The sequence below is a fragment of the Tissierella sp. genome (assembly GCF_032104385.1).
Lineage (GTDB): Bacteria > Bacillota > Clostridia > Tissierellales > Tissierellaceae > Tissierella.
In genome coordinates, this window is the sequence record NZ_DAMCHJ010000013.1 from 17,270 (window position 1) to 74,940 (window position 57,671).

The 57,671-nt window shown below is 29.9% G+C and carries 55 protein-coding genes (1 of these 55 cut by a window edge); 14 read left to right on the forward strand and 41 right to left on the reverse strand.

Annotation, left to right across the window (positions count from 1 at the left end; translation table 11 throughout):
- The 9 genes from RT714_RS12410 to RT714_RS12450 all read right to left on the reverse strand — a co-directional run.
- A partial coding sequence (locus tag RT714_RS12410) for a 4-hydroxyphenylacetate 3-hydroxylase N-terminal domain-containing protein (RefSeq protein ID WP_313758130.1) occupies nt 1–161 on the reverse strand: 161 nt, incomplete at its 3' end.
- A 72-nt stretch (nt 162–233) separates the two neighbouring features.
- Nucleotides 234–1,535, reverse strand: coding sequence for an acetyl-CoA hydrolase/transferase C-terminal domain-containing protein (locus RT714_RS12415; RefSeq protein ID WP_313758011.1), 1,302 nt, complete (start codon nt 1,533–1,535; stop codon nt 234–236).
- Between the two features lie 10 nt (nt 1,536–1,545).
- Nucleotides 1,546–2,661 carry a 4-hydroxybutyrate dehydrogenase gene (locus RT714_RS12420; RefSeq protein WP_313758013.1) on the reverse strand — a complete coding sequence of 372 codons (1,116 nt, stop codon included), beginning with the start codon at nt 2,659–2,661 and terminating at the stop codon, nt 1,546–1,548.
- 23 nt (nt 2,662–2,684) lie between these two features.
- Nucleotides 2,685–4,046, reverse strand: coding sequence for an aldehyde dehydrogenase family protein (locus RT714_RS12425; protein ID WP_313758014.1), 1,362 nt, complete (start codon nt 4,044–4,046; stop codon nt 2,685–2,687).
- Between the two features lie 277 nt (nt 4,047–4,323).
- Nucleotides 4,324–5,700 carry a sigma 54-interacting transcriptional regulator gene (locus RT714_RS12430; protein ID WP_313758016.1) on the reverse strand — a complete coding sequence of 459 codons (1,377 nt, stop codon included), beginning with the start codon at nt 5,698–5,700 and terminating at the stop codon, nt 4,324–4,326.
- A gap of 224 nt (nt 5,701–5,924) precedes the next feature.
- On the reverse strand, nt 5,925–6,920 hold the full coding sequence (locus RT714_RS12435) for a nucleoid-associated protein (protein WP_313758018.1): 996 nt from the start codon (nt 6,918–6,920) through the stop codon (nt 5,925–5,927).
- A gap of 160 nt (nt 6,921–7,080) precedes the next feature.
- Nucleotides 7,081–8,751 (reverse strand): PucR family transcriptional regulator ligand-binding domain-containing protein, encoded by a 1,671-nt coding sequence (locus RT714_RS12440; RefSeq protein ID WP_313758019.1) that lies wholly within the window; start codon nt 8,749–8,751, stop codon nt 7,081–7,083.
- A gap of 16 nt (nt 8,752–8,767) precedes the next feature.
- Nucleotides 8,768–10,039: a guanine deaminase gene (guaD, locus tag RT714_RS12445; protein ID WP_313758021.1), complete on the reverse strand. Its 1,272-nt coding sequence runs from the start codon at nt 10,037–10,039 to the stop codon at nt 8,768–8,770.
- Between the two features lie 223 nt (nt 10,040–10,262).
- Complete coding sequence (locus tag RT714_RS12450) at nt 10,263–11,165, reverse strand: LysR family transcriptional regulator (RefSeq protein WP_313758022.1); 903 nt, start codon at nt 11,163–11,165, stop codon at nt 10,263–10,265.
- A gap of 148 nt (nt 11,166–11,313) precedes the next feature.
- On the opposite strand from RT714_RS12450, the gene RT714_RS12455 reads away from it, so the two are divergent.
- From RT714_RS12455 to RT714_RS12465, 3 genes are all read left to right on the forward strand, one after another.
- Nucleotides 11,314–12,933, forward strand: coding sequence for an FAD-dependent oxidoreductase (locus RT714_RS12455; RefSeq protein ID WP_313758024.1), 1,620 nt, complete (start codon nt 11,314–11,316; stop codon nt 12,931–12,933).
- Between the two features lie 25 nt (nt 12,934–12,958).
- Nucleotides 12,959–13,912, forward strand: coding sequence for a 4Fe-4S binding protein (locus RT714_RS12460; protein ID WP_313758026.1), 954 nt, complete (start codon nt 12,959–12,961; stop codon nt 13,910–13,912).
- Nucleotides 13,913–14,044: 132 nt separating this feature from the next.
- Complete coding sequence (locus tag RT714_RS12465) at nt 14,045–15,079, forward strand: putative sulfate exporter family transporter (protein ID WP_313758028.1); 1,035 nt, start codon at nt 14,045–14,047, stop codon at nt 15,077–15,079.
- Nucleotides 15,080–15,120: 41 nt separating this feature from the next.
- Here the strand turns inward: RT714_RS12465 and hemL are convergent, their stop codons facing one another.
- Genes hemL through hemA form a run of 6 tightly spaced genes read right to left on the reverse strand, consistent with a single transcriptional unit; the run spans nt 15,121 to nt 21,650 of the window.
- On the reverse strand, nt 15,121–16,410 hold the full coding sequence (hemL, locus tag RT714_RS12470) for a glutamate-1-semialdehyde 2,1-aminomutase (RefSeq protein ID WP_313758030.1): 1,290 nt from the start codon (nt 16,408–16,410) through the stop codon (nt 15,121–15,123).
- Nucleotides 16,411–16,429: 19 nt separating this feature from the next.
- Nucleotides 16,430–17,389 (reverse strand): porphobilinogen synthase, encoded by a 960-nt coding sequence (gene hemB / locus RT714_RS12475; RefSeq protein WP_313758032.1) that lies wholly within the window; start codon nt 17,387–17,389, stop codon nt 16,430–16,432.
- Entirely contained in the window at nt 17,390–18,889 is a 1,500-nt protein-coding gene (gene cobA / locus RT714_RS12480; RefSeq protein ID WP_313758033.1) for a uroporphyrinogen-III C-methyltransferase, read from the reverse strand.
- Complete coding sequence (hemC, locus tag RT714_RS12485) at nt 18,886–19,788, reverse strand: hydroxymethylbilane synthase (protein WP_313758035.1); 903 nt, start codon at nt 19,786–19,788, stop codon at nt 18,886–18,888. The genes cobA and hemC overlap by 4 nt, the downstream gene beginning before the upstream one ends.
- 23 nt (nt 19,789–19,811) lie before the next feature.
- Nucleotides 19,812–20,408, reverse strand: coding sequence for a bifunctional precorrin-2 dehydrogenase/sirohydrochlorin ferrochelatase (locus tag RT714_RS12490; RefSeq protein WP_313758036.1), 597 nt, complete (start codon nt 20,406–20,408; stop codon nt 19,812–19,814).
- Nucleotides 20,409–20,417: 9 nt separating this feature from the next.
- Complete coding sequence (hemA, locus tag RT714_RS12495; RefSeq protein WP_313758038.1) at nt 20,418–21,650, reverse strand: glutamyl-tRNA reductase; 1,233 nt, start codon at nt 21,648–21,650, stop codon at nt 20,418–20,420.
- Between the two features lie 406 nt (nt 21,651–22,056).
- Between hemA and RT714_RS12500 the strand changes: the two genes are divergently transcribed.
- From RT714_RS12500 to RT714_RS12510, 3 genes are all read left to right on the forward strand, one after another.
- Complete coding sequence (locus RT714_RS12500; protein WP_313758039.1) at nt 22,057–22,329, forward strand: hypothetical protein; 273 nt, start codon at nt 22,057–22,059, stop codon at nt 22,327–22,329.
- A gap of 85 nt (nt 22,330–22,414) precedes the next feature.
- On the forward strand, nt 22,415–23,197 hold the full coding sequence (locus tag RT714_RS12505) for a CAP domain-containing protein (RefSeq protein WP_313758040.1): 783 nt from the start codon (nt 22,415–22,417) through the stop codon (nt 23,195–23,197).
- A 102-nt stretch (nt 23,198–23,299) separates the two neighbouring features.
- Nucleotides 23,300–24,670, forward strand: coding sequence for an MATE family efflux transporter (locus tag RT714_RS12510; RefSeq protein WP_313758042.1), 1,371 nt, complete (start codon nt 23,300–23,302; stop codon nt 24,668–24,670).
- A gap of 9 nt (nt 24,671–24,679) precedes the next feature.
- Here RT714_RS12510 and RT714_RS12515 read toward each other — a convergent pair whose 3' ends face one another.
- The 10 genes from RT714_RS12515 to RT714_RS12560 all read right to left on the reverse strand — a co-directional run bounded on the left by RT714_RS12515 (nt 24,680) and on the right by RT714_RS12560 (nt 35,113).
- Nucleotides 24,680–25,309 (reverse strand): CoA pyrophosphatase, encoded by a 630-nt coding sequence (locus tag RT714_RS12515; RefSeq protein WP_313758044.1) that lies wholly within the window; start codon nt 25,307–25,309, stop codon nt 24,680–24,682.
- 101 nt (nt 25,310–25,410) lie between these two features.
- A complete protein-coding gene (locus RT714_RS12520) occupies nt 25,411–25,932 on the reverse strand; it encodes a peroxiredoxin (protein ID WP_313758046.1) in 522 nt (173 codons plus the stop codon).
- 421 nt (nt 25,933–26,353) lie between these two features.
- A complete protein-coding gene (locus tag RT714_RS12525; protein ID WP_313758047.1) occupies nt 26,354–26,851 on the reverse strand; it encodes a hypothetical protein in 498 nt (165 codons plus the stop codon).
- A gap of 136 nt (nt 26,852–26,987) precedes the next feature.
- Entirely contained in the window at nt 26,988–28,193 is a 1,206-nt protein-coding gene (locus RT714_RS12530) for a patatin-like phospholipase family protein (RefSeq protein ID WP_313758048.1), read from the reverse strand.
- A 20-nt stretch (nt 28,194–28,213) separates the two neighbouring features.
- Entirely contained in the window at nt 28,214–29,287 is a 1,074-nt protein-coding gene (locus tag RT714_RS12535; protein ID WP_313758051.1) for a CapA family protein, read from the reverse strand.
- Between the two features lie 189 nt (nt 29,288–29,476).
- Complete coding sequence (mscL, locus tag RT714_RS12540) at nt 29,477–29,917, reverse strand: large conductance mechanosensitive channel protein MscL (protein WP_313758053.1); 441 nt, start codon at nt 29,915–29,917, stop codon at nt 29,477–29,479.
- Nucleotides 29,918–30,003: 86 nt separating this feature from the next.
- Nucleotides 30,004–31,281 (reverse strand): L-serine ammonia-lyase, iron-sulfur-dependent, subunit alpha, encoded by a 1,278-nt coding sequence (locus RT714_RS12545; RefSeq protein ID WP_313758055.1) that lies wholly within the window; start codon nt 31,279–31,281, stop codon nt 30,004–30,006.
- 249 nt (nt 31,282–31,530) lie between these two features.
- Nucleotides 31,531–33,297 (reverse strand): sigma 54-interacting transcriptional regulator, encoded by a 1,767-nt coding sequence (locus tag RT714_RS12550; RefSeq protein ID WP_313758057.1) that lies wholly within the window; start codon nt 33,295–33,297, stop codon nt 31,531–31,533.
- Between the two features lie 118 nt (nt 33,298–33,415).
- On the reverse strand, nt 33,416–34,105 hold the full coding sequence (locus tag RT714_RS12555) for a hypothetical protein (RefSeq protein ID WP_313758058.1): 690 nt from the start codon (nt 34,103–34,105) through the stop codon (nt 33,416–33,418).
- A 69-nt stretch (nt 34,106–34,174) separates the two neighbouring features.
- A complete protein-coding gene (locus RT714_RS12560; protein WP_313758060.1) occupies nt 34,175–35,113 on the reverse strand; it encodes a linear amide C-N hydrolase in 939 nt (312 codons plus the stop codon).
- Between the two features lie 216 nt (nt 35,114–35,329).
- On the opposite strand from RT714_RS12560, the gene RT714_RS12565 reads away from it, so the two are divergent.
- Together RT714_RS12565 and RT714_RS12570 are read left to right on the forward strand one after the other, a co-directional pair.
- Nucleotides 35,330–35,827 carry a hypothetical protein gene (locus RT714_RS12565; RefSeq protein ID WP_313758061.1) on the forward strand — a complete coding sequence of 166 codons (498 nt, stop codon included), beginning with the start codon at nt 35,330–35,332 and terminating at the stop codon, nt 35,825–35,827.
- A gap of 120 nt (nt 35,828–35,947) precedes the next feature.
- Nucleotides 35,948–36,376, forward strand: coding sequence for a deaminase (locus tag RT714_RS12570; RefSeq protein WP_313758062.1), 429 nt, complete (start codon nt 35,948–35,950; stop codon nt 36,374–36,376).
- Nucleotides 36,377–36,414: 38 nt separating this feature from the next.
- Here the strand turns inward: RT714_RS12570 and RT714_RS12575 are convergent, their stop codons facing one another.
- Nucleotides 36,415–37,023, reverse strand: a complete 609-nt coding sequence (locus RT714_RS12575; RefSeq protein ID WP_313758065.1) for a ribonuclease H family protein — start codon at nt 37,021–37,023, stop codon at nt 36,415–36,417.
- Between the two features lie 142 nt (nt 37,024–37,165).
- Between RT714_RS12575 and rocF the strand changes: the two genes are divergently transcribed.
- Nucleotides 37,166–38,071 (forward strand): arginase, encoded by a 906-nt coding sequence (gene rocF / locus RT714_RS12580; RefSeq protein WP_313758066.1) that lies wholly within the window; start codon nt 37,166–37,168, stop codon nt 38,069–38,071.
- 58 nt (nt 38,072–38,129) lie between these two features.
- Here rocF and RT714_RS12585 read toward each other — a convergent pair whose 3' ends face one another.
- Both RT714_RS12585 and RT714_RS12590 read right to left on the reverse strand, forming a co-directional pair.
- Nucleotides 38,130–38,714, reverse strand: a complete 585-nt coding sequence (locus tag RT714_RS12585) for a TlpA disulfide reductase family protein (protein WP_313758067.1) — start codon at nt 38,712–38,714, stop codon at nt 38,130–38,132.
- An 11-nt stretch (nt 38,715–38,725) separates the two neighbouring features.
- Nucleotides 38,726–39,421, reverse strand: a complete 696-nt coding sequence (locus RT714_RS12590; protein ID WP_313758068.1) for a cytochrome c biogenesis protein CcdA — start codon at nt 39,419–39,421, stop codon at nt 38,726–38,728.
- 167 nt (nt 39,422–39,588) lie between these two features.
- Between RT714_RS12590 and RT714_RS12595 the strand changes: the two genes are divergently transcribed.
- Nucleotides 39,589–40,710, forward strand: a complete 1,122-nt coding sequence (locus RT714_RS12595) for a M20/M25/M40 family metallo-hydrolase (protein ID WP_313758070.1) — start codon at nt 39,589–39,591, stop codon at nt 40,708–40,710.
- 11 nt (nt 40,711–40,721) lie between these two features.
- Nucleotides 40,722–41,744: an alpha-hydroxy-acid oxidizing protein gene (locus RT714_RS12600; protein ID WP_313758071.1), complete on the forward strand. Its 1,023-nt coding sequence runs from the start codon at nt 40,722–40,724 to the stop codon at nt 41,742–41,744.
- 25 nt (nt 41,745–41,769) lie between these two features.
- Here RT714_RS12600 and RT714_RS12605 read toward each other — a convergent pair whose 3' ends face one another.
- The 9 genes from RT714_RS12605 to RT714_RS12645 all read right to left on the reverse strand — a co-directional run bounded on the left by RT714_RS12605 (nt 41,770) and on the right by RT714_RS12645 (nt 51,703).
- Nucleotides 41,770–42,426: a class A sortase gene (locus tag RT714_RS12605; protein WP_313758072.1), complete on the reverse strand. Its 657-nt coding sequence runs from the start codon at nt 42,424–42,426 to the stop codon at nt 41,770–41,772.
- A gap of 14 nt (nt 42,427–42,440) precedes the next feature.
- On the reverse strand, nt 42,441–42,854 hold the full coding sequence (locus RT714_RS12610) for a hypothetical protein (protein ID WP_313758074.1): 414 nt from the start codon (nt 42,852–42,854) through the stop codon (nt 42,441–42,443).
- A gap of 104 nt (nt 42,855–42,958) precedes the next feature.
- Complete coding sequence (locus RT714_RS12615) at nt 42,959–45,091, reverse strand: adenosylcobalamin-dependent ribonucleoside-diphosphate reductase (RefSeq protein ID WP_313758075.1); 2,133 nt, start codon at nt 45,089–45,091, stop codon at nt 42,959–42,961.
- Between the two features lie 169 nt (nt 45,092–45,260).
- Nucleotides 45,261–46,727: a DUF445 family protein gene (locus RT714_RS12620; protein ID WP_313758076.1), complete on the reverse strand. Its 1,467-nt coding sequence runs from the start codon at nt 46,725–46,727 to the stop codon at nt 45,261–45,263.
- Between the two features lie 55 nt (nt 46,728–46,782).
- Nucleotides 46,783–48,660 (reverse strand): molecular chaperone HtpG, encoded by a 1,878-nt coding sequence (htpG, locus tag RT714_RS12625; protein ID WP_313758077.1) that lies wholly within the window; start codon nt 48,658–48,660, stop codon nt 46,783–46,785.
- 110 nt (nt 48,661–48,770) lie between these two features.
- Nucleotides 48,771–49,448 (reverse strand): hypothetical protein, encoded by a 678-nt coding sequence (locus RT714_RS12630; protein WP_313758078.1) that lies wholly within the window; start codon nt 49,446–49,448, stop codon nt 48,771–48,773.
- 76 nt (nt 49,449–49,524) lie between these two features.
- Entirely contained in the window at nt 49,525–50,091 is a 567-nt protein-coding gene (locus RT714_RS12635; protein ID WP_313758079.1) for a TetR/AcrR family transcriptional regulator, read from the reverse strand.
- Between the two features lie 94 nt (nt 50,092–50,185).
- On the reverse strand, nt 50,186–51,025 hold the full coding sequence (locus RT714_RS12640; protein ID WP_313758081.1) for a metallophosphoesterase: 840 nt from the start codon (nt 51,023–51,025) through the stop codon (nt 50,186–50,188).
- A gap of 186 nt (nt 51,026–51,211) precedes the next feature.
- Nucleotides 51,212–51,703, reverse strand: a complete 492-nt coding sequence (locus RT714_RS12645; RefSeq protein WP_313758082.1) for a pyridoxamine 5'-phosphate oxidase family protein — start codon at nt 51,701–51,703, stop codon at nt 51,212–51,214.
- Nucleotides 51,704–51,883: 180 nt separating this feature from the next.
- Between RT714_RS12645 and RT714_RS12650 the strand changes: the two genes are divergently transcribed.
- Nucleotides 51,884–53,116, forward strand: a complete 1,233-nt coding sequence (locus RT714_RS12650) for an aminopeptidase (protein WP_313758083.1) — start codon at nt 51,884–51,886, stop codon at nt 53,114–53,116.
- Between the two features lie 52 nt (nt 53,117–53,168).
- Here RT714_RS12650 and RT714_RS12655 read toward each other — a convergent pair whose 3' ends face one another.
- Together RT714_RS12655 and RT714_RS12660 are read right to left on the reverse strand one after the other, a co-directional pair.
- The gene (locus RT714_RS12655; RefSeq protein ID WP_313758084.1) at nt 53,169–53,999 is read right to left on the reverse strand and encodes a sulfurtransferase; all 831 of its coding nucleotides are present in this window, start codon (nt 53,997–53,999) and stop codon (nt 53,169–53,171) included.
- Between the two features lie 115 nt (nt 54,000–54,114).
- On the reverse strand, nt 54,115–55,173 hold the full coding sequence (locus RT714_RS12660; protein ID WP_313758086.1) for a L,D-transpeptidase family protein: 1,059 nt from the start codon (nt 55,171–55,173) through the stop codon (nt 54,115–54,117).
- Nucleotides 55,174–55,304: 131 nt separating this feature from the next.
- Here RT714_RS12660 and RT714_RS12665 point away from each other — a divergent pair, with 131 nt between their 5' ends.
- Both RT714_RS12665 and sufU read left to right on the forward strand, forming a co-directional pair.
- The gene (locus RT714_RS12665) at nt 55,305–55,472 is read left to right on the forward strand and encodes an aminotransferase class V-fold PLP-dependent enzyme (protein ID WP_313758087.1); all 168 of its coding nucleotides are present in this window, start codon (nt 55,305–55,307) and stop codon (nt 55,470–55,472) included.
- Nucleotides 55,426–55,863, forward strand: a complete 438-nt coding sequence (sufU, locus tag RT714_RS12670) for a Fe-S cluster assembly sulfur transfer protein SufU (protein WP_313758132.1) — start codon at nt 55,426–55,428, stop codon at nt 55,861–55,863. The genes RT714_RS12665 and sufU overlap by 47 nt, the downstream gene beginning before the upstream one ends.
- A 7-nt stretch (nt 55,864–55,870) precedes the next feature.
- Here sufU and RT714_RS12675 read toward each other — a convergent pair whose 3' ends face one another.
- Entirely contained in the window at nt 55,871–57,445 is a 1,575-nt protein-coding gene (locus RT714_RS12675) for an ABC transporter ATP-binding protein (RefSeq protein WP_313758088.1), read from the reverse strand.
- A 16-nt stretch (nt 57,446–57,461) separates the two neighbouring features.
- Nucleotides 57,462–57,671 carry the 3' portion of a radical SAM/SPASM domain-containing protein gene (locus RT714_RS12680; RefSeq protein ID WP_313758090.1) on the reverse strand. Its footprint extends 894 nt past the window's final position, so only the last 210 of its 1,104 coding nucleotides appear in the window; its start codon lies beyond the right edge, outside the window — the gene reads right to left on this strand; it ends in the stop codon at nt 57,462–57,464.

Consider the following 57,671-nt stretch of genomic DNA (forward strand, 5'->3'; position numbering starts at 1 on the left):
TCTTCTTGCTGAGCTAATTCATAGGTCATGGCCACTGAATTCATAGAAGGTCTGATTATTGGATGATCCACAGGATTTTCAACAAGTTCACCAAATATATATACTTTTAAATTCAACTTTCTTAAACTTTCTATATATTCCTCCCTAGTCATTAATGCCATTTAATACATCTCCTTTTAAAATATATTTATAATACCCATCCTAATATGGGAAGTCCCTACTGCCTTCTCATATTAAAACTTATCAGCAAATCTGCTTTCCCATTCCTTTATAAGTCCATCTCTAAAATCCGGATGAGCTATTTTAATCAAGGCCCTTCCTCTATCTTTTAGAGTCTTTCCCTTAAGATTTGCTACTCCATATTCAGTAACTACATAGTGTACATCATTTCTTGAAGTAGTCACTGCTGCACCATCATCTATTATGGACACTATTCTTGAAACTGTTCCCTTTGCCGCTGTAGAAGGCATTGCTATAATAGACTTTCCATCCTTTGCCATAGAGGCACCACGAACAAAATCTACCTGCCCTCCTACCCCACTAAATTGTTTCTTTCCTACTGAGTCCGAAACCACTTGTCCCATTAGATCTACTTGAATACATGAATTAATGGATACCATTTTATAGTTTTGCATAATTACACAAGGATCGTTTACATAATCTACAGGATGCATTTCTATATTTGGATTATTGTTTACAAAATCATATAATCTTTCTGTACCCATTAAAAATGTAACTACCATTTTATCCTTATGCAAGGTTTTCATTTTATTTGTAATTACTCCTGCTTCATACAGTTCTACTACACCATCAGATATCATTTCTGAATGGATACCAAGATCCTTTTTATCCTTTAAGAAAAGCAATACTGCATCTGGTATTGCTCCAATACCTAATTGCAAAGTTGAGCCATCTTCAATTAAGGATGCACAATGTCTTCCTATTAAACGTTCAACATCTGATATCTTTGGTGGATTCAAAATTGGTAATGGACTATTAGCCTCTACAATATAATCTAAATCCTTTATATTAACAAAAGAATCTCCTAAAGTCCTTGGCATTTCTTCATTTATCTGAGCAATTGTTATCTTAGCACATTCTACCGCTGATTTTGTATAATCCACAGATGTACCTAGACTACAGTTTCCATTTCCATCTGGACCACTAACAGTAACTAATACAACATCTATAGGTAACCTTCCTTCTCTAAATAGTTTTGGTACCTCATAGAAAAAACAAGGAGTATAATCTGCTCTACCAGAATTAATTGCCTCTCTAGTAGATCCACCTGCAAATAAAGCATTATGTCGGAAATGTTTTTCCATACCTTCTTTTATATATTCACTTTTTCCCATTGGAACCATATGAACTATTTCCACATTCTCATATTGGTCTTTATTTACTACCATGGCTTCAATTAGTAAAGAAGGTTCTCCTACAGCATGACCTATAACTACTCTATTACCAGATTTTATATGTCTTACTGCTTCTTCTTTCGATACTAATCTTTTATTATATTCCAATCTCCAATCCATATAATCACTCCTAATACAATCTAGCAAAAATACCTTTTATTTCGTTTCTTGATAATTCTATATAGTTATTTGCTAATAATCGTTGTTGTTTCTCAAGTACCGATACTGTAAATTCTTCAATCTCTTCTTCTTTCATGCCATATTCCCTAAGTGCTTTCTTAGGCAATAAGTTATTTAGTATTCTTTCAAGTTCATCATATACATTTTCAACTGTAGTCCCGATTAAATCTGCTAACATCTTATTTACATCTTTGATTTTTCCATTTGGATTCAATCTATTGTACGTCTTAAATACTTCTACAAAGAATTGATAATTAACTTCCCCATGAGGCACATGATAAATTCCTCCTACTGGATAGGACAAAGCATGAACTGCTCCTACTCCAGTGTTTGCAAATGCTATCCCTGCATAGTTACTTGCAATTAGGAAATCTTCTATTATTTCCACTCTATATTCTTCGCCCTTTTCAATAATTTCTAGATAGCCCTTTAAAATGATTTCAATTGCTTTTATACTAAATAGCTCAGTATAACAATTAGATTTTGGTGATACCAATGACTCTATGGCGTGTATCAATGCATCTATGGAACTTGTCACAAAAAATTTATACGGTAATGTTTTTACCATTTCAGGTATCATTATTGCATAATCTGCATATAGCTCATCTACTGCTAACCCCATCTTTGTACCTTTAGATTTTATTTCAGCTATAGAAATATTAGTAGCTTCACTTCCAGTTCCGCAAGTTGTAGGAATTATAATTAGTTCCTTATCCTTTATTAAAGGTATAGTCTTTTCAAATAATTCCAGTGTATTTTTGATATTTTTAATTACAAATAGTTTTGCAATATCAATTACAGAACCTCCACCTATTGCAATTACTCTATTGAATTCTATATCTTTAATATCAGTAAATATTTTATCTATCATTTCATCTGACGGTTCCCCTAAACCATATTTTTCTTGATATACAATATGGCATGGTAAGTTTAAATGACCAAAATAAGGCTGATAAATATACTCATTAGTCAACACTAGGTCTTTTTCAGTTATTGGAAACGCCTCTACAAATTCAGTACATGTATTAAATTTATATATTTCAGGTTTTACAACTAATTGTCTCATTTAATCCACTCCCTTTTTATTATTTAAACCCAAATTTCTTCATCTGTAGGTGCAGTTATTCCTGTTTTTACAAAGGCTACTCTTGATATATTAATTAGATGTTTGTAGTTTAAGTTTTCTGATATACTATTATTTCCCCAAGTTCCACAACCTAAGGTAGTGGTTGGCGATAAACTATTAAATAAGGAACCACCTGCTGTTGTAGATGATGGAGCATTTACCACTAATCTTGAAACAGTAAGATTTACCCCAGCATATCTTATATGCTCTTGATTATTTGAGTGGATTGCAGTTGTATGTCCTTTTCCTTCTAACTCAAGATTTGTTTGAGCTATTGCTACTGCTTCTTCAAATGTATTATATGGCAATACTATCATTACAGGACACATCTTTTCTTTACAAAGCAAATCTTCTTTTCCAATACCATTTGGTTTTAACAATATTACTTTAGTTTCCTCTGGCACTTCAACGCCTGCTAAATTTGCAATAAATTGTACTGATTGCCCTACTATATCCCCATTTATCACTACATTTTTAAATAAAACATCTCTAAATTTGCTCACTGTTGCTTCATCTCCAACATAGAATGCTCCATTTACTTCCATTGCTTTTACGACCTCTTCATATTTATCTTGAGGCACTATAATAGATTGCTCTCCTGAACAAATAATTCCATTATCAAATATTCTTCCCGCTATTACTTTTTGAGTAGCTTCTATGAAATCTATATCTCTATCTATGATTACTTGAACATTACCAGCCCCTACTCCAAAGGATGGTTTTCCACTTAAATATGCTGATTTAACCATAGCCATTCCACCTGTAGCTAATACAACATCAGATTTTTGCATTAATTCATTTGTTAATTCAATCGATGGTTCTTCAATTATTTGAATTAAATTATCAGGTGCACCTAGCTTTTTAATTTCCACATTCATTAACGCTACTGCATGAGTACTTGATTTTTTTGATCTTGGGTGAGGAGCTACAATTATTGCATTTCCACCTTTCAATGCAAACATTGCATTACACATAGGTGTAACAATTGGATTTGTAGTAGGAGTAACAGCACAAACCACTCCTATAGGTTTAGCTATAGAAATCAATCCATTTTCATAGTCTTCATCTATTATGCCTACGGATTTTTTACCTTTCAAGCTATTCCAAATGGTCTTAGCTTTACCCCTATTTTTGGCAACCTTATCTTCATATACTCCCATTCTTGTTTCTTCTACTGCTTCCTTTGCTAAACTCTCAGCATTATCATAAATTACCTTGCCCATTGCTTTTACAATATTATCTACTTGTTCTTGAGTAAATTTTTCAAATACCTTCTGAGATTCTCTAGCTTTTTCCACCATCATATCCACAGTTGTCTTATTCACTAACCCATCCCTCTTTTCTTATTTATTCTTGGTTATTTAATGTTGCAAGAAATATGCCATCTTTACAAAGTTTATGACATTTTTCCTTCACCACTATCTATCTCGTTAAATAATTAACTATTCTACGTAAAAAAATCCCCAGTCAAAAATGTTGCATTATTGCATCATTTTCGCTAGGAATTTTTGATATTTTTTTAACTATATTGGCTAAAATAAGAACTTTCCTTTTCTTTATTTTATTGATGTATTTTCGCAACTAGTTGCATTTTTACAACAACTATTTATACTTCTGTCTCTTTCGTACAAAAGTAGCCGGATCTATTTCTAGTACCTTTGCCGCATCACGCACATTACCGTATGTATTGAAAGCAATTTCTAGTAAATGTTTTTCAACTTTATTTAAGGCTTGTTTTAATGGTACTATCTCATTTTCATTGATCACATTCTGTGCCTTATCCCACGCTAATATGGACTTAGGAAGATCAGATTTGCTAATTATATCTTTCTCTGACATTACCATTATTCTCTCAATAATATTTCTAAGTTCTCTTACATTACCTTTCCATTCATAAGAATATAGTATCTTTAGTGCTTCACTGGATATAGTTTTTTTAAATCCATATTTCTTATTTAACTTATTTAAAAAAGAATGTATAAGAGGTATGATGTCATCTCGTCTATCTCTCAGAGGTGGTATTGTAATTGGTACTATATTTAATCTATAATACAAGTCCTCTCTAAATAACTTTTCTCTTACCATTTCCTCAAGATTTCTATTAGTTGCTGCCAGAATTCTTACATCTACTGTTATTTCTTCTATTCCACCAACCCTAGTAAACTGTCCATCTTGAAGTACTCTTAGGAGTTTTACCTGCATATCAAGTGGTAATTCCCCTATTTCATCTAAGAATATTGTACCTCCATCAGCTACTTCAAACAAACCTATTTTTCCTTCTTTATTTGCTCCTGTAAATGCTCCCCTTTCATATCCAAATAATTCTGCTTCTATTAATGTTTTAGGTATTGAACCACAATTAACCTTTATAAATTGTTTGGCTTCTCTATTGCTATTTTTATATATTAACTTTGCTATTTCTTCTTTTCCTACGCCAGTTTCTCCTGTTATCAACACTGTTGTATCAATAGGGGCTACCCTGATTGCCATTTGAATGATATCTAACATCTTCTTATCCATGGCAATCAAGTCATTATTTTTTAGCAATTCTATTTTCATAGCTTCCAGTTCTACTGAATATTTCTTTGTCAGGTTTTCTTTTTCATCCAATTTTTCTTTTAATTCATAAAGTTCAGTAATATCCCTTACATTTGTAACTACCATAGTAATATCTCCATTATTGTTAAATACAGGCGTAGCGGTAACTAATGCTTTCTTACCAGTTTTAAAATTTTGCTCAATGGTATTTACCTTCCTATCTTTTAATACTAATAATGTCGCAGATTGAGATATATAGCCTTCTTTTACTAAATCCCTCATATTGCGTCCTATTAGCTCATCTATTTTTATCCCAGCAATTCTTTCATATGCTTTATTTACCATTATTGTATTTGCTTCTCCATCTGTAATATAAATTCCATCGTAGGATGAATCTAATATATCGTTTATTCTTAAATGTAAATCTTTTTCAAAAAACAATACCTATCACCCCTCTCTGCATTAATTATACTATATTTTAACACAAATACGAACTACCTTTAAGAAAGGAAAGTCCGTAAAAAATAAATTGCTCAGAAATATCCTAAGCAATTTATTTTTATAGCATATAGAAAAGCCCTCATTTAATTTTGATTCCTTTAAAAAATCCAGACCTAATTTGGTTCCAGAAAAAGCTACCTTACAATGCTTCGATAGAAGCTTTTTTAATTCCCTTGTTTAATCTTACTAATATTTTTTATTATTATAGATATAGTTCCATCAGGGTTATTTACAAATTCAATTATATTCCTATCTCTATAAATATCAACTGGTATATCCAGTTGAATACCATTATCCATCTTGATTTTGTGTACAGTTAATTTCTTTTCTGGTTTTTTCCCTTCTAAATCTACAACTTTATTGACCCCTGCCTCTTCAACTCTTTCCATATATTCTTTTTTTATATCAGGACTATTTTTAAATATTGCATTTGCAACATTTTCTACTTCGATACTGCCACTATCAAGATTATCATAAATAGCTTCTTTAATTTCAGATACCTTATTAAAATCATCATCATAATATTGCTTAGTAATATCCTTAGCTACTTCTCTAATTACTTTAATACTTTCTTTAATGGAAAGATCTGTATCACAACCTAGAAACATCTTAGAAAAATATAATATCTTTTCTCCCTCAATATCATATTCTCTCTCAAATATCTTTAAAGATAAATCTTCCAAATTAATTAATACTGCTTCAATATTTTTCTGTGTTTCTGATGGAAACATTACTTTATTTATTACTATTTTATTTGATGTGCCAGAATCTCCGTAATCAACATAATGAGTATATCCTTCCTTATAATTAAACTTTATAATAATGAGATAGTTATGTGTTTCAATATTTAAAGAAGCCATTAACAAGTCACCACTAGGTATTTCAATATACCTTAGCATAAGTTCGTATAATTTCTCTGCAATAGATATACTGGTATCAATGAAATTTTCATTTATATTTTTAATTAAGTCTTTAATCTGTGAGTTTTCAATAAATTTTCCTGACTTAACAGCTTGATCATTAAATATTCTTTCAATATGTTTTCCAATAAACTCCTGTACCTTTTCATCCTCTAACTGTAAATTTTCCTGAGAATAAACTGGCAGTGCAGCAGCAGAATCAAGTATATGAAGTATAGCATTGTTTATTTTGATTTCCAATTTTATTCACTCCTTGTAATTATTCAATATCTATCTTATCATTTATTTTTCATAATTAAAATTATAAATTAGTACAGTATATACACTAATAAATTGGGGACATACTTTGGCAATAGGTGTTCTTGCCAAGATATGTCCCCAATTTATTAGTTTTTCATAATTATTTTCCTAGTAATTCTTTTATCTTAATAGCTATCTCCAAATTTAATCTATGATTTGGATCTTCTAAATCCATACCAGTTATTTCAACAATTCGTCCAATTCTATACAAAACCGTATTATAATGAGTAAATAGTTGTTCAGATATTCTAGTCAAGTTTCCATTATTTTTAAAATATACATCCAATGTTTTAACTAATTCCGTAGATTTTTTATCATCATAATCAACTAGTGGCTTTAATGTAGAATTATAGAAATCCTCTAACTCATCTACTAAGCTATCTTGTGATAGAATTTTAAATATTCCCAGTTCTTCAAAAGTAACTATCTCTTTAGCTGTAATAACCTTTCCTATTCTAACCGTTCTAACAGCATCTTGAAAACTCTTATCTACACTATCTAACCCCTTATAAGTCCTTCCTACTCCTATTCTCACATCTAAATCATCACATTTTGTAGATATGCATTCAATAATTTTCTGATTAAAATCCTTGATTCTATCTGAAACTTGTTTTTCTTCTTGAAAACTTAATAAAATTTGAACTCCATTACCCTTAGTAGATACTATTCCATTTAAATTTAAATACTGCATCAATTCCTCTATCATATTAACGATTGGATTTATAAAATCTTGTATGTAATCAATTAATGTATCCGTTTCATTCAATTGAGTTTTATGTTTTAAGCTCATTACTTCTATGGCATAGTAATTTTCAATTTGCAAATTAAAAAACCTAGCCCTATCTAATGCCTTTTTCTTTCTTTTTAAATCTATGGAAATTAAATCCTCAAAGAACTCTGACCTATATCTAATTTCAACTTCTTTAATAGATAATTCTTGCAGTATTGACAAAGCTATAGTAGTTGATGCTGACTCAATTATAGCTAAATCAAATCCCCCCAAAGGCATGTCTGTACTCCAAGCAAATAGATGTCCATATACATGATCCCTCAATACTATAGGCATAATCATTCTTTTAATATATTTTCCATTGATAAGAACCTTATCCTCAATTAGCTTCTTCAATCTATTCTTTGTATTATTCGGCTCATAAAATTCTTTTACCTCCTTCATCAATTGAGAAGTATAAGATTCATTCATACCATTAATACATTCAATAATTTCATTTGAAAAGTTAAGATGAAGAATTACTGGGTTTTTAATATTCTCTTGCACTATAGTAGTTAAGTCTTTTAACCCATCACCTTCTAGCATTGCACCCATTAGTCTTTCGTGAAGCTTTTCTATTCTTTCCAATAAGGATGCCTGTTTATTAAATATTTCCTTAAAGGCTGACATCATTATATCAGATAATGGAATGGAGGAATGTATATCTATTATAGGAAAACTTAAATCATTGGCTAAATCTAAAACTTCTGGAGAAAGTGCATCAAGATATGGCGATATCTTGATGCCAATACCAGCTAGTTTTTTTGATGCACATTCTTTTATTAACTCTATCTGATCATCTACATTGTCTTGTTTAAATGAATAAGCAGTAGTTAGCAAAAACTCTCCTTCCGTTGTCCACTCCAATATATCAGGATCTGCCATTATATTTATTCTAGATATGGTATTTCTAGCACCTCTAAATCCTGCTATCAAATTACAAGATGCCATTGCTTCAAGTTTTAACATATCTTCTATACTAATACCATTTTGCCTAGCCATAGACAACATCTCCTTTTTAAGGTTCTTCTATCTTTACCCCTTGAACATATCTCTCCATTATATGCCTATCATCACCTATATAAATAAACTTTTGGAGTCTTTCTTCTATTGTTAATTCATCAATATCTGATAAAGTACTATCATCTATTATTAGAGCATCAAAATCATAACCTTTTTCAAAGCTTCCAACCTTACCAAAGAAACTACCTCCACCTTTGGTTCCAAGGAAAAACCCTTCACTAAATGTAAGAGGCGCTAACTCTTCACCTGTATTTAACCAAGTCATTTTAGAAGCCTGAATAGTTCCTGCTATAATACTGGGTATACTTAGACTATTTCCACCTGAGATATCAGATGCCAATCCAACTGATACTCCTTTATTTAAAAACTTTCTAACAGGCATTATTCCACTTGATAAATTATAATTTGAATAAGGACAATGTGCAGCATAAACTCCATTTTGAGCCATTAACTCAATTTCTTCATCCGTATTATATATACAATGAGCCATTATAGTCTTGGTTTGACCAAATAAATTGAAATCATTATAAACTGAAGCGTAGTTTTTAGAATCTGGAAAAAGTTCTTTAACCCAAATAACTTCTGATCTATTTTCACTTAAATGAGATTGAACAGGGATTTTATAATCCACTGCTAAATTCCCTAAGCTTTCCAGCAATTCTTCGGAGCAGGTTGGTGCAAATCTAGGTGTAATAATTGGTTTCACTAAAGATGATTTATTCATATATTCTTTTAATATCTCTTCTGTATCTACAATTGAGGTTCTTGTATTCTCTATAAGATATTCTGCAGTATTTCTATCCATATTTACTTTTCCTATATATGCTCCTAGACCAGATTCTATAAACATATCCAATAAAAGCTTTGTACTTCCCTTATGAATACTTGAAAAAACCACTGCTCTAGTGGTACCAACTCTCCACAGTTCATTTATAAGTCTAGAATATACTTTCTTAGAATAATCTAAGTCATCATATTTCCCCTCTTCAGGAAATGTATAGGTTTCAAGCCATGGAATAAGTTCCTTATCTAATCCTAATCCCCTATTAGGATATTGAGGAGCATGAAGATGTAAATCAACAAATCCCGGTATTATTATCTTATCAGAAAAATCTTTCAATGGATAGTCTTTGTAAGAATCCTCTAAAGTTTTACAAATATCCACTACTTTCCCCTTTTCTATTATTATGTATGAGTTCTCATGAGTTTCAAATTTTTCTTTCGTAGGAGTAAAAGCTATATTACCCTTTAATACCATTCTACTCATAATCTATCACCTCTTATATTATTAGCTATGACTTTTGATACTTGTCAGCATAATTTTTCATATCCATTATAATATTATCTAGATAACAATCCTATGTATATATTATACAAATTAGTTTTATAAGCATAACCAATTTTTTTCAGCTATATAATCTATATACCCACATAAAAAATCCTTCTTAATAAAATCTTTTATCTTTTTACTAAGAAGGACTAAGTAGACCCTAATATACCTTTTCCAGAAGAGCTATCTCCTTATATTGATAAATTGCTTCCATAACTTCTTCCATTGCCTTATCTATAATCTTATCCTTATGATATACAATACTAAAATTTCTTTCCCATTTAAATTCTGGATTATTGATTAAATGCATCATTCCATTTCTTATTTCTTCTTCCACTAGGCGAATAGAAAGAACTCCCAAACATTGATGTTCCATTATTGCATTTTTCATAGCCCCTGGGCAATTGGTTTCCCAACGAGTTTTTATAGTAATACCATTATCCATTAAATATTCCTCAAACAATCTCCTTGTTCCGCTTCCTCTTTCCCTCATAACAAAATCCATATCTTGTAAATCCCATGGATTAATCTCTTGTTTTTTGCAAAAAATATGCTCATTACTACAAACAAGAACTAAGTAATCATCTACTGCAGGAATACAAATTAAATTAGGATTAGTAATTTTTCCTTCTACCAAAGCAATGTCCAATTCCGATTTTAATAACCTTTCTTCTATGGTACTTGTATTATTTACATAGGCATAGGGATCAATATTAGGACTATTTTCCTTAATTCTAAGTATTATATCAGAAAGAAGACAGTTTCCTATAGTTATAGTAGCACCAATATATATTTTAGTAATTCCATTTATGGAAAACATCTTTTCTTCCAAATCATCATATTGTTTTACTACTTTTCTGGCATATGAAAGTAATCTTTCTCCTTCTGGAGTTATATGTAATCTTTTGCATAATCGTTCAAACAGAAGGACACCATAATGCTCCTCAAGCTCTCTAATAGTCTGGCTTACAGTAGGTTGAGAAATAAAAAGTTTTTCTGCTGCAACACTCATCTTTCCGTTATCAGCAACTTCAATAAATATTCTTAAATGTCTTATTGTCATAGCCATTCACCCTTTATTTATTATAAATTTAAAACATCTATAGGTTTTACCTATGATTATGATTAGATAATATCACTTTATTAATAGTTAAACAAGTGATATTATTATACTATAACGATCGTTAAAAATACTACAAAGGAGTGAGGGTATGAAAGTCCTTATCATAGGTGGTGTAGCTGCTGGAACTAAGGTAGCTGCAAAATTAAAACGTGAGAATCGGAACATAGCGGTTACAATATTAACTGAAAGCAAGGATATCTCTTATGCAGGTTGTGGCCTACCTTATTATGTAGGTAATGTAATTCCTGATAGAGATGAACTAATTGTCAATACTCCAGAAAGCTTTATGGCATTGACAGGAGCAAATGTACTTACAGAAACTAAAGTAACCAAAGTAAATCCTAAGGAAAATACAGTGGAAGCTTTAGACTTAAAAACAAATAGGACTAATACATATGAATATGATAAATTAGTCATTGCTTCTGGTGCTCAACCAATAAAACCTCCTCTAGAAGGTGTAGATTTAGATGGTGTATTCTTTATGAGAACTCCAGATGATGCCATTTCATTAAGAGATGCTATTGAAGCAGGGAAAATCAAACGTGCTGTAGTAGTTGGGGGAGGATTTATAGGACTTGAAGTAGCAGAAAATCTAGCACTTCAGGGAATTAATTCTACTGTAATAGATATGGCAGACATGGTACCACCAGGGTTCGAGCCTGAATTTACCGAATATATTGCGGATCATTTAGCTGAACATGGGATTATGATCTTCACTGGTACAAAATTAGAAGCAATTATAGGTGAAGATAAGGTTGAAAAAATTAAAACTGATAAACGCACTATGAAGGCAGACGCTGTTATTCTCTCCATAGGTATTCGTGCTAATACAGGATTTTTAGCTGATACTGATATTGAATTAATGCCAAATAGAACTATAAAAGTAAATAGCAATTTCCAAACCAATTATGAAAATATTTATGCAGTTGGGGACTGTGCTACTGTAACCAATAAAATAACCAGTAAACCCGCTTGGTCTCCAATGGGTTCTACTGCTAATATTGCCGGTCGTATTTTAGCTAAAAATATTAACGGTGAATCCTTTAATTATGGTGGAGTTCTTGGAACTGCAGTTGCTAAATTGCCTAATCTTAATATTGGTAGAACTGGACTTACAGAAAATGCTGCTAAAGATGTTGGTTATGATGTAATTAGTGTTGTAACTGTTGTAGATGATAAGGCTCACTACTATCCAGATGCTTCATTTTTCATAGTTAAAATGTTAGCTGATAGAAATACTAAAAAACTATTAGGTTTACAGGTTTTAGGAAAAGGTGCTGTAGATAAGATGGTAGATATTGCTGTAACTGCAATTACTTTGGGAGCTACTTTAGAGGATATTGAAAATATGGATTTAGCATATGCTCCTCCATTTTCAACTGCAATTCATCCTTTTGCACATACTGTAAATGTCCTATTAAATAAGATAAATGGTAATTTTAATACTATTACTCCTTATGAATTTGCAAATGATAAGGCAGAAGAATATAAGATAATTGATGCATCTATTGTTCCATCTTTAAAGGGTATTCCTTATATTGATCTTTCCAAAGTAGAAGGAGAATTACCAGAGTATAAAAAAGACGAAAAATTATTGCTAGTTTGTTCCAAGGGAAAAAGAGCCTATATGTTGCAAAATCGTTTAAAATATTTTGGCTATACTAACACTTTAGTCCTTGAAGGCGGCACAATATTAAATAAAATATAATATAAATTTTAGGGGGTAAATGAATATGGCGAGTTTAACAATTAGTCCAGAAAATCAGAAAAAAGTAAAAGCATTAGGTTTCCTTGCTAATAAAGGCACAGATAATTTTTCCGGTAGAATAATTACTGTAAATGGAAAAATCACCGCTGCACAAAATAAATGTATTTCAGAAGCTGCAGAACTTTTTGGAAATGGCACTGTAACTTTTACATCAAGATTAACAATAGAATGTCCTGGAATTCCTTATGATAAAATTGAAGACTTTAGATCTTATCTTGCAAAAGAAGGTCTACAAACAGGTGGTACTGGTTCTAAAGTACGTCCAGTAGTTTCTTGTAAAGGTACAACTTGTCAATATGGTTTAATTGATACTTTTGATTTATCTGAAAAAATTCATGAAAAATTCTTCAATGGTTATTCTAATGTAAAGTTACCACATAAATTTAAAATCGGTGTAGGAGGATGTCCAAATAACTGTATGAAGCCTAGCCTAAATGATTTAGGAATCGTAGGACAAAAAATACCTAATTACGACAGTGAATTATGCAACGGTTGTAGAGTATGTGGAGTAGAAAATATTTGTGCAGTTCATGCTGCTAAGGTTACTGACGGAATCTTAACAATTGATGAAGAAATATGTAATAACTGCGGACGTTGTGTTGGTGCCTGTCATTTTGATGCTATCCCAGACGGACAAGTAGGATATAAGGTATATATAGGGGGCAGATGGGGTAAGCTTGTTAACCATGGAATTCCTTTAAATAAAATATTTACTTCTGAAGAAGAAGTTATGGATATAATTGAAAAAACTATACTTTTCTTTAGAGAACAAGGTGAAACTGGAGAGCGTTTATCTCAAACCATAGAAAGAATTGGTTTTGAAAATGTTGAATCTCAACTATTATCTAAGGATCTTTTAGAAAGAAAAGAAGAAATAATAAATGCTGATCTTCATTTAGTTGGTGGAGCTACTTGCTAATTAATCACAAAATTATCCAAAGGGTAGATTTTATGTCTATCCTTTGGATAATAATTATTTTTTAATTTTTTTCGTCTTTTTTTTAACATTGTTTGATATTATTTTTTCATTATCTTATAAGGGGGAAGAAATATGAATAGTAAAAAACTCTTTGGTATTGTTCTTTGTATTGGGATTGCTGTTTTAGCCACTTTTATAGGTGGAATGCAAAATATAGTTGGTGCTCCAATGATTGGTTTGTTCATAGGTATGCTTATACTAAATATTATGCCTTCTATAGATAAAGAAATTAAATCTGGGGCATATTATGCTGGAAAGAAGTTTTTAAAATGGGGAATTGTATTAGCTGGTGCAACTCTTAATTTTAAACAGGTATTGGGTTATGGTGCTAAGGCATTACCCCTACTTCTTTTCAATATTTGCTTATCATTTACTGTAGCTTATTTTGTGGGTAAAAAATTGGAACTATCAACTAATACTTGTACATTAGTTGGTGGTGGCAGTTGTATTTGTGGGGGGACTGCAATTGCAACTTTAGCTTCAATTATTAAGGCTAAGGAAACTGAAATTGCGTATGCTATGACTGCTATATTTTTATTTGATATCTTAGCTGCTTTACTTTATCCTTATTTAGCTGGATTCATGGGATTGACTCCTAACCAATTTGGATTTTTAGCAGGTGCAGCTATAAATGATACTTCCAGTGTTGCTGCAGCTGAGGCTACTTACAATGTTTTAAATAATCTTGATTCAAGTTTAGCTATTACTATTAAACTTGCAAGAACCAGTCTACTAATTCTTGTTTCTATAGTTGCTACAATTGTAACTGTAAAAAATGAATCTAAAGCAAACAAAGATAGTGGAGAACAAATGTCTATAGGTCAAACTGTTATGAAGGTTTTCCCATGGTTTATAGTTGTTTTCTTAGGTATGGCTATATTAAATACTTTAGGAGTATTTAGCATTATTCCAGGAGCTTCAAAATTCTTTAAAACTGGTTATAAATTCTTAATAACAACGGCCTTAGCTGGTGTTGGATTTAAAATTCATTTTAAGGACCTTTTCACAAAAGGAACTAAGCCTATTATCCTTGGTGGCTGTACTTGGGCCGCAGTTGCTATATCATCCTTACTATTTATTACAATCTTTTCTAATTATATAGGCTAATCTTAAAAGACCTAGGAATATATCCTAGGTCTTATTTTAATTTATTTAATTGCTTTTAAGGCCTCATAGTTCGCCTTTATAGTATATTCTAAATCCTCATTCGTATGTGCAGTAGATAAAAACATACATTCAAATTGAGCTGGCGGAAGCATTATTCCTCTATTTAGCATTTCCTTAAAATATTTGGCATAAAGATTGGTATCGCATCTTTGTACATCATCATAATTATTAAATGGTCCTTCTCCAAAGAATAGAGTAAGCATATTTTTAAACCTAACTATTGTAGCATTTAAACCTGTTTTTTTAATATTCTCAGCAATGCCTTTTTCCAACTTTATAGCCATTTCTTCCATATTCTCATATATATTTTTATCCCTTTGCAATAGCTTTAAATTCTTATATCCCATATGCATAGCTAGTGGGTTTCCTGAAAGGGTTCCTGCTTGATATACTCCACCAAGGGGAGATACCATTTCCATTATCTCTTTTTTCCCGCCATATGCTCCTACTGGAAATCCGCCTCCTATAATCTTACCAAAACAAGCCATATCTGGCTCTATTTTATATACTTCACTAGCTCCACCATATGCAATTCTAAAACCAGTAATTACTTCGTCAAATATAAGTACAGAGTTATATTTCTTTGTTATTTCTCTAAGTCCCTTTAAGAATTCTATTTTAGCTGGCACCAAGCCCATATTTCCAGCTACTGGCTCTACAATTACAGCTGCTATATCTTTTCCATACTTCTCAAATGTTTCCTCTAAATCCTCTAAATCATTATACTTACATACTATGGTATTCTTTACAATTTCTTCTGGTACCCCTAAACTTGTAGGAACTCCATAGGTTATAGTTCCAGAACCAGATTTTACAAGAAGAGAATCATTATGTCCATGATAGCACCCTTCAAATTTTACTATTTTATTCCTATTGGTATATCCTCTAGCCACTCTTATGGCACTCATAGTAGCTTCAGTACCTGAATTAACCATTCTTACCATATCTATAGCTGGATAAGACTCTACCATTAACTTTGCCATATCTACTTCAATCTTTGTAGGTAATCCAAAGCTTAGTCCATCTTTTATTATATCTTCTATTCCTTCCATAAGTTCTTCATTTGAATGACCTAAGATAGCTGGTCCCCATGAGCCTATATAGTCTATATAGGTATTGCCATCTTCATCCTCTATTTTACTTTTGTAACCCTTCTTAATAAAAACTGGTGCTGTATTTACAGATTTAAAAGCTCTAACAGGGCTATTTACTCCCCCTGGAATATACTTTATTCCCTTTTCATATATCTTTTTAGATTTTTCAAAATTCAACTTTCCAACCCCCTTATTTTTATTTAAAAGATTTTGCCACATCCTTAGCAAAATATGAAATAATAATATCTGCTCCTGCTCTTTTTATTGAAGTTAGTACTTCCATTATTATTTCTTCTCCCACAAGTCCATTTTCTATTGCATTTTTTATCATGGAATATTCTCCACTTACATTATAGGCTGCAATTGGCATATTAAAATTATCCTTAACCCTTCTTATTATATCAAGATAGGAAAGGGCAGGTTTTACCATCACAATATCTGCTCCTTCTTCTATATCGTACATTACCTCTCTTATGGCTTCATTAGAATTCGCAGGATCCATTTGGTAGGACTTCCTATCTCCCCATTGAGGAGCAGAATCTGCCGCTTCTCTAAAAGGGCCATAGAAGGCTGATGCATATTTAGCACTATATGCCATTATTGGAGTCATTTCAAATCCATTTTCATCTAACATTTTTCTTATATATCCAACTCTCCCATCCATCATATCTGATGGTGCTACCATATCTGCTCCTGCCTCCACATGACTAAGGGCTATTTTACCTAAATATGGCAAAGTTTTATCGTTATCTACATATCCAGTATTCAATACAATCCCACAATGTCCATGGGATGTATACTCACACATACATACATCTGTTACTATATAAATTTCAGGGAACTTCTTTTTAATCTCTCTTATTGCTCTTTGGATAATACCATGACTTGAATAGGCTTCAGAACCTATATTATCTTTATCATTTGGTATGCCAAATAATATTATAGATTTTATACCTAAATCTATGATTTCTTTTATTTCATCTAAAACCTTATCTATGGAAAAATGATAAACTCCCTTCATAGAGGAAATTTCTCTTTTTATATTTTCCCCTTCTACAATAAATAATGGATATATAAAATCATCTACTGATAATTTAGTCTCCCTAACCATATCTCTAATGGAGGAATTTCTTCTTAATCTTCTAGTTCTATTCATTTATCTTTTCTCCTTCATAAGTAATTCTAATATTCCATCTACTGTATAGGTTTCAGCTTGTTCATATACAGTAAATCCTCTCTCCTCTATGGTCTTAGTAGTAATTGGTCCTATGGATATTATTTTACCTTTATCCAAAACCCATCTATTATCTGCTAGTATTTCAATAAAATTCGTAAATGTTGATGAAGATGTAAACAATAAATAATATGAGTCTAATTCATTTATGGAATTTATTATTTCTTCTTTACTTTCCTCACTTTTTATAGTATCGTAGATTTTTATTTCATGTACTAAGGAAATTTTAGATAGTTCCTCTACTAATTCCCTTCTGCCAATTTTTGCCCTTGTAATTAGTATCTTATCATCTTTAGTCAATACCTTTTTCAATTTATCAACTAAACTTTCTCCTACAAATTCTTCTGGAATAAAATCCACATTTATACCATATTTTCTAATGGCATTTGCCGTTTTATCCCCTACAGCCGCAATCTTTATTCCAGCCATATCTCTGATATCTTCCCCAATATCAAAAAATCTCTTAAAGAAAATATCAACTCCCCTAACACTGGTGAATACCATATATGAATATCTTTTAATATTTCTGATTGCTTCATTTAATTCCTCATTAGGGATTATTTCCTCTATCTTTATAGTAGGGAATGATATAACATTTCCACCTAATTCTTCTATTCTTCTTATTGTATCTATTGCATGGCTCTTTTCTCTAGTAACTACTATATTTCTTCCTAATAATGGCTTTCTTTCATAGAAATTTAATTTCTTTCTTAAATTTACCACATCTCCTATTACTATTAAACTTGGAGGTTTTATATTTTCTTCTATTGCTTTTTCATATATATTAGAAAGATTACCTTCTACTACCTGCTGCATAGGAGTAGTTCCCCAGTTTACAATGGCTACAGGAGTTTCCCTATCTTTACCATGTTTTAATAATTTTTCCGTTATTTCCTTTAAATTTGAAACACCCATTAAGAAAACCAAGGTTCCTTTTAAAGCTCCTAGGGACTTCCAGTCTAATTCATCATTTTCATCCTTTAGATGTCCAGTAATTACATGAAAAGATGTAGCTATTCCTCTATGAGTAATAGGAATTCCTGCATAGGCAAGACCGGCAATAGCCGAGGTAACACCTGGCACTACCTCAAAATCTATTCCTCTGTCATAAAGGTACTCTGCCTCTTCCCCACCTCGCCCGAAAACATAAGGATCTCCGCCTTTAAGCCTTGCAACTACATATCCTTTATTAGCTTCTTGGAATATTATTTCATTTATCTCATTCTGGGTTTTTGTATGATTACTAGAAGCTTTTCCCACATAAATTAGTTTGCATCTTTCTTTAAGTCCTTCTAATAATTTAGGACTGGCTAGTCTATCATATACTACTACATCTGCTTTCTTTAAATACATTGAGCCCTTCAATGTTATCAAGCCTGCATCTCCTGGACCTGCCCCTATTAAATATACCTTTCCTTTCATTGCCTATTCATCTCCTTAACCATATCTTTGGCTAATCTATATCCCATTTCTTCTATGGAATCTAAGTTTCCTTCCATAGCTCTTCTTATTAAAACTTCTCCGTCTACTGTCCCTAAAAGTCCCTCTAGATATATCTTGTCGCCTATAATATCACAGTATGCTCCTACTGGTATATGGCAGCTTCCGCCTACCCCCTTTAAAAACGCCCTTTCAACGGTTTTTTGGACTTCTGTTTTTCTATGGGAAATACATTTCAAAATATTATCAATTCTATTATCATTTTCTCTAACTTCAATTGCTAATATCCCTTGTGTAGGTGATGGTAATACTATATCCTTATCTAGATAGACTACTCTTTCTCCTAAATCTAACCCTAATCTATTAATTCCCGCGGCAGCTAATATCACTCCATCTAGATTTTCTTCTTCTATTTTCCTTATTCTTGTTTCTATATTTCCCCTTATTCCCACTACTTCCAAATCTGGTCTATATTGTAGTATTTGGTACTTCCTTCTTTTACTGCCTGTCCCTATTTTTCCCCCAAAGGGTATATCTTTTATACTGTTTGTCCCTTCTCTTAAAATTAATACATCCCTATAATCTTCTCTCTTCGGTGAAAAAGATAACTTTAATCCCTCTGGAAGTTCCCCTGGCATATCCTTCATACTATGTACAGCCATATCTATAGTCCCATCTAATAATTCCTTTTCTATTTCCTTGGTAAATATCTCCTTACCACCTATTTTATCAATAGGAAGATCCTTTACTATATCTCCTTTTGTTTTTATTATCCTCAGCTCACATTCAATGTCTGGATAAGCATTTTCTATACTATCTATAACCATATTTGTTTGTGTCAAGGCTAATTTACTTCCTCTAGTACCCACTATTATTTTCATATCATCAATTCTCCTTATGTAATCTAATCCTTAAGCTTTATTAAAAATTCTTTTAGCTCATCTATGTTTAAGTTTAGAGCATGATCCATTATTTCTTTTTTTTCTTCCCTATACTTATCTAAAATTAAATATCTTATTTCTTCTAGAGTATCTAAATATTCTTTATTGAATTTCTTGTAACTGTCTTCCATATCCATTCTTATTTTCTTACTCAAATACGGAAAACTTCCCATTGTAGAAATAGAAATGGTTATAGCATCATTATTTATAATGGAAGGAGTTATAAAATCAGAATCCTCTTTGCTATCAACAATATTTACCAATATATCCAAACTCTTACAGTCTTCTGAAATCTGTTTATTTACTTTCCTAGAAGACGTTGCACCTATTACTAAAAATGCACCTTCAATATATTTTTTATTATATTCATCATATATAAAATCTAATTTTTCTTTATATCTTTCTTTTAGCTCCTGAAACTTTTGGATATTATTAGGACTTAAAATCATTACATTACCTCCAAATTCCAAAAGTTTTTTTGTTTTTCTATGAGCTACTTCCCCACCACCAACAACTATAATACATTTGTTACTAATATCTATCATTATTGGATAAAACATAGTCCACCTCTATATTTGAAATAATCTTTTCATTATTTCTATATATTCTTCTGAATTTTCCTCATCTACTTCTTTTAAAATCTTAATAGGTTCTCTTAAAAATTTCTTTAATGCAGACATTACCATCTTATCTATTATTTTCTTCTCTCTTTTGTCCAATTCTACCTTTCTGTTAATATATTCCATAGTTTCTTCTTTGATAGAAAGACATCTTTTATTTAAAGATTCTATAACAGGATCCACCTCTAAAGTGCTTATCCAATTAAGATATTTATTAACATCCTCATTTATTATATTTAAAGCTTTCTGGGAAAGTTCCTTCCTTCTCAATAAATTCTCCTGTGATAACCGTTGTAAATCATCATTATGATATAGAATTACATTTTTCTCCTCACCAACTTTTGTTTCCACATCCCTGGGAAGAGCTAAATCTAATATATATAATTTATCTGGTAATTTCTTTATATCCTTGTAAGTAATAATTGTATGAGGTGCTGCCGTTGCAGTAATTAAAATATCCGTATGCTCCAATATACTATATCTATTCTCATACTCTATTGGAATTAATTTATCAAAATCCTTACATATGCCTTTAACCCTTTCATATGTTCTATTAGTTACATATATTCTATCTAATTCTTCTTCATAAAGATATTTAATGGCCAGCATACCAATTTCTCCTGCACCAATTATTAGTGCATTCTTCCCTTTTAAATTGCCCATTTCTTTTTTTAAAAGGTTTATTCCAATATAGCTAGTGGATAGTGGTATTTCAGATATCTTTAGTTTGTTTCTTATCTTTTTCCCCTCAGCTATAGCATCCATAAATAATCTATTTAATATCTTTTTACTAAATCCCAAATCCATTGAAAACATCATTGCTTCTTTTATCTGTCCTAATATTTGATCTTCTCCCAATACCATTGAATCAAGACCTGAAGACACAATATATAGGTGAGTTATAGCGTTCTTTCCTCTATCAGCAAATATGTAATCCTCAGCTTGAGAAAACTTAAAAAACTCCTTATAAAATTCTTTAACTTCCTTTATGGATAAATCAATATTATCACTTGCTATATATATTTCACTTCTATTACAAGTAGAAACAATAATTACTTCTTTTGCAGACTTATCTAATATTTGATCGGATGCTTCAATTTTCATGGATTCAGAAAAAGAAAATCTTTCTCGTATTTCAATTGGTGAATTATTATGATTTATTCCAACTACAGCTACCTCCATTTGTTACCTCCTATATAAAAACTCTCTTTATCATTTGCTCTATATACCCTAATCATATTTCATTATCAAAACTTTGACAAGCTTTTATATAGCTATCATAGTTCAATAATTTCAATATTAAATATAGAAATTATCAATGAATATTACATAAATCCAAATTTATATTTATTACATTATATCATTATCCAAATGTTTTTCTCAAATCATATTGTCTCCTTAATTATCTCAATATTTTAAAGACATCTGGCAATATTATGTAAACCTGCCATGTATTGAGGGTTTATTTATTCTTTAAACTAATGATATACTTTTAAAAAATTCAATTTATTACAAATTGATTACAATTTATGAAAGGAGGCAAGGCAAGAAAGTTAAATTTACTCAAAATTTCAAGGAGGACAAAAATATGTTTACAAAAAAAAGAAAAGTAATTTACTCGTTAATAGCTGCTACAATGCTTAGTTCATCTGCAGCTAGTGCTGCAAGTTTCGATCTTACAAATTTAAGTTGCAACTCAATATTAAACAATTACATCAAAGAATGTACAACAAATTATAACTATAACTGTAATAAAAATTTAAATATAAAACAAAATACAGCAGATAATAATTGCCCTAAATTTGACTGGACAACTATTACTAATAAGTTAGGAAATTGTATAAAAATTCCTATGAACTAAAGATAGACTTTTAAAAAGTTTTATCTACGAAAGGAGATAAGTTAGGAAAAGTTAAATCTATTCAAAATTTCAAGGAGGACAATATATGTTTACAAAAAAAAGAAAGATAATCTACTCATTAATAGCCACTACAATGCTTAGCTCATCTGTAGCTAATGCTGGAAGTTTCAATTTTTCAAATTTTAACTACAATAGGATATACAGTAATTACAATAAAGGTTACTCTATAAATTATAACTATAATACTAACTCAAATTATAATTACAATAATAATTCAAATATAGAACAAAATACAACTACAGATAAATATCCAGTATGGAATTGGACAATAGTTAATACTAGACCAACAACTAGACCAGGTACTGTAATTCCTAAACCAAATAATCCTGATACTACAACAAATCCAGTACCAGTTGAACCAACTACACCTAGTAATCCTAAGCCAACCACTCCACCTGTAACTGAAACACCATCAGTATCAGGATTATCGTCAATAGAAGCAGAAGTAGTTAGATTAGTAAATATAGAAAGGCAAAAGGAAGGTTTACAACCTTTAGTAGCTAGTAGTGAGCTATCAAATGTAGCTAGGAAAAAATCTGAGGATATGGCAAAAAATAATTATTTCAGTCATACTTCTCCTACTTATGGTTCACCTTTTGATATGATGAAATCCTTTGGTATCAGTTATAGAACTGCAGGAGAAAATATTGCAAGAGGACAAGTATCTGCCCAATCTGTAGTTAGAGGATGGATGAATTCATCTGGGCATAGAGCTAATATAATGAATCCTAGCTTCAATAAAATAGGTGTAGGCCATTATCAATCAAGCAATGGGACAAACTATTGGACTCAAATGTTTACAAATTAATTAGAGAATCAAAATATCATTTTAATATATAATATTTTGTGGTATAATGATAATTAGCCTTCTCAAAAGAGAAGGCTAATTATTTTTTATGTAGGTGAGAAAATGGATAAAGAAAACGAAAGAAAAAAACTATTGGGAGAAGAACCTATTGGAAAATTGCTCATTAAATTCTCTATACCTGCAATCACTGGAATGATTGTAAATGCATTATACAATGTTGTAGATAGAATTTTTATAGGTAAAGGTGTAGGCGAACTTGCTATTGGTGGTATATTTATTAGTTTACCAATTTCCTTGATTATTATGGCATTTTCTATGTTAATAGGTATAGGCGGCAATACATTAGTATCTATTAAACTAGGACAAAATCGGAAGGAAGAAGCTGAAAAAGTTGCTGGTAATTCCTTTGTCCTTCTAATATTAATATCATTATTTATTTCTATATTTGGTCTTGTTTTTCTAAAACCTTTATTGAATATTTTTGGCGCTTCTCCTTCAAACTTTGGATATGCATATGACTATATGAAAATAATATTAATTGGTGCACCCCTACAAGCCATTGGCTTTGGTATGAATAACTTTATTCGAGGTGAAGGCAATCCAACTATTGCAATGAAAACCATGTTAATAGGTGCCATTTCAAATACTATACTTGACCCTATATTTATATTTTTATTTGATATGGGAGTAGAAGGTGCTGCTCTTGCAACTATTATCTCTCAAGGCTTATCTTCTATATGGGTTATGAGATATTTCTTTAGTGGAAAGAGTATGCTGAATGTTAAAAAAGAATATCTAAGATTAAAGCCAGATATCATAAAAAACATAGTTTTAATTGGACTAGGACCTTTTAGTATGCAATTAGCTGGTAGTATTGTAACAGTACTATTAAATAATAGCTTAAAAACCTATGGCGGTGATCTAGCTAATTCAAGTATGGCTGTTATAAATAGTGTTGCTATGATGGTGATGATGCCTATATTTGGAATCAATCAAGGAGCACAACCAATTATTGGATTTAATTATGGTGCAAAAAAATACAGCAGAGTTAAAACCACCCTAAAATATGCCATTATAGGAGCAACTACAATAACTATATTTGGTTTTATATTTACTCAATTATTTCCAGTTAAATTATATGAAATATTTATCCCAAAAAGTGGACAAATTGCAGAAATATCTAGGATTGGTGTTCCAGGTATGAGAATATATCTATCTATGTTTCCTATTATAGGATTTCAAGTTGTAAGCTCCAATTATTTCCAGGCAACAGGAAAACCAAAACAAGCAATGTTACTTAGTCTATCAAGGCAAGTGCTGGTTCTTATTCCTGCATTAATAATATTGCCAAAGATTTTTGGATTAACTGGTGTTTGGTTAGCAGGGCCTATTTCAGACTTAATAGCTTCTGTAATTACTGCGTATTTTATAATTAGTAGTGTAAAAAATCTTGGTGATGACATAATAGAATAAAATTAGGACCTAAGTTATGATCTTAGGTCCTTTAATTATATCAATAAAATTCTTTGTCATTCTAGCAGTAAATCCCCAAATAATATAATCTTTATAATAATAAAACATGACAGAATGTTTGCCTCGTCTCCAATTATATTCTTTTCCATTTGGTATTAGATTATAAGGAAATTCATCATTTAATACAGTCTGTAAATCCAAATAATAAATATCAGGTTCATTTTCCATAAAAAAATCCAAAGGTACTGTGAATATATGATCTACTTCATCAGGATTTGGTATTATATTATCCACATTTAGTTCAGATATTGTGCCTAAGAAACAATGAATAGTAATATTTGAATAAGAAACTAAATAATCTAACTCTCCAATTATATTTATATTTTCTTCCTTGATATTTAATTCTTCAGCAGTTTCTCTTATGGCTGCCTCCTTAAAATTCTCACTATCTTCCACCTCTCCACCAGGAAAAGATATTTCCCCTGGCTGATTATTTAAGTTTTTAGATCTAAGCTCATATATTATTTCCAATCTATTATTATTTTCTATAATTGGTATAAGTACAGAGTAATTTTTCTTTATATCTATGGGCTTTGGAGTTCTATTTTTAATTATATCTTTTATTTTTCCTATATCCATTCTATCCCCCCTCTCATAGCTAATAAATAAGTTCACTTTTTGGTGCCTGGCACCAAAAAGTGAACTTATTTAAAAAAGGAGTCATATTAGACTCCTTTTGTTTAAAGTAATTCTTCTCCTTCTTCCCAACCTACTGGGCAAAGTCCTCCAGTTTTTAGAGCTTTTAGCACTCTTAGAGTTTCATCAACTGATCTTCCTACGTTTAAATCATGCACTACTGAATATCTAACTATTCCTTCAGGATCTATGATAAATAGTCCTCTTAATGCAACTCCTGTATCCTCTAATAATACACCATAATCATTTGATACTTTCTTTGTCATATCAGAAGCCATTGGGAAATTTATTTTTCCTAAATCTGAATTAATCCATGCTTTATGTGAATGTTCACTATCTACTGAGACAGATAATAATTCTGCACCCTCTTTTTTGAAGTCATCAATTCTTTTACTATATCCTGTAATCTCTGTTGGGCATACAAAAGTAAAATCTAATGGGTAAAAGAACATAACAAGCCATTTCCCTTTGTAATCTGATAAACTTACGCTACCAAAATCTGAGCCATCTCCTAAACAAGTTTTCATTTTAAAATCCGGTGCTTTTTTTCCTACTATTCTATCCATTTTCTACCTCCATATTTTTATCTTTAATTTATTATTTATTTACTAACCAACTATTCTATTTATATCCAAATTAATATGAAATAAACATCAAATTGATAATTATTATCATTTAATTATTTTTTATTCTTTCTTACTGAATAGTATATCTGCTTTTAAAAAGCTATTTCATAATGCCTATTTTTCAATGGTGAAAGTTTTAACATAAATATAAATACTCTATTATTCATTAATATTTAATACTACTCTTGATCTATTATATATGAACTTCTAATAATTTATATAAGTCTCCACATTCCTAGACTTATATCTTTGTTTCTTGTTATTAATATAAAGAATACACAAAAGTATTTATGTAGCTATATTTGTTAAATTAATCAGTATATTATTTAAAGCACAAAATTAATTACACCCTCTTTTAACTCTATTTACTATTTTCAATATATTCAACAACTTTTTGTATTTTTTTATTTAAATTTGTAGTTTGCAAAGAAAATTCATTAGGATAATAAATAATTAATATATCATCTTCTATTTTATATTTATAATAATCATTATCAAATACTTCTTGAATTTGTTCTAATCCTTTACTTAAACTTTCTTCATCTTTAAAATAATATATAAGTAAGGTGTCATCTAGGAGTTCATATATCTCAGGTTTTAATTCATTTAGATTAAAGAAATTGTCAACTAATTTAGACGATTGTGGTTTTAAAAATAATTCAAATTTATCAAAGGCATAAGTAATACTTTTTAATTTTTCTATTTTTCCATAACTACTATTTTTTTCAATATCTTCAGTGACATATTGTTTTAAGTTTCCAAAAGAATTAATAAAGTTTTTAAAAGCTAAGTGGTTTATCAACTTTAAACCAAATAAAATTAAAATAATTAACGATGTAATGATAAGCTTTTTTTTCATCCTATCTAACACCTCTTATCTTCTAAAAAATATTATTTATCTATTTTTTATTATAAATTCATCCATAAGTAAGTTTAGAGTTAACAATTTGTTTTTTATTTCTTTAAAAATTATATGTTGTTAGTTCTAGTATGACTCAATCTCTCCTGCTAAATATTATATCCGCTATGTCAAGTAATGCTTCATCTTTATTGATAATAGGTAGTATATCTATCTTCTCTATTAATTTATCTAATTTGCTATTTTCTTCCTTCTCCTTTATTATCTTCTTATCTTCTACTTTAGATAATAGCTCTTCAAATGTATAAATTTTAAATCTTTCTATATTAATGTTTTCTGCCTTTTTCTCTAATAAATATATCATTATCTCCTCATAGCTACAATTCTTATCAAGAGAAATCATAGAACATATCTTAGGTATTATATGCTCTAATAAAGACCTCCTATATGGACATTCCTGAAGTTTTAATATTTCTTCTATTTTTATTACATCTTCTTCAGGTATATTGAGTATAAAATTAAAATAATAATCCTCATCATTCTTAGGAATTAAATAATATTTATTTCCTTTCAATCCTTTTAATGCCTTAAGTCCATCATAATATCCAAGCTCAATATTTGACTTAGACCTTGCAGAATCATATTCAAAAGATTTCCCTATATCATCAGATGGAGTTATTACAATAGAGTTTATTTCTTTTAAATCAATTTTTCTAGTAATACCCATTGCATTAGTTCTTACTAAAATCAAATCCTTATATCCTTTATCTACAAGCATTTTAAATGGAAGATTATCATAAAATCCACCATCCAAATATAATTTCCCTCCAAGTCTTTCCGTTTTAAAAACTGGCAAATATGCTGATGCTATCAAATAGTCTTTCAATTCCCCTCTTGGAATATCCTCTTTAAATACATATAACGGCTTGAAAGGACTTAAGTTTATGGCAACCATTCCAAAATCCATATTAGACTTCCTAATTTTTTCCTCATCTATATATTCATCTAATAAATTCTTTAAAGGGGTTATGTCAAACCCCTTAGTACTTATTAGACTTTTTATTTTATCCCGTAAAAAAGATAAATCTTCCTTTGCTAATTTTAGTTGCATAATTTTATCTATTTCTTCATCGTCTACATCAACAACCATAGAGTAAGTGATTTCATTCCACAAGTTATAACATTTATCATAATCATTTTGTACAATCATTGCTCCATTTAAAGCTCCAATAGATGTCCCTACAACACCTTTTATCTCAATCCCAGATTCCCTTAATGCTTTATAAGCACCAACATGATATGAACCCTTAGCTCCTCCACCTTCTAAAACTAGTCCATACATTTCCACACACCTCTTTAATACTATCTAATTTTTATTATTCCAGTATCCTCTATACTAGTTTTAAAATTTTTAGAAATTGTATTCATATATTTTATTTTTTCTTTTATTTCACTACCTTCAATAGGTATAGGTCTTCCCCCTACTATTTTACAAGGTATTATCTGTATACTTTCTATATCTTTATCTATTAATTGAATTTGCCCAATTATAGTATTGGAAGTTAATCCATTTTTAGCACCAAAAACAAAATTGCCTAAACTATAAAATATAGGTTTCCCTTTGTAAACTTCAATTCCTTGTAATACATGAGGATGATGTCCCATTATAATATCTGCTCCCGCATCTACTAATCTTCTAGCTAACTCTATTTCTTGTTTCCTTGGAGCAGTACTAAGTTCCACTCCCCAATGTATGGACAATACTAAGATATCTGCTTCTTTTTTCATTTCCTTTATTCTATCTACTACTTCTTTTATATGTACATCATAAGCACCTACAATACCTGCTCTTTTATCCGTAGCATACCATTTTACATCTGGCACTACCCTAGAAAAAGATAATATACCAACTTTAATTCCACTTTTTTCAACTATGATACCTTCCATTGCTTCCTTTTTATTCTTTCCACCACCGACCCTTTTTATTTCAGATTTATCTAAATGATTTAAGGTATCTAAAAATCCATCACGACCATAGTCTAAAGAATGATTATTAGCCAAAGAAACTATATCTATTCCAGCTTCCTTCATTGCCTTTAAATTTTTTGGATCTAATTTAAAATTAAATTGCTTATTAGCCCATTTTGTATTTCTAGTAGTTATACTTGTTTCAAGATTTCCTATGGTAATATCATCTTTTTGAAAATAATCTTTTACCATTTCCCAGGGATATTCCAACCCATTTTTATTTATCTGTACTTTTACACTACCATCCATCATTATATCTCCTACTAAGGATATGGTTGTTCTTTCTTCAGTTGGCATTTCATTTTCTTCCATTACAATTATTTCTGATTTTACAGTTTCTTCATTTTTAGTGGGAAATACATTGCCAATGATAGTTAATGCAAGAAATAAATATAATCCTTTCTTCATTAAACCCCTCCGTTTATTTAATTAAAAATTGATAATTGACAATTAAAGACCTTTAACATTAAAAACCTCAATTTACTATATGGTAAATAATACTAAAGTCCATAATATTTTACTCAAAACAAGCAAATATATGTATAAGAAAAAATATTGTTTTTTATCTTTTCATTATCAATTATCAATTATTAAATGTTAGTTGTTAATCGTTGAAGTGCAGTTTGGGCACTTTGTTGCATCTAAATGAATTTCTGTGTAGCAATATGGACAAGTCTTTGTAGCAGGTGCTGCTTCAACTACTTCTTCTTTTTTCTTAAATCTATTTAATTGTCTAATAACTATAAATATAGAAAAAGAAATAATTAAAAATTCAATAATGGTATTAATAAATATTCCATAGTTTAATGTTGGAACTGTTGCTTTTTGAGCAGCTTCTAAAGATGGATAGTGGTTACCATCTAAACTAATAAATAAATTTGTAAAGTCTACCTTTCCTATTAACAGTCCAATTACTGGCATTACCATATCATTGACCAAGGAGGTAACTATCTTACCAAAAGCTCCACCTATGATTACACCAACTGCTAAGTCTATTACATTTCCCTTTACTGCAAACTCTTTAAATTCTTTAAACATATTTTCCCCTCCTTTAATTTTATTTAAAATATACCCTAAATATTATAATAGAAACTCCGATTTTGCAAATCGGAGTTTCTATATTATTAGATTAATTTTATTATTACATCATCAGTTTGGGAAAGTCCCTCTGTACATAAGATACCTACTTTTTCTATAGTTTCTTCAATATCTTTACCAATAATTCCAATACCTGGTTTTACTATTACATTTTCTAAGGCTAGATATGCAGATAATACTGCTTCTCCAGCTGAGGTTGATAATTTAAAAGAACAAGTTTCCTTAGCTCCATCACATATCATACCAGTTAAATTAGATAGGATATTTTTTGCAGCTCCACTAATTTGTTCATCATTTCCCCCAAGCATCCAAGTAATACCAACAGCCGCACCAACTCCAGCAGCTATTGCACATCCACACATTGATGATAGTTTACCAGTATAAATTTTTATATATTTATTTACTACATGAGCAAAAAATACTGCCTTCAATAATTTTTCCTCTTCAATATTATTTTCTTCTGCTACTGCAACTATAGGTAATACTACTCCTAATCCTTGATTACCACTTCCTGCACTTGTCATTATTGGACAGTTTCCACCGCCCATTCTAATATCAGCAGATGCTGCTGTAAGAATTCTAGCCTTTGTAAATACATCTGTTTCAAGTTTATTATCTCCCTGTAACTTATTCAAGGTATATCCTAAATTTAATCCTTTATTGAAATTTAATCCTCTATATGCAGCTTCTTTATTCATATTTATTCCATCTTTAATAAATGAGATATCTTCTAGAGAAAGAGCCTCTACAATTTTTCTTATATCTTCAAATGTCATCTCTTTTAAAACATTAAATGAAATATTTTCATCCTTCTCTAGAACATCTTTATACACTATTTCTCCATTTACCTTAACCATTTCTATATGATTATGACTATCCTTTAATATGACTTCTATATTTTGCTCTTTAGATGTTAAGTGAACTTCCACATACACAGCCGGACTACTTTCTAAATATCCCACTGTAATTTTTCCTTCTTCTATTAATTTATGAGCTAAATTAATATGCTCTTTATTAACATCCTTAAGTACCATTAGTCCATCATCAGGATTTCCTGCAATGATTCCCAATGCTGCCGCTAAATCAAGTCCCCATTCTTCTGTATTTGGTATAATAACAGATTTACCATTCTTAAATATACTTTTACTTACTAAGACTGCTACTTTCTCTATATTAGTATCTATATACTTCTTACCAGTAGCAGCTGCATAGGCTACTGCCACTGGCTCTGTACATCCTATAGCTGGCACAGTCTCCTTCTTCACTATATTCAATAAATACTGTTTCTTTTCTTCATTTATCATGAAATTTACACCCCTCTTTTGTAAAATATATATAATAATTGTCATAAGTTATTGATGCAATTTCTATGCCAATATTGTTTAACAAAGAAAAAACTCCTATAGGTAGCCATAGGAGTAAATCCAAGATTTATTTTTATATTTTATATTTATATTTTTTTGCATCCTTGCAAATTAATCTAATTACATAAATCACCATGAGCAAATATCCCTTACTTTAGGTTTATTTGCATTTATGCAAATAATTTCTCATTACTGCAAATTATATTTCGTTAATTTTCTATATAGAGTCGAGAGATTTATATCTAATATTTCAGCTATTAACTCTTTATCCTTAGTAGAAGAACCATATTCTTTAAGATATCTCTCCAATATATCTTTTTCATACTTATCAACCATATCTTTTAAAGTCTTTTCATGACTACATCCTATACATTTTTCATTGCATAAATAGTCCTTTACATTCATAGGTAAGGCATCATATGAAATTTCTTCTTCCTTAGCCATATTAACCAGATATTCTACGGTGTTTTCTAGCTCTCTAATATTACCAGGCCAATGATATTTATGGAATGCTTCTTTTATCTCCTTAGAATAGAACTTTTTTTCTTTTTCTAATTTTAAGCAATTTTTATTGAGTAAATTTTCGCTTAATAACTCTATATCTTCCTGTCTTTCTCTTAGTGGGGGAATAATTATAGGTATTACATTTAATCTATAATATAAATCCTCTCTAAATTCTCCACTATAAACCATTTCTTCTAAATTTCTATTTGTAGCAGCTATTAGTCTAAAACTGATATTGATTAATTCCTTCCCTCCAACTCTCATAAATGATTGTTCTTGCAATACTCTGAGAAGCTTAGGCTGAAGATGAATTGGCAGATCCCCTATTTCATCTAAAAATAAGGTACCACCATTTGCTAATTCAAATTTCCCCATCTTTCCTTCTTTTTTTGCCCCCGTAAAGGCTCCCTCTTCATATCCAAATAACTCAGATTCCAAGAGATTATCTGGAATAGATGCACAGTTTATAGCTATAAAGGGAGCTTTATTTCTATCACTTTCATAATGAATTGCTCTAGCAAAAAGCTCTTTACCAGTACCACTTTCTCCCCTTAATAATACTGTGGATTCACTAGGTGCAATATTTTTCGCTATTGATTTCACTTCTAACATTTTAGGACTATTTCCTAATATATCTTTAAAGGTTACCTTTCTTTCCCCTTCCATTAGTTTATAAGCGTTTCTTACCATATCGAAGGTTCTTTGAATTTCCAAAATGTTGCTAACTGTCTTTCCCTCTACTATAACTGGAATATTTCTTATAATAAAACTATTCTTCTTATTACCTATTTTTATCTTTTTCTCTATAGAAAAACTTTCTTCTCCCTTTTCCTTTAAATATGGAAATATTTTATCTATATTAGTATCTATTAATTTATATTTGTCTTTTACAAGATAATTTTCTATATTAGAATTAACAAATTTTATATTACCGTTTTCATCAGTACATATAATTCCTTTATCTAAACTATCTATTATCATCCTAGTTTCTTCATGTTGAATAGTAATACTGTTTATAGTTTCATAATAATTGATATTTCCAACTATTAGATCAGATAATCTGCTTAAAAAAATCAAAAGATCTTCTTTTTGTTCTTGAATTTTCTTTTTTTGATAATTTTTAAAGGCTATAAGCCCTATTACTCCCACTAACTTATCATTATTTAATATTGGATATCCTAAAGTTGCCATTTCAGAGCAACTTCCTTTTAAACTACAACTGAAACATTGTTTACTTATATTTGGTTTATTTATTACTTGAGGTTTTTTAGTTTCAGCAACCACCTCAAAGGAACAACTATTTGGAATCCTACTTCCTATAGAATCCCTATATTGTCCAGTAGCTGCAACTCTATACATATTTTCATCTATTATTGTTACATCTACATTTAATACTGCTTCGATTGCTTCTGCTACTTCTTGAACAGAATCTTGTATCCTAAACAGACTCATTTTAACCACTCCTACTGCTGCTTTATTCTTTCTGAAAAGCTAGTCCAGCTCATTTAGATACTTCTATCATACCATTTTCAGTGTAAAAATTAACTATTTTTCTTCTGATTAAATAAGACTAATCATTTTTTATATCACAGTTTATAATCCTACCATTTTTATATGTCATTATTATGGAAATTCCCGATAAATTATAAGCTTCTATCCTTATATCTTCTCCTCTTAATTTCATACTTGATTTGTTAGTATAAATATATAAGTCATCTATCTCTAATTCTTCTTCAAGATATGTTTTTGCTACGATTTCTTGCTTAAGCATAATTCTATCTTCGGAGTCAAAAAACTTATAATAAGAAATCATTAATATTGACACAATTACAAAACCTATAATAAGTGAAATGGTTTCTTTTATTGTTGCTTTTGGTTTATATGAATAGCTTAATATTAAATTTATTACTGATAATAATAGAAAAAGATATTGTGGGTTAATAATCATATTTTGAATAGCATTAATTAATAAATATACCATAATAGGCAGTCCTATTATATACGATGTATATTTAAACCATTCTACATCACTTCTATAATTAACTATACCTATTAATATAAAAATGCTACTACTTAAAAATACATAAAGGGTACCAATTGTTGAATCCGTTATAAAATAAGCTATTAAAAATAATAAAGAAGTAATTAATATTTCTATAAATAGTCTCATCCTATGCCAGCTTTTATTCCTTTTCATATATAAAATTCTCTCTAATACTGCTAATCCAATTAATACTATTGATAGTATTAATACAATCATAATATCACATCCTTCCCTTGCCACTTCCCTATTCTTCTATCTATAATTGCAGACATTCTCACCAGGTGATTATTTTAACTTCTCCACTATAAAATCTAAATCTAAGAAAAATGCCTGTCTTTTATCTTCATCCTCTATATCTTCAAATCCCAATTGATAAACCTTAGGATTTGTATTAGATTTCACAGTTAACAATTTATTTTTTGAATCATAGGAACAAATATATCTAGTGTAAGTAGTTTCATTATACTTTTTATTTCTAACAAATCCATTGGGCATTGTCATTGCACTCATTATATTATAAGAATTAGAAAGCGCTTCCCTATAACTGTTAGGTTTAACATTCATTTTAGTTAAATAAAATGCTTTAATAAATCTAGAAACAGGATCATATCCTCCTAGTAAATCTTTAGAAGAGTTAAAATCATTGAGATTATCTAAATCCAAAACTTTTTTCAGTCTTCTAACATGGGATTCGAATCCTGGGGAATTAGTCATTACATCATATGGATTTTCATAACATATTAATTTCATTTTTTTAGGCTCAATAATAATACATCTTTTAGTAGAATCGGCAAACATAAAATGGAAGTCTGGTGATATTACACTCTCTCCCTTGTGATTTTTAGTAGATATATGAATATTCGGTAAATCTTCAATTAATTCCTCTACGGATTTGTAGTTTGCAAGTGCATAGGTGAAATAATGCAAACTAGATATATTAACTTTTTCTGCCCTTACTTCATTAGCATAAAAATTAAATCCCGAAAAAGCATTGGTAATTCCCATCAGTCCATATTCATTTACACCGTCTTTCAATGGATCTTTGTTCTCAAAGCATATACCTAATATCTTATATTTTGAATACAAGGGATTCCCCATTAAATCATTGCAAAAATTATAATTCCTTGGTAAATAAAGCACATTATAATTTAAAGGAATTTCATAGTCCATTGTTCTTCCCATAACACAACCATCTTTATAATCTATTTTTATACCTGTACACATATTGTCCACCTCATTATTCTATAAATATCTCTATATTCTATTTTTCTAAAATCCATACTTATTTATTATTTTATATAAACTTATTTACATACTACCAAACATTCAAAAACCAATCAATACTTGTAAGATTTATAAAAACTTCTATTTACCAGTTGTATTATTATATTAAAATGGGTATTATTTAAAATAACTAATTTATAAAAAGGAGAGTTATATATGACTAAATACCTTATACTTTACAGACATGGAATGGCAGAAGATAAGTCTAGAAATACAAACGATGATTTAAGGTCACTTTCACTTAGAGGAAAAACATTATTAAAGAAAAGCATCTCTGGATTTAAAACGATGCTAGGTAACTCTAACAATATACAAATTTATTCTAGTCCAAAATTAAGAGCAAGACAAACTACAGAAATTCTTTCAGAGGAACTATCTCTTGAAAATCCAATCTTCTTAGATTTTTTAGGAACAGGTGGTAACATCCGCCTAATTCGAGAACTCATGGAAAATACTGAACCTGGTGCTACTGTCATTATAGTAGGTCAACAACCTTTCCTTTCCATATGGAGTCAAGAACTTTCAGGGATATTTCTTCCTTTTAAAAAGGGAAGTGCCGCATGCTTTAAGTTTCCTGATGAAGTTGGAGAAGTCAAAGCTCAATTAAGATGGTATCTGCAAACCCGTGATTTTGTAAAAATAGACGACAAATAAATAATAATAATAATGAATTCCAATGAAATATATTTCATTGGAATTCATTATTATTAAATTACTATTATGATATAATATTATATTAGAAAATCTATTATATATACGTTAGGAGGAAATTTAATGTCAAATAGAAAATGTTGGAAGGAATATTTTATGGAGATTACCGAGTTAGTAGCAACTCGCTCTACCTGTGATAGAGCATTTGTTGGCTGCCTTTTGGTTAATGATGATAATAGAATTGTTTCCAGTGGCTACAATGGCTCTGTTTCAGGAAATCCCCACTGTGATGATATAGGACATACTATGAGGGATGGTCATTGTATAGCAACAATTCATGCTGAAATAAATGCATTATTATATTGTGCTAAGGAAGGAATTTCTGTAAAGGGATGTACAGCCTATGTAACCCATTTCCCTTGTCTTAATTGCACCAAAGCATTAATACAATCTGGAATTAAACATATTTATTATAAAAATGATTATAGAATTGATGATTATGCTGTAGAATTACTTAATAAAAATGGAATTGGATTTGAGAAAATAGAATAACTGTAGTTTTTGGTGCCTGGCACCAAAAACTACAGTTATTATGAAAGCATTGCTTCTTTAGCTAATTTATCTGCTTCTTCATTATATTTTATTCCTGAATGAGCCTTTACTTTTATAAATACTACATTTAATTGAGATTTTATAGAATCATAAAATTCTTTATAAGCCTTAGTTCCATCCTTATTGGTTTTCCAATTTCCCTTTGCCCATTGTTCTATTCCAGTATAGTCAAAATGAAGATATAAAGTATCTCTCCCCTTCTCTATGGCTAACTCCATAGCTACCATAGCCCCTTTTATTTCTCCTGATACATTTCGCATCTCAGCTAAATCTTTATTATCTTCTCTGCCGCTATAGGTTTCTTTGCCATCTTGTGTGATAAATACAACTCCATAACTATAAGACCAACTATTTATATCGAAACTTCCATCTACATAGGCTATTGCATCTTTTTCTTTTAGTTTAGTTTCGTCAAATTGTTCAGTTTCTTTATTTCCATTATTTATAAAACTCATTGCCTCTTCATATGTAGAGAATTTTTTATATTCTGCTCCCGAATATCCTCTTACTTGTTCTTCACATTTTGCCCAAGTTTCATATATACCTTGAGTTTTTCCTTTCCTTATTGCATAGTAGAATTTTGCCACTTCTTCACCTCTTTTTGGATAATATATTATTATAACATAATATCATTGTTTTAATTATGAATAATTAATATTTTCTTCTAACAAAGTAATATAATCAATGATATAATATAGTAGATAATATGTCTAAGGAGGGAATTTGCTAATGGATATTAACTTAATAGGAGTACCATTAAAATATGGTTGTGATAGGGATGGTGCTCAATTAGGACCTGCTACACTTAGGGAAAAGGGAATTATAGATATTATTAAAAAAAATGGACATAATGTTCATGATATGGGTGATATATATATTCCTTATGTCTTACCTGAGGACAAATACAAAGATCACCCAAAAATGAAATACCTAAATACTATAGCAGAAATCAATTGTAATTTAGCAAATAATGTGTACTGTTCTCTTATGGGGGAAAACTTTCCATTTGTTATTGGTGGAGATCATGCTTTAGGCGCAGGAAGCATTGCTGGTGCTAGCAAATTTTTTGATAATTTAGCCGTAATATGGATAGATGCCCATGGAGATATAAACACCTTTGAAACTTCACCTTCTGGGAATATACATGGAATGCCCTTATCAGCTTCTATGAATGTTGGACATCATATACTTACAAGTATTTATTATGACAAAATCAAGGTAAAACCGGAGAATGTTTATATCCTTGGTGGTAGAGATATTGATCCTGGTGAATTTGCTTTAGCAGATGAGTTAAATCTCAATATGTATACTATGGATATAGTACGTGAAAGAGGACTAGATAATATATTAAAAGAAATTATTCATAAGATAAAAGCTTCCAATGTAGATGGAGTTCATATAAGTTTTGATATAGATGTCCTTGATTCATCTCTTGTTCCTGGCACTGGAACTCCAGTAGCTGAGGGATTTAATATGAATGAATGTAAAGAAGTCTTCAATGCTCTATTAGATGAAAAATTTGTTACTTCCATGGATTTTGTAGAGTTAAATCCAAAAATTGATAATGAGGATGGAAGAACAACTAAAAATTGTATAGAAATGTTAGAGCATATATTTAAAACAATTAATGGTTAATAAAAAACTTTACAGGAGAGAACCTATTCTTATATATAGGTTCTCTCCTGTTTTCCTTTTACTCTTCTTCTCTTATACTCTTTAATATTGAATCCATTTGCTCATAAGTCATCGCTCCTGGTACTCCTCCTAGTAAAATCCCATCTTCATCTATAAAGTATGATGTTGGAAAACTACTTACTAAATAAGTCTTTGCTACCTCTCCATCTTCATCCAATGCTACATTAAATTCATATTTACCATGTTCAATATATTTCTTAACTATTTCTTTATCTTCCATTACATCTACAGCCAACACAACTAAATCATCATTTTCTTTATCTAGTTTTTCAAGATCTGGCATTTCCTTATTACACCAAGTACACCAAGTTGCCCAAAAATTTACCAGAACTATTTTCCCTCTATAATCTGATAACGATACTTCCTCACCCTCTAGATTTTTAAGAGTAAAATCTGGCGCTTCCTTTCCTATAGCTATATCAAAATCTAATTCTTCCTCATCAACTTCTTCTGTACTTTTTTCTGGTATGCCTTCTTCTGCTACACTTTCCTCTGTCTTTTTATCATTCTTCTCTAATATTGGCTTACTACAACCTGTTGTTACAACCATTAACAATAAAATCATTAATAAGATTTTTTTCATATTTACCTCCCTTATTGTAATAATCTACTTATATTTATTACTTTATTAAAAAATACTAACAATCCAAAAACTACCATAATAAAGCCACTAATCATAGGCATATATTTCAAAAACTTATCTGCTTTTTCCATGAATTTTGTAAATATATTTATAAATAAGGCTGTTAATATAAATGGTATTGCCATACCTATGGAATATACCAACAGTAAATAAACTCCTTTTGAAACAGTACCTACTCCTCCCGCATAAATAAGTATAGAGGCCAATACAGGACCAAAACAAGGTGTCCAGCCTGCGGCAAATGCCATTCCCATTAAAATAGAGCTAAACCAGTTAGTAATCTTTTTAGGCGCTTTAGTTCTTCTTTCAAAACTTAAAAATTTAAATTTTAAAATGCCCATCATATTTAAACCAAATAAAATTATAATCCCACCACTAAGTTTTGAGAAAATATCTTTATTTCTAATAAACAACTTCCCCAAAAAACTGGCAGATGTACCCATTATTATAAATATAATTGTAAATCCTAATACAAATCCAATTGTCCTTGATAAAGCAAATAATCTTTTTTCTTCTAGTTCATCTTCCATATTAATCCCAGTAATATACATTATATAAGCTGGTATCAGCGGAAATATACATGGTGAAAAAAATGATATAAATCCAGCCAAAAACGCTGCTGGTATTGAAACATTTCCTAATCCCATAATTCCCCTCCCTAAATTAAATTTATTTTAATACTTTTACCCTATTTTTCTATAAAAAAACATTTTACCTTATACCCCTATACCCTATTATGCCCTATATTCAATTTGAAATCAATAGTTAATTATAGTATGATTTATTTATCTAATTTACTTAAGGAGGCATATTAATGAATAAGGAAAGTATTATTACTAAGTTTCTTGATTATGTAAGAGTTTCAAGCCCTAGTCATAGAGAAGGAAATTTTGCTGAAGTATTAAAAAAAGATATGGAAAAAATCGGATTTGAAGTAATGGTTGACGATGCTGGAATAAAGGCTAATTCTGATACTGGAAATATCATAGGATACTTAAATGGAAATAAGGATATAGAGCCCATTATGTTTTGTGCCCATATGGATACTGTGACTCCATGTGAAAATATTGAACCAATTATTGAAGATGGAGTAATAAAATCTAAAGGAAATACTATTCTTTCTGCTGATGATAAGGCTGGAATAGTTAGTATACTAGAAGGTATTAAATATATTAAGGAAAATAATATACCTCATGGTGATATAGAAGTTGTGTTTACAATATGTGAAGAGGTTGGTCTATATGGCTCCAAATATTTGGATTACTCTAGAATAAAATCTAAAATGGCATTTGTCTTAGATGCTAGTGGAGATATTGGAGGAGTTAATATACAAGGCCCTGCCCAAGCACAAATTCATGCAAAATTCCATGGTAAGGCTGCTCATGCAGGTTTAAATCCAGAGAAAGGTATTAATGCTATACAAGTTGCATCAAGAGCAATTGATAAAATGGATTTACTTAGAATAGATGAAGAAACCACAGCAAACGTAGGTATTATCAAAGGTGGAACTGCAACAAATATTGTAGCAGAAATTACTGAAATAGAATTTGAATGTCGTAGTCTAAATGAAAATAAATTAAATAAACAAGTAGAAAATATGGTAAATACTATGGAAGAAGCGGCTAAAGAATTTAATGCAACAGTAGATATAGAAATTAATCATTCCTATCCAACATTTAATTTAGATAATGATGAGCCTATATTAAAAATAATAGAAACTGCAATGAAAAAAGTAAATATTCCTTATATGCCTAAATCTACAGGTGGTGGTTCTGATACGAATATTTTTAACAATAACGGACTTAAGGCAGCTACCCTTGGAATTGGTATGTTTGGTGCTCATAGTATAGATGAATATATAGCTATAGATGATATTGTTAAAATATCAGGATTAGTTGTTGCAATAATTGAAAATATATATGACGAAAGTAAATAGAGGTGAAATATATGGATTTAAGAGAAATTAGAAATATAGCAAGAGAAAACCTAAAAGGATATTGTAGAGTATGTCCCATATGTAATGGCATCGCATGTGCAGGAGAAGTACCTGGTATGGGTGGACATTTAACAGGTTCCTCTTTTAAATCTAATGTTGAAGATTTGAGTAAAGTAAAAATAAGATTAAAAACTATTCACGATGCAAAAAAACCTGATTTAAAATTTAATTTTTTTAATACACAACTGGAAGTACCAATAATTAGCGCTCCCATTACAGGTACATCTTTTAATATGGGTAATGCATTAACAGAAGAAAAATATATATCTAGTGTAGTAAATGGTAGTATAGATGCTGGCACTATTGCCATGATTGGTGACTCAGCTAATCCTGCTTTTTATGAAACTGGATTGGAAATTCTTAAAGAAGTAGATGGTAAGGGTGTTGGAATATTAAAGCCTAAGAAAAGTAGTCTTGTTATAGAATCTATAAAGAAAGCCGAAAATATAAATACTATTGCTGTAGGAATGGATATTGATGGTGCAGGATTAATTACAATGGCTTTACAAGGTGCTCCTGTTGGTCCCAAAACTGTAAATGAATTAAAAGAAATCATTTCTTCTACTAACCTTCCTTTTATTTTAAAGGGTATAATGACAAAAGAAGAAGCGATTCTAGCAGTAGAAGCCGGAGCTAAGGCTATAGTTGTTTCAAATCATGGAGGTAGAGTACTAGACCATACTCAATCCACCGCAAAAGTACTCCCTGAAATAGCAGAAGCAGTTAAAGGGAAAATAATGATTCTTGTTGATGGTGGAGTCCGTTCAGGAATAGATGTTTTCAAAATGATTGCCCTAGGAGCAGACGCTGCTTTAATTGGCAGACCTATAGTCTTTGGTGCATATGGCGGATATAGAGAAGGGGTTTCATTAATAATAGAAAAAATGAAAGATCAACTTCTTCAAACAATGATATTAACTGGTGCTAAGAACTTAGATTCAATAGATAACTCCATGATTTCTATTGAATGGTAATTAAGACGGGAAAATCCCGTCTTAATTAATCTTCCACCACATATTCATCTGTTAATTCTCCTAATGCAAAAAATCTTTTTCCTGTATTTGATGAATAATAGCAGGTCATAAGTGATATTATAGGTTTTCCCTTTTCCTCTGCTCTTTTATTATCCAACATTTCCATTGCAGTATCCGATACTACTACAGTATCATATATAGTATATTCATAAATGGTTTCTTTATCTGTTATATATACTATACTTCCAATTTCTATATCCATTAAAGAACCAAATAATAAATTCTTCTGTTTCATTCTATGTCCTGCCACTGGATAATTTCCTTCGCCCATTTTCTGTTCAGGAACCATGGTTGTAACGCCTGCTAAGAGATTGGCATTTGTTACACCCTTTAGTATTGGCAAATTTATATCTAAATCTGGAACAATTAACTGGCCTATCATAAATTTATTATCAAATTTAATTGCTCCTATAACAGTTGATATGGTTCCAACATCATCTATGGCTTCATAATTAAATTCTGCTTCATTCTCCATATTATTAATTATTTCTTCATGTGTAATTATCTCTATTATTTCAGATTTATTTTTAATATTATATTTAATTATTTTATCTTTAATAGTTGGAATTAAGGCTAAAATAATTCCTATTATAATTAATCCTATGGATATCTTTTTCTTCACTTAATTACCTCTCCTTAAAACAGCCTCTTAACGTCCTTTGTGTGTAAATACCTATCAACTGCAAATATAATAGCTAATGATACAACGCCTAAAAGTATATCCATAGTATTAGAACTGCTAATTAACATCTTCCTTGCAATGGCATATAGTATTACTTCAAGAACATTGCCTGCTGAATGAGTTATTAGCATAAGTGCAAGTTCTAGTCCAACAACAAGTAATAGTATATGAGTTAATAATCCTTGTAATATTTCATAGGATGCACTGGCTTCCGCCATAAAAACCTTATAAATAAGAACAATTATATCCTTTGTACTTAAAATTACTGTAACAATAATAAAAGCTGCCAATAAAATCTCTATCCATAAAATAAAGTTTTTCATTGATTTTTCTATTTTCTTTAATAGACCTCCTAATTCATCTTGCACTTAAATCACTTCCTATTCTTTTTTCTCTATTATATCCTATTATGATAAAGTTTTCACTAAAAAATATTGCGACAGAGAAATCTTTTCCCTATCGCAATTCCATATTAAAATGAACATGGACTATATCCACAATCTTGACACTCAGAACATCCTCCACTATGCATCATGGTTCCCCCACAAATTGGACAAATCTCTGGATTTTCTTCTATTTGTTCTGCTGCTAATTTATTTAATTCATTTTTTAATTCATCTATCTTATCCTGCCTGCTTTCCTTTGGCTTATCTGTAATAAGTATACCAGATCTTGCACAGCCATCACGATAGATAGTAACTCCCTTTAGTCCTCTTTCCCAAGCATATAAATAAAGTTCTTCAACTTCTTCAACTGTAAATTCATTAGGTACATTAACTGTTGATGAAATACTGGCATCAATATATTGTTGCCATGCTGCCTGAACGTCGATTCTATCTTTATAGTTTAAATTTGAAGTTGTAATAAAGAAATCCGGAAGTTCTTCTTCACGAGAAATATTATTTCTGTCCATATAGTCCTTAACAATAGGTGTAAACACCTTATAGTATGTGTCCATATTATGAAGAGATTCTGATTTTCTTGTATAGGACACTTGGAATATTGGTTCCACTCCATTACTGCAGCCTATTAAAGTTGAAATACTTCCTGTAGGTGGTATAGTTAATAACTGACTATTTCTAAGTCCATATTCTTTAATTAATTCCAGTACCTCCTCAGTTGCGTTTGCTAAAAGGAAAGGTGAGTTAAATACTGCTTCTTTCTTATATCTTGGGAATGTACCATGTTCCTTAGCCATTAAAGCTGATTGCCTCAAAGCTTCATTAATCATAGTATGACCAATTTTATGAATTAGAGAAATGGACTCCTCACTCCCATATTTTATACCTAGTTTAATAAACATATCCGCTAGTCCCATAATTCCAAGTCCAATTTGTCGTAGTTCTCTAGACATTTCCCTTTGTGCTTCTAATGGATGTAACTCCATATTTTCATCTAATACTTCATTTAAATAAATAACACCATCTCTTACCATTTGTCCAAATTTTTCATATTCAAAATATGCATATTTTGTAAATGAGTTTTTTACAAATTCTGATAGATTAATAGATGATAAGTTACAACTGCCAAAGGCTGGAAGAGTTTCTTCCGCACATGGGTTAACTCCAGCAAATTCAAAATCCTTGTCTTCACTCATTAAATGCCAAGAGTTTATTTTATTTGTAAACAATATTCCTGGCTCAGCCATATTCCAATTATTCTTAGCTAATTTTTCAAACAATTCTCTAGCATTTACTATCCTACTAATTTCTTCTCCAGTTGCTTCAACCTTAAAATATAGATTATATTCCTCATCATTTTTTACTGCATTCATAAACTCATCATCTATATTAACAGATATATTTGCATAGTTAACTTTAGATAAATCATTTTTCACATCAATAAAATCTTCTATATCAGGATGATTACAGTCCATATTGAGCATCAAAGCGCCACGTCTACCTCTCATACCAATAAGTCCTGTTACCATGGAAAATAAATCCATAAAAGAAACAGCTCCCGTTGTAGTATTTGCCGCATTGTTTACTCTGGAGCCTTTTGGTCTTAGCTTAGAAATAGCTAATCCTACTCCACCACCATAGGAATAAGTTCTTGCCAAATATTTTGCAGTATCAAATATTGATTCTATATTATCTTCAACCTTTGGCATTACATAACAATTTGATAAAGTAATCTTTCTTCCAAATTTATTTAGCCCTCTACCAGCTAAAATACGCCCTGCTGGCATAAACTTTTTATCTTTTATAGCCTTTTTAATAGCATTGTTACCACCACTGACTCTAGTTATAAAACCTTCAAAAGACTCATTTTCAAATCGATATTTCTTCTCATATATATCCCTTTGAAGATCTGACATTGTCCATCCTTGTTCTCTTAATTTAGCTCTTTCTTCTCTATATATAATATAAACTTTAGCTACATCTGGTCTTGATTTCATAAGCTCTATCTCTACAAAATCTTGAATCTTTTCTATATTTACAACCTCTAATTTATTAAAGTCTATAAAAGCTTTACTAGCAATTTCTTTAGCTAGATCTTCATTAACACCTAAATCCGTTTCCGCCATGGCTTTTTTAATAGCATTTACAATTTTTTCCTCTTCAAATGGAACTATATTACCATTTCGCTTTTCTACATTTAACATAATGTTCCCCCTTAATACAGTGAATAATTATTCACTGATTCTATAATTATTTATTTTTGATCATTAACTATGTTTCTATTACCAACTATATATAGTATGTATATGCCATTTTATATACTATATATATTAAATCTACCAAATATTATATTAAAAATCAAATTAAATTATCTTAATATAACATTTGAATTAAAGGGGACAATAGACCTAGTACACCTCCTAAAAGAGCACCTAACCATGTAATAGCCTTTAGTTCTTTATTGGCTATTTCTAAAATTAGTTCTTCTGCAAAATCCACATCAAAGCTATTAACCTTATCTTCAACAATCTTTGATACATCAAAAATTTCAATAATACGAGGTAGCTCATGTATAGCAAATTTATCAAAAATAGTTCTAATAAAATTGTAAACAATCGTAAGTGTATCCTCATCTATTTTTTCAGCCATAAAAGAAATAGGCTTGTTTAAAAATTGTTCAATTATATCTTGAGTAAAAGTAGATATGCTTTCTTCAAGTTCATCTGAATTTAATATTGTATCTATATTCGTATTTAAATAGTTTCTAATCTTCTCCTTATTATCTACCTCTAAATCTTTTAGTTTATCCTGTACTGATCCTAACAGGATACTATAATTTTCTTCGTTGGAAATATATTTAAGCAAAATGTCTGCAATTTTTATTGGCATTTCATTATCCATACTATTTGTTAATCTTTTTGCCATTTCTGAAGTCTTAGATTCTAATAACTTATCTATAGAAGACTTAACTATCATAATTATACTATCATTAGCTTCTTCACTTTCTATATATTTTTCAATCATATGAAATACTTTATCCGAAATTAAATCTGGGCTAATAAAAGCGGCAATTAGCTTGTTTACATTTTGAGAAACTAGATCTGAAATTGAATCCTTAATTTTTATCTGGATATTAGGGTCTTTAAATCCATCTTTTATACTATTTCCTATCTGATTTCCATTTTCATCAATATATTTATTTATGGAAATTAATATATCCTTAGGAATTAATTCAGATATTTTTCTCTCATCTTCAATAAGCTCCTTTAGCTTTAATTCCAACTTATTTGCTAATCCATTCTTTAACTCCTGAGAATTGGATAGCTGTAATAATGTTTCTTTTAACCTTTCATCTACTAACTTATATATCTCTTCAGAATTAATATTATTTACTTTATCTTCAATTGAATTAAATATCATGGATTTAATATGCTTCCCTCTAATCTGAGAAATAATTATATCCTTTAGATTATTTTCTATTACCTCTATAAACCTATAATAATTTTCATTTAATAGATTCACTAAAACTTCTTTTATTGATTGATGACTTTCTTTTAATTTATTGACCTTATCCTCTAACCATAACCTAATCTCTCTATCCTTCTTTTTATTAGATAGGGATTCAATTATGGTTTCAGGTGATAATAAATAAACTCCTACTGTTTCTCCTATACTTTTAGCTATTCTATGTCTTTCTTTAGGTATAAGTCCAGGAGTAAACGGCACTTTTATCCCCATTATTTTTCTTTCATAATGGGGTCTAAATAACATCTTTATGGCGAGCCAATTTGTAAAATATCCTATAGTTGCTCCAACAATAATTGGTATTAATATCTTCATATTTTTCTCCTTTCAAAACAACAGGAGCGGTCCCTCTCAAAACCGCCCCTTCATGTTACATAAGTTCACATATATTATTTGTAAATTCAATAGGGTCTTCTATAGGCAATCCCTCTATTAATAAAGCTTGGTTATATAATAAATTAGTATAAAGTTTTAGTTTATCCTTGTCATTTTCATAGGCAAATTTTAATGTATCAAATACATGATGGTTTATATTAATCTCTAATATCTTATCTGCTTTTATACCGTTACTATCTGGCATCTGGCTTAAGACTTTCTCCATTTCTATTGAAAGATCTCCTTCACTAGATAGACAAACAGGATAATTCTTAAGTCTCTTAGATGGTTTAATATCCTTTACTTTATCTGATAAAGTTTCTTTCATAAATGAAAATAGGTTCTTATTTTCTTCTATTTCCTTTTCATTATCCTGAGCATTTTCATCAGATTCTATACCTAAATCACCTGATGATACAGATTTGAATTCCTTTTCTTTATATTTCATCATCATCTTAATTGCAAATTCATCTATATCATCTGTGAAATATAAAATTTCGTAGCCTTTATCCTTTACTAATTCAGTTTGTGGTAATTTATCAATTCTTTCAACGGATTCTCCGGCTGCATAATAAATATATTTTTGCTCTTCTGACATTCTGCTTACATATTCATCTAATGTAACCATTTTCTTTTCCTTCGAAGAATAGAAAATAAGTAAATCCTGTAATGCTTCCTTGTGCATTCCAAAGTCACTATAAATTCCAAATTTTAATTGTTTCCCAAAACCCTTAAAGAATTCTTCATATTTTTCTCTTTCACTCTTTAATAATAAAATTAATTCATCTTTAATCTTATCTTCAATTTTCTTCGCAATTAATTTTAATTGTCTGTCATGCTGCAATATTTCTCTAGATATATTTAAAGATAAATCCTCTGAATCTACTATTCCTTTTACAAAACTAAAATAGTCTGGAAGTAAATCAGCACATTTATTCATAATAAGTACTCCATTTGAATATAGCTCAAGTCCTTTCTCATACTCTTTTGTATAAAAATCATAAGGAGTTTGACTTGGTATAAATAATAGAGCATTATATCTTACAATACCATCTACAGATAGATGAATTGATTTTATAGGTTCATCGAATCCAAAATGCTTTTCTGCATAGAAGCTTTTATAATCTTCTTCTATTAATTCGTTTTTATTCTTTCGCCATATTGGAACCATGCTGTTTATTACTTGCTCTTCCTGATACTCTTCGTATTCATCTTCTGAGTCTTCTTTTAATCTACTTTTGGTAATATCCATCTTAATTGGATATCTAATAAAATCAGAATATTTTTTTATAATTCCTCTTAATCTATATTCTTCTAAAAATTCATCATAGTTCTCGTCTTCTGTATTTTCTTTGATTTTTAATATTATATCTGTTCCAATAGTATCTTTTCCCGTAGGCTCTATGGTATATCCTTCTGCCCCTTCTGATTCCCATTTATATCCTTCATCGGAGCCAAAAGTTCTACTTATAACTGTTACTTTGTCTGCTACCATAAATGCCGAGTAAAACCCAACACCAAATTGACCAATTATATCAAATCCATCTTTTAATTCATTTTCATTTTTAAATGCAAATGAACCACTATTTGCAATTACACCAAGATTTTCTTCTAACTCTTCCTTTGACATTCCGATCCCTGTATCTGATATGGTTAGTGTTCTATTATCTTTATCTGCAAATATTTTGATATAATAATCGTCCTTATTAAAGCTAATATTTTCATCAGTTAAAGCCTTATAATAGATTTTATCAATGGCATCAGATGAATTGGAAATCAGTTCTCTTAAAAATATCTCTTTATGTGTGTAGATTGAATTTACCATTAAATCAAGCAAACGCTTGGACTCTGCCCTAAATTCCTTTTTTTCCATAGATATCTTCCCTTTCCTTTTTACTATTGTAAATATTATTAGCACTCTAAGTGTTAGAGTGCTAATAATATTTATATATCATATTTATTTTTTTATGTCAACATATAACTCTATATTATCCTATTTTTCTCATTACATCTAAATTCTTTATAACCCATAGTCACTACCCAAACATAAGCAAGAGTCTTTGGTATCATTAAAATTCCAATCAATGGAATTGTATTAGCCCATAATACAACAGGTACGTAAAAACCAAAGGATAATATGATTGCTAACCACATGAATTTAAAGTTATTATCATCATGTTTTTTAACCTCAGAATAAAAAATCCATATGATAATAACTCCCATAATAGCAAATGGAATATTTCTATATATTCCCCATAAAACAGGTGCATTAAAATTTAACCAATCATTTTGAGGAAAAAAACATAATGCTATTCTTATAATGCTTAAAATGTAGATTGAAAATGTAAGTTCTCTACGTCCTTGAATATTATAACGCTGTCTCCATATATGGTATAAAATCACATAAAATATAGTCATAGTAATAGATGTTATAAGCTTTCCTATGCCAAGTATAGCAGCATTATCTTCCAAACCAGTTGTAAGCAAAGCATACGATCTAGGTATTAAATGAAAGGAGTCACCTATACCTAATACAACAGCCATAATGCCAAATAACTTAAATTCTTTGTTATCTTTACTTTTTAATATCATTACCATACCTATGGTAATAACCCCTAATAAATAAACTATGTCAAATAATGTTTCCATAATTGCCTGCATAATAATCACTCCTTATATAATGTTCGTGAACATTGTTCATTAATGTTTAAATTAAAAACCATACTTTAGTATGATCTTAATTTGACATTACTTTCTTTAAAATTGTTATAAAAAAGCTTATATCTTCCTCTTCTTTTCTAAGCATTATAAGCATATTTTCAAAAATAAACTGTGCCATTTTTTCTTTTGAAAACATTTCAGACCATGGGCACTCTCTTAAATCATTATCCATATCCATCAATATTTTAATTCTAAAGGAAATTCTTTCAAAATATTCATCTTCTCTTTGCTTTCCTAGTATCTTCTCCTGCGTTTTTAGCAAAGAAAGCTGTTCCAGCCAATTTTCTTTGAATTTATGAAGATAATGATATAATATACTATAAATCTCCTTTAAATTATCATAAAAACTCCTATAAGAAAAACTCTGCCAATCAACATTTGCAAAAGCACCTTCCCAAAACTCTTCAATAACAGCTACTAATAAATCTGCTTTTGAAGGAAAATAGTTATATACTGTACCTACAGCAATACCACTATTCTTAGCAACAGCACGAATATTTATATTTGAAACACCTTGTTTCATAGCAATATCTTTAGCTTCCGACAAAATAATATCCTTATAATTTTTATTATAGTTATCCATATTTTATTTCACCTCATGAACACTGTTCATTTTTATAGTATAATAAAAATTTCTTATTGTCAATATTTATTTTTTTAATTTAACAAACTGTACTTTATTTCCCTTGTATATCAATAACCACTATTTCTGGCGGATTAAATATTCTAGGCAATCTTGGATTGAAGGATACTCCTCTACTTACAATATGAGTATAATTTTCATGCTCATATACTCCACCAGCATACTTTGGAAAGAATCCTTGATCCGGAGCAAAAAGTCCATTTAATATAAATGGAATCCGTAACTGTCCACCATGGGAATGACCTGAAAGTACCATATCAAAAGGTAAAGAATTATATAGATTAACTTCTTCTGGTCTATGAGACAATAGTATCTTATAGCTTGACGAACTATCTATATTTAAAAATGCTTTGTAAATTTCTTTATACCAATCAGATTCTAGTCTTTTATAGCTAATTATATATGGGTCATCTACACCCCCTATAACTAATTTAACTCCATTTACATTTACTTCCTTATAATCATTTTCCAGTACATTAATATTAAAAGACCTAAAAACTTCCTTAATATAATCCACTTCTCCTGTCCAAATTTCATGATTACCTGTTACATAAAATATAGGTGCTATATCCTTTATAGCTTTTAAAAACAGTTTAGTACCTTCTATAGGAACCTTATCGTCTGCAATATCACCAGCTAAAGCAATTATATCCGGATTTTGTTTTTTTATTTTATTTGCAATTTTACTTTGATTTTTACCATATACATGACTATGTAAATCAGATATAAGTACTATTCTTATGGACTGATTGCCTAAGAATTTATCTGTTTTAACCTTATACTTCCTTGTAACAAGTCCATTATAGAAACCTAATAAAGTAAAAATAACGAGCAGAACTATAATAATTTTAGATTTTCGTTTTTGTTTAATCATATATCCTCCAATGTAATTTTAAAATCTATATAATAACTACCCTTTATATATTATATTTTATGACAGTAATAAATAGGTTACATATATATTACAAATTAAATTACATATAGTAAGTATAAATATTGAAAAAACATGATAAAAAATAGTAGGTATTTACTCCCTACTATTTTTAGATTGATTACATTGTTAAAGATATATATGTTCTTTATCTTCTTTGATTATTACATTATTGTATCTGAGTATTTGTTTGGTTCTATCTCCATCTCCTAAGGAATCTAAATATACGACTTCTTCTGGCACTATTTTTATTACTTTCAAATTTCTTTCATTATTCATTACATATTCAATGGGATGTTGTTCCCTTGCCTCCTCAAAAATTCTTTGATTTTCTAGGCTAGTTGTTGCTGTGCCAAAAATTTGAACTCCTTTAATTTGTCTATAGTCAATATAATCTGTATTTACTAATAGGCAAATGTTAGGATTAGATTCTATTGCGTTAAATTTCTCTCCTCCTGCAGAAAGTATATAAATATTCATATCTTCTCCAACAAAATACTGTACTGGACTACTTCTTGGTATATTGTTCATACATGTGGCAAGGGATCCACTCTTATGTTCCTTGAGGAATTCGGATATTAAAATCTTTAATTCTTCTGCCGATACTTTTTTATCTTTCACTTGATCACTCCTTATAATATTTTAAAACTATCCATAACTCTACCCCTCTACTTCTATATATAGTATTATTTTACTTTTCTTGTAAATTATTCTTTAAGATAATTGATATAAAGACTATAATGATAATAAAAGATTAATTGTTAAAAATAGATATGAACTAAATTATATAAGGAGGATTCTATGAATAATTTTGAATACAATCTTGAAAAATATGCTGAACTGGCTGTAAAGGTTGGAGTTAATTTAAAAGAAAAAGAAGGTCTAATAATAACAGGTAATACTGATACCTTACCTCTTGCAAGATTAATAATGAAAAAAGCATATGAAATAGGCGCAAAGCATGTAGAATTTCAACTAAACGACGATGCAATGAATTTAATAAGATTTAAACATGGCAAAGACTATGTCTTCAAAAACTTTCCAGACTGGAAAGTAAATTCCCTTGAAGCTATGTATAAGAATAACTATCATCATATCTTTATTCTAGCATCTGACCCAGAACTATTAAAGGATATTGATGGAGAAATAGTTGCTAAAAGTCAGAAATCTGCTTCACAAGCAATGGCTCCTGTAATGAAATATAGAATGACTGGAATTACTAAATGGAATATAATTGCCATGCCATCAGCTTCATGGGCTAAATCCGTATTTCCTGATTTAGATGAGAAAGATGCTATAGAAAAACTTTGGGAAAACATATTTGCTGCAACTAGAGTTGACCAAGAAGACCCAATTAAAGCATGGGAAATACATGATAAAAATCTAAAAAAATATAGGAATTTCTTAAATGAGAAACAATTTGAAAAATTAGTATATAAAGGTCCTGGAACTGATTTAGAAGTATACTTAGCAGATGGACACTACTGGATGGGCGGAGCAAAGACAAGTCAAGGCGGTCACTCTTATGTTGCTAACATACCTACTGAAGAAGTATTTACTACACCTCACCGTTTAAAAGTTAATGGTAGTTTAAAAGCTACAAAACCTCTTAGTTTAAACGGAAAAATTGTAGATAATTTTGGTTTTACATTTAAAGATGGTAACGTAGTGGATTTCTATGCAGAAAAGGGATATGATGTTTTAGAAAAACTTATGGAAAATGATGAAGGTGCTAAATACTTAGGCGAAGTTGCTTTAGTCCAAGACGATTCTCCTATATCAAATACGGGAATATTATTTAATGAAACTCTATTTGATGAAAATGCCTCCTGTCATTTTGCCCTAGGTCGTGCCTATGCCTATGCCATGAGAGATGGCTCCAATATGACTCAGGAAGAATTAACAGATAGAGGTGCTAATTTTAGTTTAATCCATGTAGATTTTATGGTAGGTGGACCAGAGTTAAATATTACAGCATATGAAAAAGATGGTAATGAGGTTCAACTATTTAAAAATGGAAACTGGGTGTTTTAGATAAAAAACAAGTATCAGTTTTTGTGACAGACACTAAAACTGATACTTGTTTTTATAATTCAGAAACCACAATATTATCCTCATAACTAACCCAATCACTATACCCTCCTACATATATTTTTGGTTTAAGTCCTATTTCGTCCATGAAAATATAATTTACTGTGCCTGTAATTCCTGAACCACAGTGTACAATTATTTCCTCATATTCCCTCAACTCCTTAAAATATTCTTCCAGTTCTTCATTAGACATTATCTTTCCATCTGCTACTAAATTCATCCATGGATAGTTTAATGCATTCGGAATATGACCTGCTATTTTATCTAAAGGTTCCACTTCTCCCCTATATCTTTCAGCTGCTCTAGAATCTATTATTGCTACCGTATCTAAACCCATAGCCCTCTTAACATAATTTACATCTACTTTCATTGAATAATCTATATTTAAACTTAATGATTTAGATTCTTTTATTTCTGGAATTTCAGCAACTATTTCTAATCCATTTTCAGTCCACGCTCTGATTCCTCCCTCCAAGATATAAATCTTATCTTTTCCAGAGTATTTGAGTAGCCACCATAACCTTCCTGCCATTGCCAAATCTCCATCATCATATATGACTATTGCAGAATTATCCTCAATGCCAAATCTTTTCATATCTTCTATGAATTTTTCCATATTAGGCAGTGGATGTCTACCTCCATGTATACTAACCTTACCTGTCATGATATCTTCCATAGACACAAAATATGCTCCTTCTATATGACCTTCTTTATATCCTGCATATCCATAGTCAAAGTCATTTAGCTCTGCTCGAGCATCTAATATAATCAAGTTTTCAGTTTTCATATTATTTATCAACCATTCTCGTGATATAATATTCTTCATATAAAATCTCCTTAAAATTTATTTGTTTCTTAGGAAAAGCTAACCCATTTCTTAGATATCCAAGCAATTAGGTCAATTTTCATAAGTTGCGAATTTGTGACTTTTATACCTTCTGCTAATAGTTAAATTTGAATACAGCACCATATTCCTTAAGCTTTATTTCATTTCCAATCCATACGGGTGTCCCTTTATCTATTAAATCATATATACTCTCTACATCTTCATTATACATTCTAACACAACCTAATGATATATATTTCCCAATACTATTCTTGTTGGAATTTCCATGTATTCCATAGGATCCTCCTCCTCTTATGCTTAGTCCCATCCATCTTTTACCAAGGGGATTATTGGGTTCTCCTCCCTTTATAGGTTTGTGTTTTCCTGCCCCTCCCCATGCTGGGTTTGTATATTTTGTTACTATGGTAAATTTCCCTTCTGGAGTATATTGAGGTAGTTTTCCCGTTGCAACAGGATATTTCTTTACTATTTTTTTCTCCTTTATATGATATAAGGTATTACTGCTTTTATTAATCATTATAAAATTTCCTATTGGTATTTCAAAAGTAAACTCTAACTCTATTTCTGAAATCCTTATCCTATTTAGTTCCATATCTTCATTTATTCTTTGATATGTATTCTTTCCAACTATACCATCAGACTGTAATCCATTATCTTGTTGATATCTAGCTACAATACTTTTTGTTTTATTATCAAAATAATAACCATCTGTTATATCCTTATATCCTTTTTTCTTTAAGAAACTCTTAAGTTTCAAAACCTCTTCACTAGATACTCCTTCTCTTAACATTAATCCATTAATATCAAACTTTATAATTTCTACTTTTTGTTCTTTATGGACTTCTTCAGGAAGGACTTCCTTAATTTCTTTATTTATTTCTTCTTGAATTTCCTTATCTATTTTTTCCTGTGTTTCTTCTTGAATATCTTCCTCAACTTCTTCCTGTTTTTTTATTATAACTTCATCCTTAGAATCTTCTTTTAATCCCTCTATTAACTCCTGAATACTATCTGCTTTTTCTTCTGATTCATCTTGAATCACTATACTCTCTATAATATTTATTTCCCCATTATTTATATCTCCATTTACTGGATCACTTAGCATAATTGGGGGAAGTATCATAAACATTAATATATAACTATTTAAGCCCATTTTAATCCTCTCCTTTTCAGATATAAGTTCTCTTAAATTGTATTTTCATATTGGAAAATTTATGAATTAAAAATTACAATAATTCCTAGTAAATTGGTAGGTTTGCTTTTGAAAATTAGTGGTATAAAAAAATGCTAAGTATATCCTATGTAAATATACAAGAACCTATAGATTTGGAAAAAAGAGGCGGAATAATATCCTTCACCATAGACGATATACATCCACATGATGTGGCGTCTATTCTGGATTCCTATGGTGTTGCCCTTAGGGCAGGACATCATTGCTGTCACCCTTTATAGAAGTGGACACAATAAAAAATCCTTATTAAATCCAGATATTACTGAAAGTGGTCATAATCCTAGCTGCGGTGATGATATTAGTTTACAATTAAAACTTGATGGAAATATAATAAAGGATGCTTCATTTACTGGAAATGGATGTGCCATATCTCAGGCATCTACATCTATGATGATAGACTTGATAAAGGGAATAACTATAGAAGAAGCACTAAATTTAGCGGAACTCTTTATAGGAATGATTAAAAAAGAAATCATTAATAAAAATGAACTAGAAAAGTTAGAAGATGCCATGGTTCTTCAAAACATTTCTAATATGCCTGCTAGAGTAAAATGTGCTGTTTTAGCATGGCATACACTGAAGGAGACTATTAACAAAATAAAGATGGTTTAAACCATCTTTATTTTGTTTTTTCACTAATAGCTACTGTTTTCTTGCTTATATCCAATATATAATCTGCTAAATAATCTAAACTTTCATCATGCATTACTGCCACTATTGTTTTCGTTCCTTTTATTGAATCTAAATATTTTACAACATTATTCTGAGTCATCTTATCCAAATTTGACATAGGCTCATCTAAAAATATATAATCACTTGGTTGAGATAAAACTCTTAACAAATTTAATTTCTGTTGTTGTCCAAAACTTAAATTTACAGGATTATTAGTTATCTCTTTGCTGTCAAAATCTATATTCAACATTTTATAAACTTTAGGTTCCGGCTCAATATCCAATAGATTATCTTTAAAACCTCCATTAACAATAAGAATAGGATAAGTTAAGTAACTATAATTATCTATATTTTTAGATATAGAAAGATTTCCCTGACCAAATTCTTTTGCTAAATTTCCTGTTATATAATTTATTAACATTGATTTACCACTGCCATTTTCACCTTTTATTATTACAAATGAATTTACTGGTATATCAATATTTCCCATTCTAAATAATAAATCTGTCTCCTTATTGCTTTTATACATACTAAAGCCATTTGAGCTAATTAGAGTATCTGAAGTTCTTATATCTTCAAACCCAGATGATTCTTTCGACTCTTTCTCTAATAAGTCTATTCTATTAATATTGGCTTGATTAGCTTTCTTTCTTACAATAGTTGATACTAATTCAGAAATAGGTCTTGAAATGAAATTAATTAATTGATATAAAAACAATACCTGTCCAACTGTCAATTTTGAATTAAAACCCATATAAGCTGAGATTGATAAAATTAAAATACTATAAAACTTTGTTATAATCTCAGGTATACTGGTAGATAATATTTCATACAGCTTAAATCTTGTTACAAAATCTAAATACTTATAGGATGATGAATTAAATCTATTTATAAACACTTCCTTTGTTTTAGAAATATTTATCTCTCTTTTTGATTCAATTATACTCCTAGTTTCATTTAAGAACAAATCTTGAGTAGGTAATCCCTTTTCTTGATACTCTGCAATAAGTTCACTAGGCTTAGAGGAAGCAAATAATGCTAATGGGATATATAACATAAAAAGAATTCCTATAACTTTATTAATATAAAATATAACTCCTATCACAAATATAACAATCATTAAATTTGAAATCCAGCGAACGTATAGTTCAATTGCAATACTCCCGTAAGAAAAGGCTGAGTTAGTAACTACATTGTAGTAGAATCCTTTATCTTTCTTACTATAATTTTTATAGTTTAAATTTAAAAGATTAATCAAAGCATTTTTAGATATATCAATAGAAGCAATCAATTCATTTCTAATAGGTAGGTATTTTCCCAAAAATATTGTTGTGAAGCTACTAACCATTGCTATAAAAACTGCAGCAATTATCCAATATTTAAATAAATATATTTTATTCTCTATTAGTACTTTATCTATTAGGAAAGATATGTTATATGAAAAACAAATAACTACAAAAGAATTAAAAAATAATCCTAATGCCAAAAGAAGATGTTTAGTCTTTCTTTTGTAACTTTTCATAATTCACCCTCATTAATTAAATTATATTATCTAACATATTCAAAGTCAGTCTCAACTCATCTAAAATCATTTCTTTGCAATTAGAAACATGTAAATCGTTTGCCACAAAACATCCTCTCGAACATATATATTTATATTTACACTCATTGCATTTGTCATTATGTTTATTATTATATTCCTGTATAGCTTCTATCTTTCTAGTATTTAGGCAATAATTTGTTTCGTT

Bases quoted from the DNA above. Each gene is read 5' to 3' on its own strand.
- RT714_RS12570 (WP_313758062.1), top strand. From the start codon at position 35,948: ATGTCAAATAGAAAATGTTGGAAGGAATATTTTATGGAGATTACCGAG.
- RT714_RS12505 (WP_313758040.1), top strand. From the start codon at position 22,415: ATGTTTACAAAAAAAAGAAAGATAATCTACTCATTAATAGCCACTACA.
- hemC (WP_313758035.1), bottom strand. From the start codon at position 19,788: ATGAAAATAATAGTGGGTACTAGAGGAAGTAAATTAGCCTTGACACAA.
- RT714_RS12450 (WP_313758022.1), bottom strand. From the start codon at position 11,165: ATGACAATAAGACATTTAAGAATATTTATTGAAGTTGCTGATAACGGA.
- RT714_RS12665 (WP_313758087.1), top strand. From the start codon at position 55,305: ATGCTAAGTATATCCTATGTAAATATACAAGAACCTATAGATTTGGAA.
- sufU (WP_313758132.1), top strand. From the start codon at position 55,426: ATGGTGTTGCCCTTAGGGCAGGACATCATTGCTGTCACCCTTTATAGA.
- RT714_RS12565 (WP_313758061.1), top strand. From the start codon at position 35,330: ATGACTAAATACCTTATACTTTACAGACATGGAATGGCAGAAGATAAG.
- RT714_RS12500 (WP_313758039.1), top strand. From the start codon at position 22,057: ATGTTTACAAAAAAAAGAAAAGTAATTTACTCGTTAATAGCTGCTACA.
- RT714_RS12420 (WP_313758013.1), bottom strand. From the start codon at position 2,661: ATGAGACAATTAGTTGTAAAACCTGAAATATATAAATTTAATACATGT.
- RT714_RS12465 (WP_313758028.1), top strand. From the start codon at position 14,045: ATGAATAGTAAAAAACTCTTTGGTATTGTTCTTTGTATTGGGATTGCT.
- hemB (WP_313758032.1), bottom strand. From the start codon at position 17,389: ATGAATAGAACTAGAAGATTAAGAAGAAATTCCTCCATTAGAGATATG.
- RT714_RS12635 (WP_313758079.1), bottom strand. From the start codon at position 50,091: ATGGATAACTATAATAAAAATTATAAGGATATTATTTTGTCGGAAGCT.
- cobA (WP_313758033.1), bottom strand. From the start codon at position 18,889: ATGAAAGGAAAGGTATATTTAATAGGGGCAGGTCCAGGAGATGCAGGC.
- RT714_RS12440 (WP_313758019.1), bottom strand. From the start codon at position 8,751: ATGGCTAGGCAAAATGGTATTAGTATAGAAGATATGTTAAAACTTGAA.
- RT714_RS12455 (WP_313758024.1), top strand. From the start codon at position 11,314: ATGAAAGTCCTTATCATAGGTGGTGTAGCTGCTGGAACTAAGGTAGCT.
- RT714_RS12460 (WP_313758026.1), top strand. From the start codon at position 12,959: ATGGCGAGTTTAACAATTAGTCCAGAAAATCAGAAAAAAGTAAAAGCA.
- RT714_RS12520 (WP_313758046.1), bottom strand. From the start codon at position 25,932: ATGGATAGAATAGTAGGAAAAAAAGCACCGGATTTTAAAATGAAAACT.
- RT714_RS12560 (WP_313758060.1), bottom strand. From the start codon at position 35,113: ATGTGTACAGGTATAAAAATAGATTATAAAGATGGTTGTGTTATGGGA.
- RT714_RS12615 (WP_313758075.1), bottom strand. From the start codon at position 45,091: ATGTTAAATGTAGAAAAGCGAAATGGTAATATAGTTCCATTTGAAGAG.
- RT714_RS12515 (WP_313758044.1), bottom strand. From the start codon at position 25,309: ATGGATATAGGAAAAATAAAAGATATAATTAAAAATAGAACTCCAAAG.
- RT714_RS12590 (WP_313758068.1), bottom strand. From the start codon at position 39,421: ATGGGATTAGGAAATGTTTCAATACCAGCAGCGTTTTTGGCTGGATTT.
- RT714_RS12530 (WP_313758048.1), bottom strand. From the start codon at position 28,193: ATGTATGGACTAGTTTTAGAAGGTGGAGGAGCTAAGGGTTCATATCAT.
- RT714_RS12640 (WP_313758081.1), bottom strand. From the start codon at position 51,025: ATGATTAAACAAAAACGAAAATCTAAAATTATTATAGTTCTGCTCGTT.
- guaD (WP_313758021.1), bottom strand. From the start codon at position 10,039: ATGAGTAGAATGGTATTAAAGGGTAATATAGCTTTTACTCCTACGAAA.
- RT714_RS12585 (WP_313758067.1), bottom strand. From the start codon at position 38,714: ATGAAAAAAATCTTATTAATGATTTTATTGTTAATGGTTGTAACAACA.
- RT714_RS12510 (WP_313758042.1), top strand. From the start codon at position 23,300: ATGGATAAAGAAAACGAAAGAAAAAAACTATTGGGAGAAGAACCTATT.
- hemA (WP_313758038.1), bottom strand. From the start codon at position 21,650: ATGGAGGTAGCTGTAGTTGGAATAAATCATAATAATTCACCAATTGAA.
- RT714_RS12415 (WP_313758011.1), bottom strand. From the start codon at position 1,535: ATGGATTGGAGATTGGAATATAATAAAAGATTAGTATCGAAAGAAGAA.
- RT714_RS12675 (WP_313758088.1), bottom strand. From the start codon at position 57,445: ATGAAAAGTTACAAAAGAAAGACTAAACATCTTCTTTTGGCATTAGGA.
- RT714_RS12525 (WP_313758047.1), bottom strand. From the start codon at position 26,851: ATGAAAAAAAAGCTTATCATTACATCGTTAATTATTTTAATTTTATTT.
- RT714_RS12630 (WP_313758078.1), bottom strand. From the start codon at position 49,448: ATGCAGGCAATTATGGAAACATTATTTGACATAGTTTATTTATTAGGG.
- rocF (WP_313758066.1), top strand. From the start codon at position 37,166: ATGGATATTAACTTAATAGGAGTACCATTAAAATATGGTTGTGATAGG.
- htpG (WP_313758077.1), bottom strand. From the start codon at position 48,660: ATGGAAAAAAAGGAATTTAGGGCAGAGTCCAAGCGTTTGCTTGATTTA.
- RT714_RS12600 (WP_313758071.1), top strand. From the start codon at position 40,722: ATGGATTTAAGAGAAATTAGAAATATAGCAAGAGAAAACCTAAAAGGA.
- mscL (WP_313758053.1), bottom strand. From the start codon at position 29,917: ATGTTTAAAGAATTTAAAGAGTTTGCAGTAAAGGGAAATGTAATAGAC.
- RT714_RS12535 (WP_313758051.1), bottom strand. From the start codon at position 29,287: ATGAAGAAAGGATTATATTTATTTCTTGCATTAACTATCATTGGCAAT.
- RT714_RS12650 (WP_313758083.1), top strand. From the start codon at position 51,884: ATGAATAATTTTGAATACAATCTTGAAAAATATGCTGAACTGGCTGTA.
- RT714_RS12490 (WP_313758036.1), bottom strand. From the start codon at position 20,408: ATGTTTTATCCAATAATGATAGATATTAGTAACAAATGTATTATAGTT.
- RT714_RS12555 (WP_313758058.1), bottom strand. From the start codon at position 34,105: ATGATTGTATTAATACTATCAATAGTATTAATTGGATTAGCAGTATTA.
- RT714_RS12655 (WP_313758084.1), bottom strand. From the start codon at position 53,999: ATGAAGAATATTATATCACGAGAATGGTTGATAAATAATATGAAAACT.
- RT714_RS12620 (WP_313758076.1), bottom strand. From the start codon at position 46,727: ATGAAGATATTAATACCAATTATTGTTGGAGCAACTATAGGATATTTT.
- RT714_RS12595 (WP_313758070.1), top strand. From the start codon at position 39,589: ATGAATAAGGAAAGTATTATTACTAAGTTTCTTGATTATGTAAGAGTT.
- RT714_RS12545 (WP_313758055.1), bottom strand. From the start codon at position 31,281: ATGATAAATGAAGAAAAGAAACAGTATTTATTGAATATAGTGAAGAAG.
- RT714_RS12660 (WP_313758086.1), bottom strand. From the start codon at position 55,173: ATGGGCTTAAATAGTTATATATTAATGTTTATGATACTTCCCCCAATT.
- RT714_RS12550 (WP_313758057.1), bottom strand. From the start codon at position 33,297: ATGAGTCTGTTTAGGATACAAGATTCTGTTCAAGAAGTAGCAGAAGCA.